Raw genomic sequence first — 44979 nt, 5'->3', positions numbered from 1 at the left:
GCACGTATACGTCCACTGGAATGATCGTGTCGATGCCCTGCACCACGGCATAATTATCGAACATGCCCCCAGTGGACGCACACGCGCCCATCGAGATCACCCACTTGGGCTGCGGCATCTGCTGATAGATGCGACGGATCACCGGCGCGAGCTTGAGCGGCACGCGCCCCGCGCAGAGCAGGACGTCCGCCTGTCGCGGCGAATAGCTGAGTCGTTCCATGCCGAATCGCGCGAGGTCGAAGCGACTCGCGGCGGTCGCCATGAATTCGATGGCGCAACAGGCAGTACCGAAGGGCATCGGCCAGAGTGAACCGGCGCGCGCCCAGTTGACGAGGAAGTCGAGGCGGGTCGTGATCCAGCCGTCCTGCGCGCCGGGATCGACCTGTACGAGGCGGTTATCCGCGGGCGAGATCAATCCCACGTGAGCGCTCCCTTCTTCCAGACATAGACGAAGCCGACGACGAGAATGGCCGCGAACACGAGCATCTCACCGAGGCCGAAGAACGACAGCTGCCCGACCGGGCACGCATCGGCGATCATCGGGACCTTGCAGGAGAGCTGCCGATAGTAGACGCCCCACGGAATCATGAACACCGTTTCGATGTCGAACACGATGAACAGCATGGCCACGAGGTAGAACTTGACGGAAAAGCGTTCGCGCGCGTCACCGAGCGGACTCATGCCCGACTCGTACGGCTGCGATTTCACCATCGTGGGTTGTGGCCGCACCGTGAGATGCGCGATGCCAAGAATCAGCACCGCGTTGATAATCACGAAGCCCAACAGGAGCAGAACCGGGAGATAATTTCGTAGCATCGCAGGTGCGAACGGATGGCAGCGCCAAAGCGCGCCCTATGCTCGTGAAAGAATTCACAATGCAGCAGGGTGAAGCTACCCGAGGGACCGCCTGCGCTCAACTGCACGTCCATCCCGGACTTGGAGGAAGTAACCGGCCAAGCGAGTTTGGCCAGCCTCGACACGCGTCCGACATTTTCCTCGGCGGTTTTGACTATGTTTCCCGCCGATCGTGCAGCTACGGAATGGACCGGTTGGTCCAATCCGGCACGGGTTACCCTCTTCCCTTCTGCCTCATGGGGCTCTGCTCTGACCGCTGGATCACGCAAATGGCGCGTGAGCACGGCATGATCGAACCGTTCGAGGATCGTCAGGTCCGCGAAGGCGTCATCTCCTACGGCGTCAGCTCCTATGGCTACGACATGCGCGTCGCCCGGGAGTTCAAGATCTTCACGAACGTGCTCAGTTCGATCGTCGACCCCAAGGCGTTCGACCCGAAGAGCTTCGTGGAGTTCGAGGGCGACGTCTGCATCGTGCCGCCGAACTCTTTCGCACTGGCGCGCAGCGTCGAGTACTTCCGTATCCCGCGCAACGTGCTCACGCTCACCGTGGGCAAGAGCACATACGCCCGGTGCGGCATTATCACGAACGTCACGCCGTTTGAGCCCGAGTGGGAAGGCTACGTGACCCTCGAGATCTCGAATACGACCCCGCTCCCGGCCAAGATCTACGCCAACGAGGGCATCGCGCAGGTGGTCTTCTTCACGGGGGACGAGCCGCCCGAGGTGTCGTACGGGGACAAGAAGGGCAAGTATCAGGGACAGCACGGCGTCACGCTGCCGCGCATCTAGCCTGGCCGGGCGGCGGCTGACTCAGCCGCCGCCGTAGACGTACCGGCACCCCCGGTCCTGCGCCTGCTGCAGCGTCACGATCATCGCCGGCACCACTTCGACGCCGGGGAGCAGATTGGCCCTGGCCTCGTCCGAGAACGCCGTGCGCAGTGCTGCATCGCCCCGCTGCGCCTCGGGGAGGAATCGCTGGCCAGCGGCGCGGATGGAATTGTTGCAGGCCAGAATAATCACGCCACGCGAGACGAGTTGTGCCACCAGCGCGGCGTTCGCGTTCCGCGAGCCCGGCATCTGGAGCGTCTCGCCGATCGGGTACTTCCCCCAGACGGCGTCGTTGAACAGCAGGCCGATGGCTCGGCCGTTCAAGCCGACCACCACGCTACTGTCGGCATCGGTCAGTCCGTAGGCACTCTTCTGCGTGTCGAGGAAGGTTTGTGCCCACCGCAGGGCGATGCCATCACTCGCCAAATGCGAATGAAAGACGACCCGGCTCTTTCCCGAGAGCCGCGACATCCAGGGATCGTCGGCGGCGAGAGGGTACGAGGGGCGGGGGGACACCGGCTCCCCGAGGGCGCCCGCGGCGCGCGGGGCGGCGAATCCCAGCGCGGCGCTTGCGGTCATCAGGCGTGAGAGAAACGTGCGACGACCGGAGGTCGATGAGGTGTCGTGCGTCATGGCTGAGCTCCGCGGCGTGACAGGAGTGAATCTGGTGCGACCAGACGCGGCAGCAACGGGCGTGCCGGCGGCAAAGGCTTTCCCGCCGCGGCTGCGGCCGTGGTGGGGTATGCGACGTCGATCGGTGGATCGCCCTTGGGCCAGTCGCGCTCCTTGCCGGGATGATCCTGGCGCGGTTGCGTGAGCACGAACGCCGCGATATCGGCGGCCTCCTGCGCCGTGAGGGTATCGGCGTGATCGAATGGCATGTTGTGCCAAACGAAGGTAGCCAACGTGTACTGCCGCGCCATGCCGGCCCCGATAGCGTAGCTCTCGCTGCCCCAGACGGCGGGCGCCGCCAGCGCCGGGAGCCCCGCCCCGTTCGCGCCGTGACAGCGGGCGCATTGCCCGGCATATCCGACTTCGCCGTGTGCGACATCGCCGAGCAGCTTGACGGAATCCACCGGCGCGGGACGTGCCGACGCCCGCAGCGTTTCCATGTAGGCGAGCATGTCGCGCATCTCCTGACCGTCCTCCGGCAGCATGCGACCCGCCAGACTCCGCGCGATACACTCGTTGATCCGGCGGGCCAGCGTCTCTTCATAGCCGGGCCGCGCGCGATAGCGGGGATAGCGCGCCGCGGTTCCGAGCCATGACATGGCCGTCGGCCGGGTGCCGTTGTCGAGGTGGCAGCTCACACAGCGCAGTGCATTGCCGCTATGTTCGGGCAACGAGTCTCGGAACGCCGTCATGAGCGCCAGACCACGATCCGCGTTCGCCACGGTGGGCGCCGGCGCGCGCTCGGTGCAGCCTACGATGAGCAGGACGCCCACGAGCAGGTTGACGAAACGGGAGAGTCGGAAGGCAGGCATACCCCAACATACGACAAAAAACGGGGGCGCGTTGCCGAAGCAACACGCCCCCGTCTTGGGCTGCACACCGAGCCCGGCCGTTTAGCCGCCCGTCGCCGCCCTCGGCTCCTGCCGCTTGGCGCTCGCGACGAGGTAGTCGCGATTCATCTTCTTAATCACATCGATGCTGATCTCCTTCGGGCACGCTTCCTGGCACTCACCCACCAGCGTGCAGTGTCCGAAGCCCTCGATGTCCATCTGCTCGACCATCGCCAGCGCGCGCGTGTCACGTTCCGGCTGTCCCTGTGGCAACAAGCCGAGGTGCGTGATCTTGGCTCCGGTAAAGAGCGAGGCCGAGGCATTCGGACACGCCGCGACACAGGCCCCGCAGCCGATGCAGGCCGCGGCGTCCATCGCCTCTTCGACGATGTCCTTGCCGATCAGGATCGAGTTGGCGTCGCGCGCACCGCCGGTGTTGACCGACACGTACCCGCCCGCCTGGATGATGCGGTCGAGTGACCCGCGATTCACCACCAGATCCTTCACGATCGGGAATCCCGCCGCACGCCACGGTTCGACGGTGATGATGTCGCCGTCCTTGAACGCACGCATGTGCAGCTGGCAGGTCGCCGCCCCGGCCCACGGGCCGTGCGCCTGCCCGTTGATCATCATCGAGCACGAGCCGCAGATCCCCTCGCGGCAGTCGTGGGCGAAGGCCACGGGGATCTTCCCTTCCATCGTCAGCTGCTCGTTGAGCAGGTCGAACATCTCGAGGAACGACATGTCCGCGCTGACACCATCGAGCGTGTACGTCTCGAGCTTGCCCGGAGCCTGCGAGGCCGGCTGACGCCAGACGTTCAGAGTGAGCTTCATTACTTGTAGCTCCGGGTGGAGAGGTGCACGTTCTCGTACACCAATGGTTCCTTGTTGAGAATCGGCGCCTTGCCCTCGCCCGCGAACTCCCACGCAGCGACGTAGGCAAAGTCATCGTCGTTGCGCTTCGCTTCGCCGGCGTCCTGATATTCCACACGGAAGTGACCGCCGCACGACTCTTCGCGCGCAAGCGCATCGCGGCACATCAGCTCACCGAGTTCGATGAAGTCCGCCACGCGTCCCGCGTTCTCGAGCGCCTGATTCAGATTGTCGCCGCTTCCCGGCACGTTCACATTGCTCCAGAACTCGCCCTTGAGCGCCGCAATCAGGTCCAGCGCCTCGGTGAGTCCTTCCTTCGTGCGCGCCATGCCGCAGTACTCCCACATGATCTTGCCGAGCTCCTTGTGGAAGGAGTCGACGGTGCGCTTGCCTTTGATATCAAGGAAGCGCTTGGTCTGCGCGCGCACCGACTCCTCCGCCGCCTTGAATTCGGCATGAGTGTTGTCGACCTTCGAGAGCTTCGTGCTGGCGATGTAATCACCGATGGTGTACGGCAACACGAAGTACCCATCAGCCAATCCCTGCATGAGCGCGGATGCGCCGAGCCGGTTCGCCCCGTGGTCGGAGAAGTTCGCCTCGCCAGCGACATGCAGGCCGGGGATGGTGCTCATGAGATTGTAGTCCACCCACAGGCCGCCCATCGTGTAGTGCACGGCCGGGTAGATACGCATCGGCCGCTCGTACGGATTCTCATCCGTGATACGCTGATACATGTCGAACAGATTGCCGTAGCGTTCCGCGATCGTATCCTTGCCGAGGCGCTTGATGGCATCGGCGAAATCGAGATAGACGCCCAGTCCGCCGGGGCCGACACCGCGACCGTCATCACACGCCTCCTTGGCGGCACGCGACGAGATATCTCGCGGCGCGAGATTGCCGAAGCTCGGATACTTCCGCTCGAGGAAGTAGTCGCGCTCCGCTTCGGGAATGGCGGCCGGTGCGCGATTGTCTCCGCGCGTGATCGGCACCCACACGCGTCCGTCGTTGCGAAGCGATTCCGACATCAGCGTGAGCTTCGACTGGTGGTCGCCGCTGACGGGAATGCACGTGGGATGGATCTGGGTGTAGCACGGGTTGGCGAATGCCGCGCCCTTCTTGTATGCGCGCCACGTGGCCGTGGTGTTCGACAGCATGGCGTTCGTGCTGAGGTAGAACACGTTACCGTAACCGCCCGTCGCTAGTACGACCGCATCAGCCGCGTGCGACGTGATCTTGCCGGTGAGCAGGTTGCGCGTGACGATGCCGCGCGCGTGCCCATCAACGACCACCACGTCGAGCATCTCTTCGAACGTGTGCATCTGCACGCCCTTGAGTGCGATCTGACGTTCGAGGGCCGAGTACGCGCCGAGCAGCAGCTGCTGACCGGTTTGTCCTCGAGCGTAGAAGGTGCGCGAGACCTGCGCGCCGCCGAACGACCGGTTGGCCAGCAGACCACCGTACTCACGGGCGAACGGCACACCCTGCGCCACGCACTGATCGATGATGTTGACCGACAGCTGCGCCAGTCGATACACATTCGCTTCACGAGCGCGGAAGTCGCCACCCTTGATCGTGTCGTAGAACAGACGGCGAATGGAATCGCCGTCGTTCTGATAGTTCTTGGCGGCGTTGATACCACCCTGCGCGGCAATCGAGTGCGCGCGACGCGGCGTGTCGTGGTACACGAAGCACGACACCTGGTACCCCATCTCCGACATGCTGGCCGCAGCCGACGCCCCGGCGAGGCCGGCGCCGACGACGATCACATTGTGCCGGCGCTTGTTGGCCGGGTTCACCAGCTTCATCGAGAAACGGTGCTGGTCCCACTTCTGCTCGAGCGGGCCGCTCGGGATCTTCGGATTCAGGTCGAGCATGTCAGTGAGTCTCCGCAGCGGGCATGGCCAGCGCAGTGGCCGCCGACGATTCGGCAAGCGGTGGTGCCGGCGCAAACTTGCCGAGCACAGCGGCGATCGGGATGATCATGAAACCGGCGGCAACGATGATCGCAACGGCCAGCGCCACGCGACGCTTGAGCGGCTGCGCCGACGGTCGGGCGACGCCGAGCGTGCGCACGACGGCCCAGGTGCCATGGTACAAATGCAGACCGAGCGCCCCCATCGCCAGCACATAGAACGCCGCGATCAGCGGATTCGAGAGCAGGATGCGTACGTTGTTGTACGGATCGAGATGCGTGAAGTCCGGGTGGATCGCGCCGATCGTGAGCTGCAGCAGGTGCGTCACGATGAAGACCAAAATCAACACGCCGCCCCACCGGATGGTCCGCGCGGCGAACGTGGTAACCTGCGGGCGACGCTCGGCGTACCCGTCCGGGCGCGCCGCGCGCGAACGCATCGTCAGCTGATACGCCGCGACCGCGTGCAGCACCACGGCTGCGATAAGGCCGATGCGGACCGACCAGAGTAACGGCATGCTGGTCCGCAAGAGTTGCGCATAGTGCGACATGGCCTCCTGCCCCTTGAACATGAGCAGATTGCCGGACATGTGGCCGATGACGAACAGGATCCCGATGATCCCGGTCACCGCCATCACGATCTTCTTGCCGATCGTGCTTTGCCAGAAACGCGAGAGTACGTACATAGGCGGGGTGAGAAGAAGAAACCGGCGCGCTCACCGTAGTGAACACGCCGGTCCCGTCAGAATCAGAGGGCGATCACGGACATCGGCTCGCGCACGGCCTGTGCGGAGCGTTCGAGCGCGGCGCGCTCGTCGTCGGTGAGGTCGATTTCGAGGATCTTCTCGAGACCGTTGCGACCGAGCTTGCAGGGCACGCCGAGGAACAGCCCCGACATGCCGTACTCGCCGTCGAGCCACGCGGCACACGGCAGGATGCGCTTGCGATCATGCACGATCGCTTCGACCATCTCCACCGCACCCGCCGACGGCGCGTAGTACGCCGAGCCCGTCTTGAGGTACTTCACGATCTCGGCGCCGCCGTCACGCGCGCGCTGCACGATGGCGTCGAGCTGCTCCCGCGGCATCAACTGCGTGACCGGGATACCACTGATCGTGGTGTAGGAGATGAGCGGCACCATCGTGTCGCCGTGTCCACCAAGGACCATTGCCTGAATGTCGCGCACCGAGACGTCGAGCGCTTCAGCGATGAACGACCGGTACCGCGCCGTGTCGAGCACGCCGGCCATGCCGATCACGCGCTCACGCGGGAAGCCCGTCACCTGCTTCGCGACGTAGCACATCACGTCGAGCGGGTTCGAGACCACGATCACGATCGCATTCGGCGACGTGGCCTTGATCTGCTCCGACACCGATTTCACGATGCCGGCGTTGGTGTTCAGGAGATCGTCGCGCGACATGCCCGGCTTGCGGGCGATCCCGGCGGTGATAACGACGATGTCCGAGCCGGCCGTTTCATCATAGCCGTTGGTACCGATGACGCGCGTGTCGAAACCCTCCACGGGCGCCGACTCCCATTGGTCGAGCCCCTTGCCCTGCGGGATGCCGTCGACGACGTCGACCATCACCACCGTGCGTCCAAGCGACTTCTCGGCGATGCGCTGCGCCGTCGTGGCGCCGACATTGCCCGCGCCAACGACCGTGATCTTATTGACCATGTTTTGCCGGTTCTCCGATCGGGTGTCCGAGCGACGTTGATGACGTTGATACTGATGCAGCTCAGCGATGTGCGAGCTAAACGGCACGTAGACGGTTAGTTCGACCATCGCCGCGACGATGAGCGCCGCGTCCGCAACATAGAACGCTGCACCGACGCGAGCAACACGAGGCGGCACGTCGGGGCAACTGGCGGCCGTGGCCGGGTCAGCCGCCGACCTGACTCAGCGCCCGCAGACCGCCGACGCGCATCTGCAGCAGCTCGTGCGCCTTGGGTTTCTCGGCAAGTGCCTGAAGAAACAAGGGGGCGAGCGGTGTGCCGTTCCGAATTGCGTCACGCAGCATCACCTCGTGGTCGCCGAACAGACAGGTGCGCAATCGCCCATCAGCCGTGAGCCGTACCCGGTTGCACCGCTCACAGTACGTATGGGTCATCGGGGTGATGACCCCGACCGTTCCGGCGGCACCCGGATACCGGTAGTAGACCGCCGGACCGTTCCCGCGCGCTGGGCCGGCGTCGGGCTCCAGCGCGTCGAGCGCGCGAATGCGCCCCAGTACCTCATCCGTGGGGACGACATGGTCAAAGGTCAGCTCGCGCAGTTCACCCACGGGCATGAGCTCGATGAACCGAACATGCCAGGGATTGTCCCGGGTGAGCGCGGCAAAGTCGGCGATCTCGTCGTCGTTGATCCCGCGCATGACGACGACATTGATCTTGATAGGGCCAAGGCCGGCGGCCTGCGCCGCCCGTGCCGAGGCCAGCAGATCGAAGTGCAGATCCCGTCGCGCGATCTGCACCACCCGATCCGGGCGCAGTGAGTCGGCACTGATATTGACGCGATCGAGACCAGCCTCAGCCAGCTCAGCCGCCATGGCCGGTAGCTTCACGCCGTTGGTGGAGAGCGCGATATCCTCGATGCCGGGGATCTCGCGCAACATGCGCACAAGGCTGCCAAGTTGTGGACGGATCGTGGGTTCGCCTCCGGTAATGCGAAGGCGCCGCAGCCCCATCGGGGCCAACTGACGGACGACGTCGGCAATCTCCTCGTAGCGCAGAATCTCCGCTTTCGGCAGCCACGGGAGCCCCTCGAGCGGCATGCAATACTGGCAGCGGAAGTTGCACCGATCGGTGACCGAGATGCGGAGGTACTCAATCTTCCGCCCGAACTGATCGAGCGATTCGCCGAGGATGGGCGCGGTCACGACCGCCCCCTGGTCGGATCGATCCATTCACGATCTCCGCTCAGGTAATGCTCACGCTTCCAAATGGGCACCCGCTGCTTGAGCGATTCGATGACGTCGCGCGCTGCGTCCATCGCCTGCGCGCGGTGAGCGTGGGCTGCGACAATCGCCACGCTCGCCTCGCCGATGTCGAGGGTGCCGACACGGTGTTCCACGACGAGGCGGAGTCCGTTCACGCGCCCGCAGGTCTCCTCCGCAATCGTCCGTAGTTCGGACTCAGCCATGGGCGCGTAGGCCTCGTATTCCATGCCACTGACCGGTCGCCCGTCGTTGAGATCGCGCACGGTACCCAGAAACAACGAGACGGCGCCGATACCGGGCCCCTGCGCGCGTGCCAGCAGCGCCGAGACATCGATCGGCGCCGTCACGATGGCCACATGCAACACGCCGCTCTCGGGCACGGTCATCCTCCCGCCACCGGAGGAATGAGCGCGACTTCATCGCCGAGCTGAAGCGACGCGTCCTCGCGGACCCACGTCCGATTCACGGCCACGAGCGGCACCACCGGCAAACGGTCGCCGCCGGGCATCGTCCGGATGACCCGCACGAGCTCAGCCACCTGACAGGGAACATCGAGCGGCACCTCGAGGCGGCGGGTGCCAAAGGCGTCGGCGTACGACGCGAACAGCAGGACAGGAATGCTCATATCGTCAACAACATAGCCTAAGTCACAGCGTTCGGTTCCCCAAGCACCCAAAGCCGAACGCCCCGCTCACGTGAGGCGTGGCGGGGCGTTGCATCAGGCGACGCTCGAGGGACGCGCGAATCACGCCTCGTTCATCTCATCGCCCTCTTCATCCTCGATCATGCTCTCGTCCACACCGGCAACCATGGCGCGCAACTCCTTGCTCGGCTTGAAGACCGGGACCGGACGCGCGGATACCTCGACCGGCGATCCGGTGCGCGGATTCCGCGCCATACGCGTCTTGCGCTGCCGAATCTTGAACGTGCCGAAGCCACGCACTTCAATGTTCTTCTGTTCTTGCAGCGCTTCTTTGATCGCGTCAAGAAAGGCGTCAACCACGCGCGCACAATCCTTCTTCGAGATGGTCGGCCCGGCCGTCAGCGCAATGCGCGCCGTGACGTTCTCAACCAGATCGGCTTTCGTCATGGACTCTACCAAAGGGTCGACGTGCCGTCCCGGTTTCGGGGGTGTCCGGCACGTATCGATGATCAAGTGAAGGAAGCGAACGTATGACCTTAGTGCTTGTCAGTCAAGCGTTTGTACCACTTCACCGACGATGGTTTCTGAGGGCAGCGAGAAACTGATCGAACAGGGGAACCGCATCATGCGGCCCCGGCGCCGCCTCGGGGTGGTACTGCACCGCAAAGATCGGCAATGTGCGATGGCGGAGCCCTTCCACCGTACCGTCGTTGAGGTTGACGTGGGTAATCGCCAGTTCCGGCGCCCCCTCAACTCCCTCGACCGATCCCACGACAGCAAAGCCGTGGTTTTGCGATGTGATGAGGACTTTGCCGGTGGCGAGATCCTTGACTGGCTGGTTTCCCCCGCGGTGTCCGAACGGCATCTTCTCGGTGCGCGCGCCAAACGACAACCCGATCAACTGGTGCCCGAGACAAATCCCGAACATCGGCATGTTCGTCGCCGCGATCTCACGGATAGCTGCCGGTGCATAGGTCACGGCATCCGGATCTCCGGGACCGTTGGACAGAAACACCCCGTCCGGCTCCATCGCGAGCACGTGCTTGGCTGGCGTGTCCGACGGCACCACGGTGACCCGGCAATCGTGCGCCTCGAAGAGTCGCAGAATGTTCCGCTTGATCCCGTAATCGTAGGCCACCACATGATACGTGGCGTCCGGCTTGCCCCAGGCATAGGACTCACGGGTGGACACGACGCTTGCCAGGTCGAGGCCTTCCATGCTCGGGCAGCCTTCGAGCACCGCGAGGGCCTCCCGGGTGGGCGTCTCCCCTAGCCCGATGACGCCACGCATGACCCCAACGGCTCGGAGATGCTTGGTGAGGCGTCGCGTGTCGACTTCGGTGAGAACCGGGACCTGATATGCTTCCAGCCACTCCCGCAGGCCGCCGGTGGCGCGCCAGTTCGAGTAGGTGGGCGAGAGCTCACGAACCACGACACCGGCAACCTGCGGCTTTGATGACTCGGGATCTTCGGTGTTCACCCCGTAATTGCCGATTTGCGGCGCCGTGAGGACGACGGTTTGGCCCCGATACGAGGGGTCGGTGAAGACCTCCTGGTATCCGGTCATGTTGGTCGTAAAGACGATTTCCGCTACGGTCGGCGCGGTCGGGCCGACGAGTCGGCCGAGAAAAAGGGTTCCGTCCTCGAGGAGGAGGAACCCTTTGGGAGGCAACGTGCTCACGCGTCGATTATGGCTGCTTGGCGGGTGCCGTCGGCGGGGCCGGCGCGGCGGGCTGCTGCGTTAGCGGCGCGGCGGGGGCGGCTCCACCAGCGGGCGCGGACGATGGCGTTGTGGGCGTGGCCAGCTTGTCGAGCACCGACTTCGGTGCCGATCCCCGCGACGACATCATCTGCAGGACGAACGCAAGGCCGAGGAACACGCCGCCACACCACCAGCTCGCCTTCGTGAGCAGGTTGCCCGCCTGACGCGTACCGATCACGGAGTCAGACGACGAGCTGGCTCCCCCAAAGCTTGCCGCCAATCCACCGCCCTTACCGGACTGAAGGAGCACGGCGATCGCCAGAACGATCGCGTCGAGGATGAGCAGAGTGAGCAGAAACGTGTACATGTCACGAAGCCGGAATCGAGTGCGTGCAGAGGGCGCGAACGCCGCGCCAGCCTTCTAACATGGCTGAGGGGATGTGCGGAGGCAAGTCCTTCCCCACCCAACAGTTGCGACGGATTGGGCGGGGGCTGGGCGAGACTCAGCTGCGGACGATGCTCGCCCAGCTATCGGCGTCGAGCGACGCCCCGCCCACGAGGAGCCCATCGACGTCTGGCGCGGCAAGGAGCGTGGCGGCGTTCCCGCGATTGACCGAGCCACCGTACAGGATGGGCACACCCGCCGCCGCCCGCTCGCCCAATCGGCTGGCGAGGGCCGTGCGGAGCACGCTATGAATCGCGCTCGCATCTTCTGGGGTCGCCGTCCGCCCCGTCCCGATCGCCCAGACCGGCTCGTACGCCAACATGATCCCCGCCGCCTGCGCGTCGTCGAGTTCGGCCAGGCCAGCGGACAGCTGTCGCTCGACGACCGTCGCCGTGGTCCCCGCCTCGCGCTCGTCCAGGGTTTCGCCCACGCACAGCATCGGGACCAGCCGAGCCTGGCAGATCAGCGCCATCTTCTTGGTGGTCATGGCGTCCGTCTCGCCAAACACATGGCGACGTTCGGAGTGCCCGACCAGCACGACGCGTGCCCCAACGTCACGCGCCATGAGGACGGAATTCTCTCCCGTGAACGCCCCCTGCGCCTCCGCGTGCACGTTCTGCACGCCCACCCAGATATCGGGACGCTCGCGCAGGCCTTCCACCACCGTCGTTACCGTAATCGCTGACGGAAAGAAGACCAGCGTGCGGTCGTTCATCTTCGGCGCCTGCGCGAGGAAGCGGCTGAGAAACGCTTTCGCGTCGGTGGGGCTGTGATTGAGCTTCCAGTTGGCGGCGATAACGGGCTTGTGATGCATGAGCGGTCGATGACCTGTGAAGTGGAGAGTACGGGACGCGGATCGCTGATCAGCGGAGGTCAAGCGCGGAGACGCCCGGCAGGTTCTTCCCCTCGAGGAACTCAAGGGAGGCGCCGCCGCCCGTGGAGACGTGCGACATTTCCGATTCCAGTCCGGCCACGGCCACCGCTGCCGCCGAGTCGCCGCCGCCGATGATCGTCGTGGCTCCGCGACCGGTGGCCACCGCCATCGCCCGTGCCACGGCCAGCGTGCCCACGTCGAAGGGCGGCTTTTCGAAAACGCCCATCGGTCCGTTCCACAGCACCGTGCGGGCGGATTCGATCAGGGCCCGATACTGCTCCACACTGGCAGGTCCCACATCAAACATCGCCTCGCCGGTGGGAATCGACTCGCGACCGACGACGCGCGCCGAGCTCCCAGCGTCCATCGACGACGCGATCACGGCGTCAAGCGGCAGGACGAGTTTGTCCCCGGCTCGCGCCAGCAGCGCTTTCGCCATGTCGAGCCGATCGGGCTCCACGAGCGAGGTCCCGGTTTCGAATCCCATCGCGCGGAAGAACGTGCACGCCATCGCCCCGCCGATGAGCAGGTGATCGACCTTGGGCAGGAGGGCCTCCACCACGTCGATCTTTCCGGAAATCTTGGACCCACCGAGAATGGCCACGAACGGTCGCTCCGGTGCGGCGAGTGCGCCGCCCAGATACGAGAGTTCTTTTTCCATGAGCAATCCGGCGACCGCCGGTCGGCAGTACTTCGCCACGCCGGCGGTGCTGGCATGCGCGCGATGCGCCGCGCCGAACGCATCGTTGACATACACATCGCCCAACAGCGCGAGCTGCCGCGCGAGCGCGTCCTCATTCTTCTCTTCGCCAGCGAGGAAGCGCGTATTCTCGAGCAAGAGCACCTCTCCGTTGGGCAGCGCCTGCGTGGCCGCCACGGCAGCCGCGCCGACGGTCTCGCCCAGGAAGTGCACGGGGCGCGGGAGCAACTGCTTCAGTCGCTCGGCGACGGGCGCCAACGAGTACTTGGCTTCAGGCGCGCCTTTGGGACGGCCGAAGTGCGCCAGCAGGATGACCTTCGCGCCTCGCTCGAGCAGCATCGTGATCGTCGGTAGCGCGGCGGTGATGCGCGTGTCATCGCTCACCGCCCCGGTTGCGTCGAGCGGGACATTGAAATCAACGCGAACGAGCGCGCGTTGACCGATGAGGTCAGCGTCGGAGAGATCGCGAATGGTGCGAGTCGTCATGGCGTGAGTTACGACGGGAGATTCGACGGAAAGGAAGTCGTCCGAGCACGGTCCCGCGACGCACGAGCCCCGGCACGCAGGTACCGGGGCTCGTGAGCAGACACGTGAATAGGCCGACCGAACGAAAACGGGTGTGCGGTACGCCTACAGTCGGGCGCCGACAAAACGCAGCAGGTCGACGCAGCGGGACGAATAGCCCCACTCGTTGTCGTACCAGCCCGAAATCTTCACGAGCGTGCCATCGATCACGATCGTGCTGAGCGCATCGAGCGTGCACGAATGCGGATCGCCGACGTAGTCGATGGAAACCAGCGGCACCTCGCTGTAGCCGAGCACGCCCGCGAGCGAGGTCTCGGACGCCGCCTTGAACGCGGCGTTGACTTCGTCCTTCGTGACCTTGCGCTCGACCACGCAGGTGAGGTCGGTGAGGGAGACATCCGGCGTCGGCACGCGCACGGCAATCCCGTCGATCTTGCCCTTCACTTCGGGAATCACGAGCGACGTGGCCTTGGCCGCGCCGGTCGTGGTCGGGATCATCGACACCGCAGCCGCGCGGGCGCGACGCAGGTCCTTGTGGGGCAGGTCAAGGATGGACTGGTCGTTCGTATAGCTGTGGATCGTGACCATCGAGCCGTGCACGAAGCCGAAGTTGTCACGGATGATCTTGACCATCGGCACGAGACAATTGGTCGTGCACGAGGCGTTCGAGATGATGTGATGCGACGCCGGATCGTACTTGTCGCTATTCACGCCCATGACAATCGTGATGTCTTCATTCGTGGCCGGGGCCGAGATGATGACCTTCTTGGCGCCGGCGTCCATGTGCTTCTTCGCGTCGGCGGCGACGGTGAAGCGGCCGGTCGATTCGAGCACGATGTCCACGCCCATGTCGCCCCAGCCAAGCTTGGCCGGGTCGCGTTCGGCGAGAATACGGATACGATCGCCGTCGATCGTGATGCTCTCGGCATCATGACTGACCTCACCGTCGTACCGCCCGTGCACCGAATCGTAGGTGAATAGGTGCGCCAGCGTGGCGGTGTCGGTGAGGTCGTTGATGGCAACGAAGTCGAGGTCCGCGACGCCCTGCTGCTTGGCGGCGCGAAGCACCTGGCGGCCGATGCGGCCGAAGCCGTTGATGCCTACGCGAATAGCCATTCGTGTCAGTTCCGGATGAAGTCGTAGTTAGCCACGGCGCGGTCGCCCGGTTCAGGCGCCCGTCCGAATGTCACACAGGAGATGATGCGCGCGCCGCCGTCCGCAAGGGCTTGCGCGCACGCGTTGATGGTCGCCGCCGTGGTGATCACATCGTCCACCAGCACGACGTGCGCACCCCGGATCTGCGCGCGGGCAGAATCTGCCATCGCAAACGCACGGGAAACGTTGCTCGCCCTCTCCGATGGTGTCAACCGTACCTGCGACTTGGTATCGCGCTCTCGCATGAGCACGTTGGGCCAGACCGGCAAGCGCCATTCGCCGGCGAGGGCGCTGGCGAGTCGCTCCGCCTGATTGTAGCCGCGCTCGCGCCGTCGGGTGCTCGAGAGTGGAACGGGGACGAGAGCGGTCCGCTCGCGGACGACGTCGGCTGGCCAATCAAGGCGAGCCATGCGGCGGGCCATCGGCCGCGCAACAGCGTACCAGCCGTTGTACTTCAGCGCGTGCACCAGTGCGGTGCCGGTCCCGACATCCGTGCGACACACGGACCGCACGGCACGGATCGTCGGCGCGAGCCGACTACACCACCGGCACGGAGGGATCTCCTCCAACGGCACGGTCCCCATCGAGAGCAGCGTCGACGGCGACAGTCTCGGGTGGCCACATCGCGCACACTGCGGACATCCCAGAGGGACGATCCGCGCGAGGCACAGTTGGCACACGATGCCGTCGGCATCGGCCCGGTGCAGCCCACGACAGATGGCGCACGCTGAGGGCAAGAGCAGGTCGACCATCCCGCGTACGGTCGCCCACGCCAGCCGCCTCGCGGTGCTCGATCGACTCACGTCAACGGCCGCCAGTTGAGCCGCGATCTGTCCGGATCCCGCTCGCGGAGACGCCTGGGACGCCGTCACTCGTCGTCGTACGTGGTGGGCACTGCGTTGAGCGCCTGCCACATCGCCGCCCGCGGAGCCGGAATATCGAACCACGTCTCGAACGCGGACGCCCCCTGCTCCACCAGCATCCGAAGGCCGTCCTCGGCGCGCAGTCCGGCCTGACGGCAGGCGGCCACCCAAGGGGTGAGGCCTGGGCGATAGACCAGATCGAACACCGCGCATCGCTCGGGCAACGCGGCCACCGCCACGGGAACCGCGTCATCACGCAGACCGACCGGCGAGGCATTGATCACGAGTGCCGCGTCGCCGACCGCGTGATTCACCGCGTCGATCGGGACGATGCGTGCCGGAATCGACAGTCGAGCCGAGAGTGCCTTCGCTCGCTCCTGACTCCGCGCGACGATCGTGATGTGGGCGTATCCCAGCGACTGCAGGGCGACCAGCGTCGCGGCCGCCGATCCTCCCGCCCCGAGGAGCACGACACGGGAGTCGCTCGCGTTGGTACGCTCGCGGACGCCCAACGCCTGAATCGTGGCCGATGCGCCATCCACGTCGGTATTGTGCCCTACGAGTACCCCCTGCTCGGTCCAAAACGTGTTCACGGCGCCGACCCGACTCGCAACTTCGGTACACCGTCCGATCAGAGCGGCGGCGGCTTCCTTGTGCGGGATGGTGATATTGCCGCCGCCGCCCTCGGCCGCGAGCCGTGCCAACGTGCCGACCAACTGGTCAGGAGCGACATCTGTTGGGTCATACGACGTGGACAGCCCCGCGGAGCGCAGGGCGGCACGCTGAAACACCGGCGACAAGGAGTGTGTCACCGGATGCCCAAGGATGACCAGACGCGATGGACGCTGTGCCGCCCGCACCGGTCGTGGCAGCGCGTGCGCCACCCGAGGCTCGGCCGGCGGCTCCATCGGATGCGTCATGACGAGCGACTACTCAGCGGGCGCGACGCGAACGATCGGCGACGATTCGGTCGAGGACCGCGCCGACCGCCTCCTCGAGTTCCACGAACGTGGCGCGATACACGTCGAGGTCGCCGCCGAACGGATCACTGACCGGACGCGGCGTCCCACTCGCGTAATCGGTCAGCAGCCACGACCGACCCGTCCCTCCCAGCGCCTCGGCGCGATCGAGATGGTGCGGTCCCATGGTGAGGAGCACCTGCGCTTGGCTCACCAGCTCCTGCGCCAGCGGGCGCGCCCTGTGATCGCCGAGATCGATGCCGTGCTCCAGCGCGACCAGCAGCGCGCCGTCGGACGCCGGCGCATCGGCCCAGGCACTCGTGCCAGCACTTCCGACCGTAATGTCGTGGATGGCGCGGTCGGCAATCATGCGACGCGCGATCGCCTCCGCGAGCGGACTGCGACAGGTATTTCCGGTACAGACGAAGAGCAAATGCATACGGAGTGCGTCCCCCGGCGTATTCTTAGGTATCGCCGACGAGATCCGGCACGCACTCGCGCAACTGGATCGCCGTCAACACACCCGGACGGATCACGCGGGCGCGGCGTCCGGTACAGTCCACCACCGTCGACGAGCGCGAGGACGGGAGTCGCCCGCCGTCCAGCACGTACAGCAGCCCGCGATGAATGGCATCAGGCCACTGTCGGACAATCTCGGCGGCCGTCATCGCCGGCGGAACCCCGGGTCGGTTAGCACTCGTGCTCGTGATTGGTTCGCCATACGCGGCGAGAAGCCGCTGCAGCCCGGGGTGCGGGGTCCAGCGAACCGCCACGCCGCCTTCCGGTCCGCGAAGCCGCGGCGACACGCGCTGATCACCGCCGCGGAGTACCAAGGTGAGCGGACCTGGCCAGAAGCGCGCGGCCAGCGTCGCGGCATAGGTGGGCAAGTGCAGATCGAGTCGCCCGATCTGTGCTGGGTCGTTGATCAGCAGGAGAAACGGCTTGCCGGGCGGACGCCCTTTCATCTGCACCAGGGCTTCGACCGATTCATGATCGACGGCGGTGCCGAACCCGTAGACCGTTTCCGTGGGATACGCGAGGACGCGCCGTGCGACGAGATGGGCAATCGCATCACGCAATGCCGCCTCGACCTCAACGGGAGACCAGAACGGCACGGTGCGCGCGTCGCGATGCACTGACACCGGCTCTTACTCCGGCAGCAGGCTGAGGGCGTCGGCGCGAGCGAAATCGACATCCTCGGTGATCTTCATGCCCCGTTCACTGCCCCGCACGACCACCACCGGCAACCCCAATCGTTCGCACAACCCGGCGTCATCCGTTGCCCCAATGCCATCACGCCGTGCTGCGATGTGCGCCTGCTCGAGCATCGTGCGCGGAAAGGCCTGCGGTGTCTGCGCACGCCAGAGATTCGTCCGATCGACGGTGCGCACGATGCGGCCGTCGCCATCGACTTCCTTCAAGGTGTCGACGACCGGCAACGCCGCGACGGCGCCATGTCCCTGTCGCGCCTCTGCAATCACGCGGTCGATGGTGGCGTCGGTGACGAGCGGACGCGCCGCATCGTGCACGACGGCAATCGCTACCGCTTCCGGCAAGTCCTCGAGCCCGTTGACCACGCTCTCATGCCGTTCACGCCCACCCACGGACACCAGTAGCCGATCGACATCACACTGGAACAGCCAAGGTGGCGGATCGGCCGCGTACGCCTTCGGCAGGACGACCACGACGATCGCGACATCGGGGCGCGCCATGAAGGCCTGCACGCTGTGGAGCAGTGCCGGTTTTCCGGCGACCCAGCGAAACTGCTTGAGCTCGGCGCTGCCCGTTCGCGAGCCGGATCCGCCGGCGACGATCACGACGCCAACATCACGCACCACGCCCTCGGTCGTGTGCGCGTCGTCGCCGCGCGCGGAGACGACGGGCGGCGGAATGATGCGGCGAGGTGCGGCGGGGACTTCACTCATGTGGCATCCTTTCCAACGGTTTTCTGGAGCACGTCACCCAGTGTACGCACGCCGATCAGGGTGATATCGCCAGATACCCGGCGCGGGATCGCACGATCGGACAAATAGGCGCGGGTCATTCCGAGCTTGGCGGCTTCGGCGAGCCGCCGCTCGACCTGCGACACTGGTCGCACTTCGCCGCCCAGCCCGACCTCACCGAGAAAGATCGCTTGTGCCGGGAGCGGCTTATCGACGACACTCGAGGCGATCGCCGCCACGATCGCCAGATCGACGCTCGGTTCCTGCACGCGCATTCCCCCGACGATGTTGCAGAACACATCCAATTGCGCGCACGAGAAGCCGCCACGCTTGTCGAGGACGGCCAATAGCAGCGCGAGCCGTCGCGCATCGATGCCATTGGCCACGCGCTGTGGTGTACCAAATCCCGCACGGGCAGCGAGCGCCTGCACTTCCACGAGTACCGGACGGGTGCCCTCCATCAGCGCACAGACGGCACTGCCGCTGGCCACATCACGACGATCGCCGAGGAATAGCGCTGACGGATTCTCGACGGGAACGAGCCCCGTGCCGACCATACGAAACACGCCGATTTCGTCGACTGATCCGAAACGGTTCTTCGTGGCGCGCAGCACACGATGATCGAGCGTGCCGTCGCCCTCGAAGTAGAGCACGGTATCAACGATGTGCTCGAGCGTCTTGGGGCCAGCAATGCCGCCCCCCTTCGTGACGTGACCGATCACGAACACGGCCGTCCCCGTGTCCTTCGCAAACCGCATGAGGCGCGCGGCGCACTCGCGCACCTGTCCGACGTTACCCGGTGCGCCCTCCAGCAACTCGGTGTGCACGGTCTGAATCGAGTCCACGATCAGCACGCTGACGCGCCGTCCGTCAGCGGTGGGCTGCGACGCCGTGGCCAGTATGGTTTCGAGCGAGGTCTCGGTCAGCAGCGCCACCGACGACGCATCCTCGGCCAACCGGTCGGCACGAAGTCGCACTTGCAGCGCGCTCTCCTCGCCGGACACGTACAGGGTGGCGAGTCCGGCCGTTTCGAGCCGAGCCGCCACCTGGAGTAGCAGGGTACTCTTGCCGATACCCGGCTCGCCGCCCACGAGCACCATGCTGCCGGGCACCAGCCCACCGCCGAGGACAAAGTCGAATTCGTTCAACTGCGTCGTCCACCGCGGCGTATCGGCCGCTGTGACGCGCCCCAGGGTGACCGTGGCGGCAGCGATGCCGGGCATACTGCGAGCCGCGGTACGCTTGCTGGTGGGCGCGCTCGCGACCAACTCTTCGCCGAGCGTGTTCCACGCGTCGCAACCTTCGCAGCGCCCCGCCCACTTGGGATACTCGGCACCGCACTCGGTGCATCGATAGACCGTTCGCGACTTGGTCATGACGATGGACTCAGAACGGCGTCCCGCCGAAATCGTCGGCACCCCTGACCAGCTTTGGTCCACCGAAGTCCGACGACGAACCGCCGAAATCAGTCGGCGCCTGTCGGGACGAGAAATTGTCGAAGCGTGTGTATTGCTTGTGGAAGTACAACCGCGCGCTGCCGATGGGGCCGTTCCTCTGCTTACCGATGATGATCTCGGCACGGCCTTCGAGATCCGGATCCTTCAGCCGGCCGTTCTCGTCGCGTTCGGCGTACACTTCCTGGCGAAAAATGAACATGATGACGTCGGCGTCCTGCTCGATGGCCCCCGACTCGCGAAGGTCGGAGAGTTGCGGACGTCCCTTGTCGTCACCCGTGCGCTGTTCCGGGGCACGGGACAGCTGAGAGAGTGCCACGACGGGCACGCCAAGTTCCTTCGCGAGTGCCTTGAGGCCGCGCGAAATCTGTGAGACCTCCTGCTGGCGGTTCTCGACGCCGGCCGGTCCCGTCATGAGTTGCAGGTAGTCGACGATGATGAGCCCGAGATCATGTTCGGACTTGAGCCGTCGCGCCTTGGCGCGCATGTCGAGCAACGTGATCCCGGGGGTGTCGTCGATGAAGATGGGTGCATGGCTCAGGATACCAGCCGCCTGCGCCAGACGTGGCATCGATTCGTCGAGCGCCCTACCGCCCTTACGCAGCGCCTGCGCATCGATGAGCGCCTCGGATGCCAGCATACGCTGTACCAGCGACTCCTTACTCATTTCGAGTGAGAAGAAGGCGACCGGCACCTTGGCCGTGATCGCCGCGTGCTGCGCGATGTTCAGCGTGAACGCGGTCTTACCCATGGAAGGACGCGCGGCCACGATCACGAGATCGGCGGGCTGGAACCCCGATGTCATGAAATCGAGTTCGTTGAATCCGCTTGGGACTCCGGTGATGGCGGCCTCGCGCTGCGCGAGCAGCTCGAGCTTCTCCATGGCGGGCCAGAGCAGCTCCTTGATGCGCGAAAAACCGGTGCGCTCCTTCGATTGCCCCAGCGAAAAGATGCGTGACTCGGCGGAGTCGAGCAGATCCGACGCAGCCGTACGCCCCTCGAATGCCTCCGAGACTATTTCGGTGGACACTTCGATGAGGCGTCTCAGTAACGCCCGTTCCTTCACGATCCGGGCGTGGTACTCCACGTTCGCCACCGTCGGCACCGCATCCAGCAGGAAGCCGAGGTACTCGCGACCGCCCGCGTGCTCGAGCTCTCCGCGACGTTCGAGCTCGTCAGCCAGCGTGAGCGGATCAATGACGCCGCCACGCTCCGTGATCGAAATCATGGCGCGGAAGAGACGACGGTGTCCCTCGCGATAGAACATCGTATCGTCGACGTGCTCGGCCGCGCGCATGACGGCGTCAGCGTCGAGCAACATGGCGCCCAGGACCGCCTGCTCGGCCTCCTCGGACCAGGGTGGCCGGCGCTCCTTGAACGGATCGCGTGCAGCCGGAAGCGCAGTGGTGGGAACGACGAGACTGGTCATGGTGCCGTGGTGTCCGCGCTGGCGGCACGCGATGCATCGAGAAGGCGACGGGCGAGTTTCACGTCTTCCCACGTCGGACGCTTCCACGCTTCGTTACGCAGCAACGCCGCCGGATGATACGTGACAATCAGCGGCACGCCGTGAAACCGGTGCACGCGACCACGCAGTGCACCGATGCCGGTGGTGGTGTGGAGCAGGGTCTGTGCGGCAATTCGGCCCAGCGCGAGGATGACCCTCGGGCGCACGAGTTCGATCTGGCGCAGCAGATACGGCTGACACGCGACGATTTCGTCCGGCAATGGGTCGCGATTCCCCGGCGGCCGATGCTTGAGCACGTTGCAGATGTACACGTCTTCGCGCGAGAGCTGGATCGCCCCGAGGATCTTGGTGAGCAACTCTCCAGCTTCACCGACGAAGGGACGTCCCTGTTCATCCTCGTTGACGCCGGGGGCTTCACCGACACACAGCAGTTCGGCCGTCGGATGCCCCTCCCCCGACACGTGATTTGTCGCCGACTTGTGCAGCGCACAGCGCCTACAACCGGCCACGTGGTCGGCAAGCTCGTTGAGCGTAGGTACTGCGGCGAGTTCCGGTGCGGCATCGATGACGCGCAAACGCCCCGCCTCGATCCCGAGCGGGAGTCCGAGCGCCGACAGCCACGCCGGCAGGTCCTGGACGGGCGTATCGACCGTGGCTGGAGCAACAGGGGCGGCAAGCGGCGTTTTGCCCAATGCCCCGACTCCGACGGTCGGCGACGACGTCGTAGCGACCGGCGGCGAGGGAGCATCGTTGGGGCGCGTCGCGCCCGCGTTGCGAAGCGCCTCACGCCAGTCGGTGGTGGCACCGGGAGCGAACCGCACGCCCGGCTCCGGCGGTGGTGCAACCGGGGTGACTGGCACGCTGTGTGGCTCGACGGGCAACGGCAGGTCTGCCGCCCGATCAGCCGCGGCCTGTCCTCTCGGCGTTGCAGCCGACGCTGCGGTGGCCGATGTTCGGTTGGGCGCGGCTGACTTCACGCCGACCATCTGCAAGACGTCTTCGACGGAGAGACCGTCAAGCACCAGCTCGGACTCCCCCAGCTCCCGGCGCTGCTCAAGGTACCTGCGGAGACGATCTTTAGCGTCCATGCGCTCTCCTCCCGCAGCGCGCGCGCGGGCGCGCCAGCCGCGCGGCCTGATGGCACGCGATGCCACCGATGACCTCGAGCAAGCAGCGCTGATGGTCGAAGGGACGCACAGGAGCAGGTGATGGCGCAGAGGGGGGGAGAAAAGGCGCCGCGCCGGGACGATCGTCACGGCGCGGCGCAGGGTCCAGCACGTGGCGGGAACTCAGGCCGGACGGCGGCGCGCTACGACCCGGTACTCGATCTCGCCGTGGGCGAGTTCTTCGAGGGCACGAGTAGTGAGCTTCTTCTCGTGTGCGGAACGATCGCGGGGAAACTCATTGAGCACGCGCGCAAACTTGGCGGCGATGAGCACGCTCAGATACTTGTTGGCCGCGTGCTTCGACACGTCGGACGGAGTAAAAACCTGCATGCGTCAGTCGTCCTTGCTGAAAACGTGGATTTCCTTTTCGAGCTGCGCAATGAGCGCCTCGACCTGCGCTTCGACCTCATGGACCCGGTCGTGTCGGAGTCCTTCCGCATCGATGATCGCACTGACCTGATCCACCGCGCGGTCGAGATCGTCGTTCACTACTACGTAGTGGTAGCGTCCCACTTCCCCCAACTCCGCACGAGCATTCCGGAGCCGTACCAGCAACCGCTCGCGACTCTCGCTCTTTCGCGCCGAGAGCCGAGACTTCAGCACCTCTCCCGACGGCGGCAACACAAAGATCAGGACGGTATCCGGAAATGCGACATGGAATTGCCGTGCACCCTGCACGTCGATGTCCATCAGCACGTGCTGGCCGCCATTCAGCACCCGCTGAATCTCGGCCCGCATCGTTCCATAGAAGTTGCCGTGCACCTCAGCCCACTCGGCGAACTCGCCCGCAATTCGCGCCGCAGTGAACGCCTCCAGGCTGAGAAATCGGTAGTCACGCCCGTCCACTTCACCGTCTCGAGGCGACCGCGTGGTACAACTAACAGAATAACCCACATCGGCCCGCCGCTCCAGCAGGCGGCGCGCAATCGTGGTTTTCCCGCCGCCCGATGGGGCGGACAGAATGACCGGAAAGGGACTCATTCGAGATTCTCGACCTGTTCCCGGATTCGCTCCAGCTCCTCCTTCACGCCGACGACGTCGTGAAGGATTGCGGCGTCGGCCGCCTTGCTCCCGGTGGTGTTGGCCTCCCGGAGCATTTCCTGGAGCAGAAATCCCAGGCGCTTCCCGACCGGCTCCCCGCCACTGTCCGCAAGAACACCCTGAAACGCGGTGATGTGCGACCGGAACCGATCGAGCTCCTCGCTCACATCCATGCGGTCGGCTAGGATGGCAATCTCCTGCGCTACACGGAGGTCGTCCACGACCAGACCGTCCGTGAGCTCCCGAACAGCCGCCCGGAGGCGATCTCGCTGGGCCAGCAGCCGCTCGGGTGCGCGAAGCGCGACCCGCTGCAGCGCGGCATCCACGATCTCCAAGCGCTCCCGAAGGACCGTCGCCAGTCGGGCGCCCTCGTCGCCGCGCGCACGTCCGAGGTGATCGAGGGCACGATCCACGATGACGAGCAGATCGGCCAGCGTGCCGGTCTCCTCCTCCTCCCGCGGCGCCGATAGGACGTCAGGCATCCGCAGAACGGTCGCCAGATCGATCCCCCCCGTCAGGCTGTGCCGATCATGCAAATCTCGCAGCTGAGCAACGACGGCGGCGAAGCGCTCGTCATCAATCGCGATGGCCTGCGTGGTAAGCCGCTCGGTCCGGACGCCGAGTGTCACGTGGCCGCGACTGACTTTGAGCCGCATCGCTTCACGCACGTCGGCTTCCCAGCGCGCATAGGCGCCCGGCAACTTGATGCTCGGCGAGAAAAACCGATGGTTGACCGTGCGCACTTCGACCAGCACCCGAGAGGTGCCGACGATGCCTTCCGCTTGGCCGAAGCCCGTCATTGAGCGAATCATGCGATCGGCAATGAAACGCAGCTGCCGGGGTGCGTCAACCGCATCAGTTCCAGAACTCCCATCGCACCCCGTACATCTGCACAGCCGGCGGCATCGTGATGCCACGAATCTGCTCGTACGCCCCGCCGGTAAGGTTGCGGTACTGGTAGAACAGCGTGGCGCTTTGAAGGCGGAGTTCGAGCAGTCCGGTCACGACGTTGGCACGCTCGGTGATCCGTACATCCGGGGTGCCGCTGCCGGTGGCCGTGCCGTAAAAGAACGGCGCGCCGCCGCGCAACTCGTGCCAGAGGCGCGCGTTGATCGAAAACTCCCCTCGTGGGAACCGTCGGCGCCAATCGCTGACGAGCGCAATCTCCGTGCGCACGTGCAACTGCGGGCGATTGTACTGCGAGGCGTCCCATCGGATCGCCTGCACATCGAGGCGCACATCCTTGTACAGCCGTCCGGCCGCGGATACGAGCACCCCCTGCGCAGCGGTCGACGATAGCGTGGCCGCGCCGGTGCCAAGGATGACCGGCGACTCGAACTGGCTCGCGTTGTCCCGAATGACACCGCCGCCGAGCCACAGTCGACCGACCTTGAGCGCCGCCTCGGTTCGGAGCGTATTGCCATTCAATCGACCCGTCGCGGAATCCGGCGTGCGCGCGCTCTGCGCCCCCGTAAGGACGAGCCACGAAAACGGCTGCGCGCGGGCGTATAGGTCGAACCGTCGCGTGGAATCCACGCCGTTCGCTTCGACGAATGCTCCGAGCGCATAGCGCGATCCCCCGAGGCGACCGCGTACGGCCGGGGCATGAAACGCCGTGCCGTTGATCGGACGAACACGATCCGTCATCGACACCGACCACCGTGACGCGCGATAGCCCACCGCCAGGAGTTGCTGCGTGCGCCCACGAATGGTGTCGGTCTCGATCGCGATCGACGTATCCGTCGCGGCCACCTTGTCACCCACACCCTCCAAGCGCGTACGCACCGCGCCGACGATGGCTTGCGACCAGAATCCGCGCAGGGTGTCGCCGTATCCGATCCGAAAATACGTATCCCGTCGCGCTCCTTTATACGCCGGCAGATCGGTGAAGCCTTTGCGAGCGGTATGTGGATCGCGTTCGCGGCCGGTGGCGTTCACGTACAGGTCGACGCTCAGACGCCGCGACGACCAGCCGACACGGGCCATCAGCCCCTGCACAGTGCCATCACCTCGTCCACCCGAGCTCTCGGCACCGGTGAACGCATTTACTCGGCCGCTCTGCGTGGCGACCTGCTGGCCACCGAGCTGCAGGAGCATGCCGTTGCGCCAACGGCGCGCAAACAGTCCGCGGAAGGCGTTGGTATTCAGGTCGCCGGTGAAGACGTCCACTCGCGTGTACGGCGTGGTGCGCTGGACGGTCCATGTGCGCATCCACACGCGCACCTCGCCAGCCGCTCGCTCCACCACCAGCTCATCCAGCGTCCACAGCTGCACATCAGTGAGATCGAGTGCGCCGCCATTGCGCGGCTCGATCGCATCCATCTCGATGCCATCGACAAAGAGGCGGATGCGTCGCGTGTCACCGGCGAAGGAGGCGGCGTGGAGACCGGCGAGCCATCCGCTGCGATACGTCGTGACGCCCGGGACCCGATCGAGCAGATCCGCGAGGTTCATGGCGCCCGACGACAGGATCTCGTTGCGCGAGAACCGCAGTCGAGACACCGTCTCGAAATCATCCGGTCGTTCAAAATGCGCTACGGGCGGCTTGATCGTGTCGCCCGCGATTGCGCGCTTGATGCTGTCCGTGCGTGCGACCTCGCGGGCGAGGACCGCCGAATCCGTGGCAATCTGGAGCTTCGGCACGGTGTCCACCCGCGTCGACGGTGGCACGGGCGCCACCACCCGAGCCGTATCCGTCTTCACCGAGTCGGGACGAACCTGTGCCGATGCGAGCGTCGGCGCCGCGAAGGTCGCGAGGAGCCAAGCGACCCAAAGCCGAGCGAAGCGGATCACCGACGCGCGCGCGCCCGTACGATTTCGACAAAGGTGCCCACGGGCGTGCCCGTCGGTCCCTTCGGAATCCAGCCGAGATCGGCCTGCGAGTAGGCCGTACCGGCAACGTCGAGATGCACCCAGGGATATCCGTCCACGAACTCCTGCAGGAAGAGTGCGGCGGTGATGGAGCCCGCCGCGCGGCCGCCGGTGTTCTTCAGGTCGGCCACATCAGACTTGATCTGCTCCTTGTACTCGTCCCAGAGTGGAAGGGGCCATCCCGGTTCACCCGCCGCCGAACCGGCAGCCAGCACTTCGTCCACCGCCGACTTGTCCGAGCCGAAGACGCCCACGGCATGCGCGCCGAGACCGATGACGATCGCTCCCGTGAGCGTCGCGGCATCGATAGCGAGCGCCGGGTTGAACCGCTTCGCGAAGACCAGCAGGTCCGCCAGCACGAGACGGCCTTCCGCGTCGGTGTTGATGATTTCGATCGTCTTGCCGTTCGAGGCGCGCACCACATCGCCGGGTTTCACGGCGGTGCCGGATGGCATGTTGGTGGTCGATCCGATGATGCCGACGACATTGACCGCCAACTTGAGGCGGCCGATCGCCTCCATCGCGCCCATCACGCCGCCCGCACCCGACATGTCAAACTTCATCCACTCCATCTCCGGTGCGGGCTTGATGGAGATGCCACCGGTGTCGAAGCAGAGTCCTTTGCCAATCAGGACGATCGGTTGCTGATCGGGTGCTCCACCACGGTACTCGAGCGCCACGAGTCGAGGTTCCTCCGGCGTACCCTGTGCCACGCAGAGGAACGATCCCATCTTCTCCTGCTCCATCTCGGCACGTCCCAGCACCGTGATGGCCATGCCATGTCTCGCCGCGATGTCGCGTCCCACCTCGACGAACGTCTCCGGTGTGCAGACATTGCCGGGCATCATGCCGAGGCGTTTGGCGATGGCCTGTCCTTCCGAGACGGCGGCGCCGGCCGCGAAGCCCGCGCGGACGGCATCGGTGTCGGCACCAAGCACGGTGGCCGACGCCAGCCGCGCCCGGCGATCCTTCTCGGGGGGCGGCGTTTGGAGATCAGGATAGGCCCAGCTGCCGGCCGCGGCGCCAAGCACGAGGCCCTCAATGGCCTCGGCATCCGCACCAGGAAGCGCAAGGTGCATCGCACCGGTGCCCAGCTTGCCGGCTTGTCGGGCGGCGATCGCGGCGGCGCGGCGCGCGACGGTGCGGGTCAGCGGCGCCGATCCACGACCGACCAGCAGCACCCGCTGCGCACCCGTGTCTCCCCCGATGAAGAGCATCGTTTCATCACGGTTGCCCCGAAAATCCCGGCGGCTGATCGACCGCGCGATCGCGCCGGCCAACGGCGCGTCGACCGCACGCAATGCCTCGTCGAGGGTCGGATCTTGAGGGAGGATGATCGCCAGCAGCGGCGACTCGACCGAAGCCGGAGTGGCATGACTGAGCTGGAGCGAAAAAGGCATGGACGCAATCGGCGCAGAGGGGGATGGCGATGCCGCACCGTCGCGGATCATCCACAAGACGCGGGGCCTGCAACAACTCAGTGTGGGAAGCTAGGCATTCACCGGCGGGCGCGGCAAGCGAGGCGACCGACCGGCGGCGGCAAAAGTCTGCGGACAAACGAAACGCCCGGCTTTCCGAGAGGAAAACCGGGCGATCCATGTGACACTAGCTGGGGCGGTAGGAGTCGAACCTACAACCGCTCGATTAACAGTCGAGTGCTCTGCCATTGAGCTACACCCCATCAGTGGCCCGCGAACAGCCGCTGCCCTGCACCCAACATCGCCACATACGCACGACAACTCAACAGCGCTGCGCGTAACGTTGGCGAAACCGTGTGACAACACGGCGTACGATCACACGATGCCCAGACCGAGGGTCGAACTCGGAAGCCCTTGCGGGCGCGGGATTTTGAGTCCCGTGCGTCTGCCAGTTCCGCCATCTGGGCGTACACCATCCGTACCCAGACAAGTGTACACGGTTGGCGAAAGCGACGCCACCGGGGCGTACTCAGGTCGGCGGCGGCGGGCCGCGTCGACGGAACTCTCGGGCGTCCGCGGGGGCGTCCTTACCCAAGCGACGCCGCTGCACGTCCTGCATGCCCCGTCGTAGCTCATCCTGCAACCCGAAGTAGCGCGCACGCTGGGTCGACGACAGGAATTTGGCCAGCTCGCGCTGCTCGGATTCCAGCAGATCAAGCTTCCGACGTTCGAGGCCGGGCAGCTGATCGAGCAGGTCCCCGACCTTCGCCTCGTTGGCCTTGTCACCCGCCCGCATCTCCTCACGCAGCGCGCTCCGAAGCACAACCTCTTCGCGATGCAATACCAGCCGCGCCGACTCGGTACGAGAGGCTACGTCACGAAGCTTGACCTGCTGCTCGTCGGTGAGTTGCAGCCGCTCGTTCACAATCGCCTCGATCCGCTCACGAAACCGCTTCTCGAGCGCATCCCGTTGCATCGCGTTCATGCGATGCGCCGCCCGTTGCTCGCTTGCGCGCGGCGGTGTGCCCTGCGCACGCATCACGGTCGGTGAGCTGGTCGTCACGACCAGCGCTGCGGCAGTCAGCCAGTGCAATCCACGAGTCCTCATCGTGCGGATCCTCCAACGGTCGCCACCACCGGCAACGTCGGCAACGGCTCGGTCGAGCTGGTGCCGTCCCACTTCTCAAGCCGTTCGAGCATGCGTTGCAGTTCGGCGTCGGAGTAATCACCGAGGTCGCCGTAGGACACGGACACTCGCGACGCGCGATCACCGCCTCTGAAGCCCGCTGGCGAATCCAACGCGGCCACCGACGACGACGGCGTAGTCCCCGCCAACGTGGGCATCCGCGCCAACGCACTCTCCGCGGCATCCGCCAGCTGCGCATCGTTCGACCGGGCTCCCGTGAGGCTGCCCGGGCTGGTTCGCGACACGATCAGCGACGTGCCACCGATGATCATCACCCCGACCGTCGCGGCGACCTGCCAGTTCGACGCCGACCAGCGTCGCGGCGAATGCGATCGGCCGCCGGTGTGATCGGTGAACGCGCCGGTCGGCGCCGCGTCGGTCGCGGTGCGCACGAGCCGCACCGTCGGCGTTGGGCTCGGTAAGGTGGCCACGATCCGCTCAACGTCGACCGGCGGTGTCTTCGGGCGCACGGCTCGCGCCAGACGCAACACGACCAGGTCGTCGCGACACGGGTCGCAGATCGACAGGTGCCGTTCGACCGAAGCTGCCGCCATCGCATCAAGCGATGCCGACACGTAATCGGGCAACAGGTCCTGCATCTCGGGTGTCTTGCACTCAGTCATCGAGAAGCTCCTTCACAGCACGCATCGCGTTATGGTAATGCACCCGGGCGGCGCCCTCGGAACTGTCGAGAATCTCCGCGATCTCCTTGTAACTCAGCCCCTCCTGCACACGCAGCGTGAATACCTCGCGCTGCATGCGGGTCAGCCGACTGATCGCCGAGGCCACGCGCTGCGCGGCCTCGTCAGCCACCAGAATATCGAGGGCATCATACTCGGTCGCCGCATGCCCATCCTCAACGTCGACCTCGCGTCCCCGTCTGGCCACCGATCGCCGCCGGTCGATAACCAGCCGACGCTCGATCGTGAACAACCACGTCCGCAGCGAACTGTCCGACCGAAATGAGTCGAGCGCCGAGAACGCCCTTATGAATGTGTCTTGCACCAGCTCATCGACGTCGTCGGCAATGCCCAACCGGACAGCGAAGCGCGCTAGCGCCCCAGCGTGCCGATCGACGATCGCCGTGGCAGCCCGCTGGTCACCCGCCATCCACTGGGCGATGAGGGCGCCATCCACGGACGCGTCATCGGTCTGCTCGGCATGAATCATATGCACCTGTCCATTCGACGATCACGGCGAGCGATCGTTAAGGCCGCGTTGCCCCATTGACCGGACGATTGCCGGTACCCCACTTTCGCCGATGAGGCGGGCGTGTCCCGGGGGCGGGCGACCACGACGCAAATGGGAGAACAGACATGCATGTACCGGAGATCATCGCTCATCGCGGCTCGTCGCGCGAGTGCCTTGAGAATACCTTGGCCGCCTTTGCGCGCGCCCTCGAGCAGCAGGCCGATGGCATTGAACTCGATGTCCACGGGTCGGCCGACGGTGCCGTGGTGGTGCACCACGACGCCATGCTGCCGCTGGAACGGGGCGGAGGCGCCGGGGGGATGGCCGCGATCCGTGAGCTGACGGTGCCGGAACTCCGCTCCGCGCGGCTTCACGGCGGGCATCCTGTCCCGCTCCTCGATGATGTGCTCGCTCTGGTCGGGACTCGAGCCACCGTGTACGTCGAGGTCAAGGCGCCAGGTATCGAAGCGGCCGTGGCCGCCCTGCTTGACCGCCACCCCACCGTCCGCACGGCGGTGCATGCGTTCGACCACCGCATTCCGGTTGCGGTGCGGACGATACGTCCGGGGACCGCGACCGGTTTCCTCTCTGCCTCGTACCTGATCGAGCCAGCTGGCGTGCTGCGCCCAGTCGCGGCGGACGCGCTATGGCAGTCTACCGAGCTGATCGATGCGGACCTCGTGCGCGCGGCCCACGCACAGGGCGCGAAAGTCATCGCATGGACCGAAAACGACCCGGTTCGCGCGCACGTGCTGGCGTCCTGGGGCGTCGATGGGCTCTGCACCGACGTTCCGGCGACTATCCGGGCGGCGTTTTATCCCGCTTGAGGATCCGAGGGCGGCGCGGACTGCTGTACCGGCGTGGTACGGACGGAGCCGGATGCCAAGTCTGGATCGGTCGTGCCGTTCGCGGCGCGCGCCGCTGCCAGCTCCGCTTCCATCCGCCGCGCCTCGGCGTCCAGCGCACGGAGGGCCGCGATGAGTCGATCACGCGCGTCCATCGCCAGTTCTCCACCGGCGTCGACCGCGCGGAAGACGGCGTAGCCCAGCGCCTCCGCGGCTTTGTCGGACTGCTCACGAGCCCGGTACGCATCGAGGCGAAGCTTGCCCTCGTCGAAGACGTCCTGGGCGGCCTTACCCGCCTTGTCGATTCCCTGCTTGACCTTGTCCCAGATCGCCATGACAGCAGCCTCCACAAAGGGTGAGTGATGCGGAGACCTACGACACGCCGTGGCGAGAAGTTACGTCCGGGAACGCAAAAAGCCTCCGCGCGAGGCGGAGGCTTCCTGACGACGATCGCGCGGACGGGCTCAGGCCTCGACCGTTTCCTCGGACATGACTTCGACGAACTCGACCGGGAGCACGCTGATCTTGTACTTCTTCTTGTTGTGGTGCTGGAACTGCACGACACCGTCGACGAGCGAGTAGATGGTATAGTCGGTGCCCATGCCGACATTACTGCCGGGATGCCACTTCGTACCACACTGGCGCGCGATGATGTTGCCGGCGGTCACGAACTCACCGCCGTACTTCTTGATGCCGCGAAACTTCGGATTCGAATCGCGCCCGTTGCGTGATGAGCCGACGCCTTTCTTATGTGCCATTGCTCTAACTCCGGAAAAGGCGGCGCGCCGGTCAGGCGCACCGCCGGCGATCAGCCGAGGGTGATTTCGTGGATGCGGACTTCCGTGAACTTCTGCCGATGACCCTGCTTGCGGGCATAGTTCTTCCGGCGCTTGAACTTGAAGACGATGATCTTGTCTTCAAGGCCGTGCTTCACGATTTCGCCGGTGACCTTGGCACCGCTCAGCGTGGGCACGCCCATGCGGACACCGGTGCCGACGTTGCCGATGAGGACGTCGTTGAACTCGACGGCCGTGCCGGCTTCGCCCAGCAGCGAGGGAATCCTGAGGGACTTGCCCGGCTCGGCACGGAACTGCTTGCCGCCGGTGCGAATGATCGCGTAGCTCATGGCTCTATCTGTTGAATCGTATTCTGCAGGCTTCAAACGTAGCCTTAAAGCTTATCCGGCTTCGCTTTAGCTGTCAAGCGCCCGAGACCAGCCTCAGGCGCATGTGGGGACGTGAGTTTCCGGCCGGTTTCAGGCCAGAGCGTACTGTTGCGTGACATCCCGCTGGGCACCGCGCATGACCAGCTTGATCTCGTCCGGGCGGAGCAGTGGATCGTCTCGCAGCTCCAGCGGAAATCCTGCCAACTTCTCGAGGCGCTTCACGAAGTCGTGCTCCTGCTCCAGCACGTGCAGCGCGACCTCGGGGTGGAGCCGAAGGATCACCGGCTCCCGGCGTCCCTCCGCCGCCATGCGGCGCACCGCCCGTTCGGTCCGACGGACGATCGTTTCGGGCGTGAACACGCGGCCGGTGCCGCTGCATGTCGGGCACGATTCGGTCATGCTTTGCCAATGGCTCTGACGCACGCGCTGCCGCGTCATCTCCACCAGCCCCAGATCCGAGACCGCATGCGCCTTGGTGCGGGCGCGATCTCGGCCGAGATGGGTCCGCAACTCGTGGATGACCTTGTCGCGATTCCCCTGCGATTCCATGTCGATGAAATCGCAGACGATAATGCCGCCGACATCACGCAACCGGAGCTGTCGGGCGATCTCGCGCGCCGCCTCGGTATTTGTCTTGAGAATGGTCTTCTCGGGGTCCCGCTTGCCGGTGTAGCGGCCCGAATTCACGTCGATCGAGACGAGCGCTTCGGTGGGCTCGATGATCAGATACCCGCCACTGGGGAGATCACACCGGCGCTTGAAGAGGTCGCGGATCTCCGTTTCGATGTCCGCCTTGTCGAAGAGCGGGACGGTATCCTCGTACAACTTCACGCGCTCGACCAGCTCGGGCGCAATCCCGGTGAGGTATTCGGTGATCTCGTTGAACACCTGACGGGAATCGACCGTGACGCCCTCGACCTTCGCGCTGAAGAGGTCACGTACGAGGCCGCGGGTCACGTTCGTCTCGCGGTGCACCAGCGCCGGCGCGCGCGTGAACTGCGTTTTGCGCTTGATCCGCTTCCAGTTGTTGATAAGCGTATTGAGCTCGCGCTCGAACGTTTCCCTCGTGGCGTCCTCCGAGACCGTTCGGATGATCACGCCGCCGACATCCTCGGGTAGCATTTCGGACACCATCGCGCGGAGGCGCTGGCGTTCGGAGCGCTCGTCGATCTTGCGGCTGACACCGACTTTGGACGCGAACGGCATGTACACCAGGAAGCGGCCGGCGAGAGAGACCTGCGCGGTGACGCGCGGTCCCTTCGTGGAGATGGGCTCCTTGGTGATCTGGACGAGGATGTCCTGCCCCCGCTTGAGGAGGTCCTGGATTGGGCGCACCTCTCGGCGTCCGCGGCGGCCGCCGCCGGCACTGCCGCCGCCGGCATCGTCGCCGGCTTCATCCTCCTCGTCGTCTTCATCGTCGGCGACCGGCGCATCCTCGACCACCACATCGGCGGCATGCAGGAATGCGGACTTCTCGGTACCGATGTTCACGAAGGCGGCTTGAATGCCGGGGAGCACGGCTTCGACCTTCCCGAGATACACGTCGCCAACCATGCGACGCGCATCGGGCCGATCCACCAGCAACTCCACCAACTGGCCGTCCTCGAGAATGGCGACGCGCGTCTCGCGCGGCGTCGCGTTCACCAGGATCTCTCGCTTCATTCTGACGGACCGCGCGCCTCGGCGGTGGCGACTCCACTGGACCGATGCGGCGACGAACACGGTGATCGAACAGAGGCTGCCCGAGCGCGCCACATGGCGGCGACACGGACGACGTCACGGGGCTCCCCCAACCAGCACGACTGATCGGACGGGCGAGTCGCGCCCGAAAACCGCGGACCGTCCCGCGCTTCAGGAGCGGCGGGAGGCGCAGGCCTCAGGAAAAACGCGATGACCCGCGATCGACACAGATGGCGTGTCGTGCGGTGGGACGTGTGGAGGGCGTCGGACGGCTGCACGCTGGCGCCGATCCGCCCCCACCACAAACGCAAACGGCCCGTGAGTCGCACGGGCCGCCGGCGCCGGAAGCGACGGCTATGAAAACTGCGGGGTCCTGCTACAACGGTCTACAGCCGAAGTGTACACGGGACCGAACGTTCCCCGCAATACGCAAAAGGGGGCCGTCCCGCGAACTCACTCCATCAGTCCCTTCAGCAGATGCCGCGCGATCACCATGCGCTGGATCTCGCTAGTGCCCTCGCCGATCTCGCAGATCTTCGCGTCGCGCATGAAGCGCTCCACCGGATAGTCCTTCGTATAGCCGTACCCGCCATGAATCTGAATGGCCTTGATCGTGGCGCGCATCGCGAGCTCCGAGCAGAACAGCTTGGCCATGGCGGCTTCCTTGCCGAACGGCTTCCCGTGCTGGGACAGCCACGCGGCATGATACATCAAATGCCGCCCAGCCTCGATCTCGGTGGCCATGTCGGACAGCTGGAACTGGATACCCTGGAAGCTGGCGATCGCCGCCCCGAACTGCTTCCGCACCGTGGAGTACTTGAGCGACTCGTCGAGCGCCCCCTGTGCGATGCCGAGGGACAGCGCCGCAATGCCGATGCGGCCGGCGTCGAGCGTTTTCATGAAGTTGATGAAGCCCAAACCTTCCGTGCCCAACAGGTTTTCCGCCGGCACTTCGACGTTATTGAAGAGCAGCTCGCGCGTGTCCGACGCACGCCAGCCCAGCTTGTTCTCCTTCTTGCCAGACGTGAATCCCTGCATAGGCGTCAGCGAGTCGTCGTGGCCGACGCCAAGCACGCGGCACTGCTCGAGATCGCAGCTCTCCTTGTTCAAGATGAACGACGAGATGCCCTTCGTGCCCTTCGACGGATCCGTGACCGCCGTGACGACGAAGACCTCGCCGACACCGGCATGCGTGATGAACCGCTTGGAGCCGTTCAGCAGGTAGTAGCCGTCCTTCTTCTCGGCCGTGGTCCGCGTGCCACCGGCATCGCTGCCGGCGCTTTCTTCCGTGAGGCCAAAGCCGCCGAGCACCTTGCCGCTGGCCAGCAACGGCACGTACTGCTCGATCTGCGCCTTGGTGCCAAAGCTCAGGATCGGGGACGTGCCAAGTGTCGTGTGTGCGCTGATCGTGATGGAGTGCGAGGCGCAGACTTTCGCGAGCTCTTCGATCGCGATCATGAAGCTGATCGTATCGAAGCCGGCGCCGCCGACATCTTCGGACCACGGGATCCCGAGAAGTCCGAGCTCTCCCATGGCCTTGACGTTCGCCCAGGGGAACGTGGAGTCCTCATCGTGATGAGAGGCGACCGGGGCAACCTGCTCTCGCGCAAAACTGCGGACCATGTCACGCACGGCGAGATGCTGCTCGTTGAAATAAAGACTATCGTCCATGGAAGACGTCGAGGTCAGAGCGGGCGGGGCCGGCCACGAACGGACTGCTTCGTACGGGCCGGTGGAAGGACTTCAGTGGTGCCCAAGCAGCGATCGCAGGCAGCGCACTGGGAGCGCACTTCGGGGTCTCCGAAATAGCGCAGGATGTACGCTCTTCGGCAATAGCGCGTCTGCGCATATCGCTGTATTGCGTCGAGTCGGCGCAGGTCGGTTGCGCGCCGACGGTCGATCCCGTACCAGTCGACCGCCGGCGATCTCAGGTCGCGGGCGCGCGGATCGAGCCGCACGCCCGCGCCCTGGGGCGTCCATGTGACGAACTGTTGCGCTTCCAGCCGCTTCAAAACCGGGATGAGCCCCATCGCCCCGCCCAAACGGCGCGGTAGTCTCTCAAGGTCGATCGAGGCACCGTCCTCAAGCGACCTGCCAGCGACCTTCCAGAAGGCCCGCAACACCTCGCGATCGAAGGCCCGCCTGCCCGTGAGTTCACCCGCGATACGCTCCGGGGTCGCCAGCAGCCGCACCGAGACTCGACCCAGGGCGGCTGCCTCCACCCTGCAGGCGCCCGTCGCGACCAGCACTCGCAGTGCTGCGCTCACCTTCCGGTCACCGAGCTTCGACGCCAACGACTGGGCAACCTCGTCGGTGCTCCGCGCGATCACCCCATCACGGTCGGCGTGCGTGCGCAGAAACGTCCACGTCTGCTGCACGGTGGCGCGATCCGGGTGCGCGCAATCGATGAAGAACTCGTGCGTAAAACGATCGGGATACGCGTGGAGGAGAACGCACGTACTCGGCTTGCCGTCACGACCCGCGCGCCCCGCCTCCTGGTAATAGGCCTCCAGCGTGCCCGGCATGGAGTGGTGAACCACGAGGCGTACATCGGGCTTGTCGATGCCCATACCGAAGGCGCTGGTCGCGACGATCACTCGCGCACGCTGCGCCATAAAGGCGTCCTGGGCACGTTGACGCCGTGCGTCGTCGAGACCCGCGTGATACGCAGCGGCGTGGATGCGGGCGTGGACGAGGACGGCGGTGACGCGTTCGACCGCGCTGCGTGTGGGCGCGTACACGATCGCCGGCGCCTCGGTGGCGCGAAGCAGGGCGATTGCCGATGAATCCTTGTCGGCCTGGCTCCGCGCCGGCCTCACGTGGTACGTCAGGTTGATGCGATCGAAGCCGGCCACGACGACTTCGGCATTCCGTAACGCGAGTTGCCGCACAATATCGAGGCGAACATCCGGCGTCGCGGTCGCGGTGAGTGCGACGGTCTGTGGACTACCGAGCCGTTCGCGGATGCTGCCGATCCGTCGGTAGCTCGGCCGAAAGTCGTGTCCCCACTCGCTGATGCAGTGCGCTTCGTCCACGGCCAGCAGCGAGACCCCAATGTCCACGAGTTGCTGCAGCGTGCGACCCGCCTCCAGTCGCTCCGGTGCGAGGTACAGCATCCTGAGCGAGCCATCACGGGCCCGCGCCATGCGATCCGCCACGTCGCTCGCGCTCAACGTGCTGTTGATGAACGCGGCCGACACGCCCTTTCGCTCTAGCGCGTCGACTTGATCCTTCATCAACGAGATCAACGGCGAAATCACGACCGTGAGGCCGTCGCGGATCAGCGCCGGCACCTGATAGCAGAGCGACTTGCCGCCGCCGGTCGGGAGTACGACCAGTGAGTCGCGACCGGACAGCACTGCCTGCACCGCCCGAATCTGCGGTGGTCGAAAGTCGGGATAGCCGAACGTGGCAAGTAGTCTCGCCCGGGCGAGATCGAGGGTGCCGTAACCGGCGGATGGCGGGCTGACCTTCGGCATGCCACACCGTAGCGAACCGCGGCAGAGGTCGCGTCACCAGAATGACGCGCGCACGGCCATCACAGCGCGCCGTGCGCATGCCGACTACTTGCCGCTATCGGTCAGGACACGCCTGTAGGACTCGTAGGCCATATACGCGATGAACAGCCACGCCACGCAGCTGAACGCCTTGAAGGCGCCACGTCCGAGGCGACCGTTGTCGAATGCGGCGACCGCGTCGATCAGGGCGAGTACCGACATCGCCAGCGGAAGGATTGGCACGCACTTGCGAATCCAACGCGAAATCCTCATACAGCCCTCGCGAAGTGGCCGCGTGTAAATGCCCCATCGAGCAGATGGCGCGTCGCCGTGAGATCCGGCAACACATTGCCCGAGAGTCCGTCGAGCATATCGCGATACGCTCGAACGAGCTGTTGTACCGGGTCACCCGGGACGTTGAAGACCATCTGATAGCCGCGGATGCCTTGCGCCCAGAGGTCGGGGAGATACTCCGAGCCGTCAATCGGTCGGGAGTGCAACAGCCGGTTCCGGCAGGCCGAGTCCGTGGCTACGGCGAACGTGTATCCGGCGGGATCGGTCAGCGACACGTTCGTATGCTTCTGTACACACAGGTCGCGGCACGTCGTTGGTTCGCGATCGAACGCCGCCGACAGCACGCAGTGTTCGATCGTCATGCCCTCGGTCCGACCGTACACGAGTACGTCGAACCGGCGACCACGCCAGGGATCGGTCAGTTGCCCGAGTTCTTCGGTCGTCAACTCGATCGAGGCCACGAGCCGTGAAGCCCCGAGCTCGAAGAGCAGCTCGGCCGTGTGCTGGTTGAAGACGTTCGTCGCGTAGTCCGCGATGACGTCGTGCCCCGCCCCGCCAAACTCGGCCAGCAAGCCCAGATGGCCGGTCAGGAGCGGCAGCTCGAGCGCGAGCCACTTGTCGAGGCGCCTACGCTCCTCGGGGCGCACGATGGTCGGCGTCCGCAGTCGGAGCGTGACGCCCGCAGCGGCCAGCTCTTCGCGCAGGGCGTTCACACGGGCCAGCGGTGGCGTCGGATGACGCAGGAAGGGATCGAGCACGATGTCTGTGGCACCGCCGGCAGCGGCTTCGCGCGCAGTATCGACATCGCAGACGATTGCGCGCAGCGCGAACTTCCTTTCCGTGACCGCCGCTGGGACCGACGAGGCGATTTGCTCCACCACCGCACTGATTCTCGCGTCGCGCAACGCCACATCACTCAGACGCGCCCAACCAAGCTGCTCTTCGAGCTGCGCGACGGCGTCCTGCCGAACGCGATTCAGTTCACTCACGGGTAGGAACAGACCATCGGCGAGTCCGGCTACGTCGACCGATCCCAACTTGAAGGCCGTGCCACCGAGGCGACCGAGTTGCTCACGCAGTTGCGGAACATCGAGCGACCGCTTACTGGCCACACCGAGCGGCACTTCACCGCGCACCGTAACCTCCAAGTCACCAGCGCTCCAGATTGTCTTGAGCGGACCGCCAGCGTGCCCGAACACGCGCACGTCGAGGCGGCGTGCGCCGACGCGCTCCGGTACGGCCACGTTCGTGAACGATTCCTGAGCCTGACGCAGCAATGTCGCGTCACTCGTGCGGACGACGCGCCATCCGTCCGGTACGCGCACTCGAACGTTGCTCAAGCGCACGCTCAGCGCCATCCGATGAGTGCCGTTGCGCGTCCAGACCGGACGAACGGTCTGCACCGTGCCACCCATCGTGGCGGCGGCGGTGGGCTCCGGTGACTCGAAGCCGAGTCCATCACCGACGGCCACGGCGTGCGTGGTTTCCACGATGAGCTCCGTGCCCTCGTGTCCGACCACTTTGCCGATCGGCAACCCGCGATTGTCCGGCTGTGTGCGCGTGATGTACTCGCGCCCCTCACGACCACCGTACATGCCGCCTGTATTGCCACGACTGAAGATCTGGACGAGCGGTTCGACCTCCTCGATGGAGGGCGCCAGCCCGCGCTCACCGCGCGCCAACGCGTCGAGCCAACCCCGATAAGCCTTCGTGACGGTGGCGACGTACTCCGGCTTCTTCTTGCGCCCCTCGACCTTGAGGCAGCCGATCCCGAGTTCTGCGAGCTGCTCGAGGTGATCGTGCGCCGCAAGATCCTTCGCCGAGATCAGATACCCACTGTCGAGCGTGGCACCGGTGGCCTCGTCGTTGAGCGTGTAATCCTTCCGACACGATTGTGCACAGGATCCTCGATTGGCCGAGCGTTCGCTGATCATACCCGACATGAAGCACTGGCCGGAATACGAAATGCACAGCGCGCCGTGCACGAAGGTCTCGAGGCCGAGCTCCGGTACGGCCTCGCGGATTGCCCGGATGTCCTCGAGGGTATTCTCGCGCGCCAGCACCACGCGCTCGACCCCGAGGCGCTGCATGACGCGCGCGCCGGCCGCATCATGCACCGTCATCTGCGTTGAGCCGTGCACCTCGAGCTGCGGATACACTTGCTGAATCAGCCGGACCACGCCCAGGTCCTGCACGATGGCCGCATCGATACCGCGATCGACGCACTCACCAAGATAGGCGAGCGCCTCCGGCAGTTCTTCGGGCTTGATGAGCACGTTGAACGTGAGGTACACGCGGGCTCCGCGCGCGTGTGCAATCGCACAGGCCTGTGCGAGCTCGTCCAAGGACAACTGGGCGCCCTCGTCACGGGCGTTGTACATCGACGCGCCCAGATACACGGCGTTGGCGCCATTGGCGACCGCAGCCCGAACCGCGTCGAGCGTGCCGGCCGGGGCGAGGAGTTCAGGAACGGGGGGGCGAGACATTCCTGAAACCTAACCGCATCGGGGGGATGAACGCGTGATCTCCGAGGTGTCGAAGATCACGCATTCACTAGCGAGCCTTGCGGAGCCGCTCCACCAGCCGGATCAGCAGAGCGCCGGCTAGACAGGCGATGCCCACCCAGCGGACCCACTCGGTGCCGGTGCGCAAGGCGAAGACGAACGCCATCACCCCGGCTCCGATCAGAGCCAGTCGCAAGGCAATCATGCGTGCGCCGGAAGCCCCGCCGCCGCAGCTTCGGCGTCCGGTACGTCGATCACCATCCGAAGGAGGGCCGTCGAGTACACCTTACCCTGGGCGTCGGTCTTGAGTGACAGCGTGCCGCCACCATCCAAGGCCCCGTGGAGCAGAAAGTTCAGGGCCTGGAGGTTCGGTAGCTCAAAGCGGTCTACGCCGCCGTTGATCTGCCCCGCAAAGTGCTGCGCCACCCGGTCACGGGTGACGTACCGGACCAGCGTCGGATACCACTCGGGCTTGAGCGCGATGACGCCGACGTTGGCCGTGTCGCCTTTGTCGCCGCTCCGGGCGTGGGCTATGTCGAGCAAGCGAATGTGCATGGCCGTTACTCCATGATGGTGACGGCGGTGGACACGGCTCGCTTGTCGAGCAGCGCAGGCCAATAGGCCACAATCTCTTCAACCTTGGGGCGCCCACCAGCGAAGCCGGTCACGCTTGGCGGACCGTTCAATACCAGCGGTACGATCTCGCGCGTGAAGCGCTCGATGTCGGCGCGGTTCTCTCCTCGCACGCCAATGCGGAACATCACTTCGGGTGCGTCGCGACCATCGCCCGCCAAGGCGCCGTGCGTTGACGTGGCGCCGACGAACTCGGTGAGGACCTGGTCGAACTTGAGGCCGAGATTATCGAGGCGCTCTCGCAGAATGCGGTCCGCCATCTGCGCCTTCTCCATGGCATCTGGCCACGAGTACACGAGTGAACCAACGGCCTTGTAGCCCGCGCGATACGCGATCGACACCTTGAGGAACGGCGTCGGCGGCCCACCGGTAATGCCGTGCACGCGGACGCGGTTCTCGCCATCGGGCGCGAGCTGGATGCTCGTGAAGTCGGCGACCACATCAGGCGTGATGTAGGCATGCGGATCGCCCATCTCGTACACCAGTTGCTCCGAGACGCTCGGCACGCTCACGCGGCCGCCCGTTCCGGCGTGCTTGGTGATGACGAACGTTCCGTCTTCGGATGCCTCGGCAATGGGATAACCGACGTTCGCCATGTCGGGGATCGTGCGCCAGTCGTGCATGCAGTTGCCGCCCGACGACTGCGCACCGCATTCGAGAATGTGACCGGCGATGATGCCCGAGGCCATCTTGTTCCAGTCATCCGCGGCCCAGCCGAACTCGTGACGGAGGGGCGCCATGGTGAGTGCGGTATCCGTGCTGCGGCCGATCACGACGACGTTGGCCCCGAGTGCCAACGCTTCGACGATCGGCTCGGAACCGATGTAGGCATTCGCCGACATCACGCGATCGCGGATCGTCGACAGCGGCGCCCCGGTGTCCATGTTCTTGAGTTCGTGGCCGGTCGCCATGAGGTCATCGAGGCGCGCGAGTATGTCATCGCCCGTGACTACGCCGATGCGGATCTTGCCACGCACGCCGTGCTTCGAGGCCGCCTCGAGCAGGGCCTCGGCGCAGGCCACGGGGTTCACACCGCCGGCGTTGGCGATCACCTTGACGCCGCGTTCCGCGACGGCCGGAAACACACTTTCCATGGCGCCGATGAAATCACGCGCATATCCCATGCGAGGATCACGCTCTTTCTGCTTCTGCAGAATCGACATCGTGACTTCGGCAAGATAGTCCAGCATCAGGTAATCGACGTGACCACCCTCAACTTGACGACGTGGGGCTTCGAGCCAGTCACCCCAGAAGCCCTGACCGCTGGCGACGCGCACGACGCGCGATGAATCGGACATCAGTACTCCGTGCCGGAAACCGGCGCGCCGTAGGTCGGCATGGGTGGCAGCACAAAGGCACCGAGATGCGGGCCCGGATTTCGGGCCGCCGCACGGAGTGCCAGCGCCAGCAGTGTGCGGGTGTCTTCGGGATAGCAGATGGTGTCGACGAATCCGCGTGCGGCCGCATAGCGGGCATCGAGTTGGGTGTCGTAGTCGGCGCGCATTTGCGCGGCCGACTCTTGCACATCGGCGGACGGATCGACGCCCGCCTTCTTCGCCGCATCGAGCGCCGGACCATGCACCGCGCCGACGGCGGCCTCGCCCTCCATCACCGCCATACGGCCGGTTGGCCAGCTGAAGATGAAGTCGGGGTCGAATCCCTGGCCGGCCATCGCGTAGTAGCCGGCGCCACTGGCGTGATTGACGGTGAGCACGATCTTGGGAACGCGCGCACACGCCATCGCTTCGACGAAGCGGGCCCCCGCGCGAATGATACCCTCGTGTTCAGCGTCAGGACCCACCATGAAGCCAGAGACGTCCTGCACGAAGAGGATCGGCAGCCCTTGGCGGTCGCACCGTTCGATGAAGTACGCGACCTTCTCCGCACTCTCGGCGTAGATAATGCCGCCGAACCGTGGACGCTCGCCGGCACGCCCCTTGATGAGGCCTCGCTGGTTCGCCACGATGCCCACGGGAATGCCTTCGATGCGCGCGTCACCGCAGATCATCTCCTTTGCGAGATGCGGCTGGAACTCGTCAATCTCGCCGTCGTCGAGTACGGCCTTGAGCACCGCATGCATGTCATAGGACATGCGATGATCCGCCGGCAACACGTCGTACAGGGCCGAGGGCGGCACCGCGGGCGGCCGATACGTCGCGGGTACGCTGCTCAGCGGCCGTGGCAACCGCGCGACGAGTTCGCGCAACTTCTCCAGACACTGCGCGTCGTCGTCGAGCGCGTAGTGCGCCACGCCCGAGATCTCGGTGTGCGTGATCGCCCCCCCCAACGTCTCGCCGTCGACCGTCTGCCCCGTCGCGCCCTTCACGAGATTTGGGCCGCCCAAACCCATGAACGAGGTGCCCTTCACCATCAGGATCACGTCGCTCAGCGCGGGCAGGTAGGCCCCGCCCGCCACACACTGTCCCATTACGGCCGAAAACTGCGGGATCCGCAGGTAGCGGCGCATGATCGAGTTGTAGTAGAAGATGCGCGCGGCGCCGAACTGGCCGGGGAACACGCCCCCCTGATACGGCAGATTCACGCCGGCCGAGTCAACGAGGTAGATGATTGGGAGACGGCAGCGCATCGCGACTTCTTGCGCCCGCAGGATTTTCGTGATCGTCTCGGGCCACCAGGATCCGGCCTTCACCGTCGCGTCGTTCGCGACGACGACGACTTCCCGGCCGTCGATGATCGCGATGCCGGTGATGACGCCGGCACCGGGCGCCTGCCCGTCGTAGCGGTCGTACGCGACAAGCAGCCCGATCTCGAGGAATGGCGTCCCGGGATCGGCGAGGTGCGCGACGCGTTCGCGGGCGGTCAGTTTTCCTTGCTTGTGCTGCTTCTCGATCTTGTCCGGTCCGCCCCCGAGTCGAAGGCGGGCTTCCAGCGCGCGAACCTCGTCAGCGAGCTGGCGAAGCCGCCCACTCATGCGTCCTGCTGCGGACGGGCCACGAACCACTCGCGGATGTACTCCACGAGGTCCTGCGTACTTGTACCCGGACCGAAGAGACGGGCCACGCCGCGCTGTTGCAGGGCATCCATGTCCTCCTTCGGAATGATCCCACCACCGGTCAGCAGGATGTCGTCGCGTCCGGCCTCGACGAGAAGGTCACGGACCCGCGGAAAGAGCGTCATGTGGGCGCCACTCAGAATCGAGAGGCCGACGACGTCCACGTCTTCTTGAACGGCTGCCGAGGCGATCATCTCAGGGGTCTGGTGCAGACCGGTATAAATCACTTCCATGCCGGCGTCACGAAGCGCGGCGGCCACTACCTTGGCGCCGCGATCATGGCCGTCGAGGCCAGGCTTGGCCACAAGCACACGAATCGGTCGAGTCATCGGAGGGCAAACAGGAAAGGTCCCGGGGGCGGGCACCGCCAGCGCGAGGATTCCGCACGACGGCCTTTCAAGCTACTCACCCGTCCTTACGCGCCACCAGCAGCATTTCGCTGGATTTGCGCGTGAGCGGACGCTCCGTCCAGGCATCGAAGGCCTGCTCGACGATCAGACCGACCTCCTGCATTCGCGCGGCCAGGTCGGACGCTGTGTACAACCGGATGCGGTGCGTTCGCTCGCCGTCGCCGGTTGGTCCACGCCATGAGGAGGTGATTTCGAGGAACCCTGAGAGCGGATCGAAGCGGCGCTCCTGTCCGAAAACGGTGCCGTCCGCCGTGGTCCACCAGTCACGGGAAAGAAAGCGCGCCATGACCCCATCACGACTGCCCCCGTGCCAGATGAGCAGCCCGCCGGGCTTGAGGACGCGCGCGAACTGGGACAGCACTTTGCGATCGTCGTACGGATCGTCGAAAAACCCGAAAGACGTGAACAGGTTGACTACGGCGT

The 44979-nt window shown here is 65.4% G+C and carries 47 protein-coding genes, 2 tRNA genes and 1 pseudogene; 2 read left to right on the top strand and 48 right to left on the bottom strand.

Annotation, left to right across the window (positions count from 1 at the left end):
• Positions 1-421: NADH-quinone oxidoreductase subunit B (locus ACIRA7_RS05800; RefSeq protein ID WP_396219893.1), on the bottom strand; the 421-nt coding region annotated here is incomplete at its 3' end.
• Entirely contained in the window at positions 412-816 is a 405-nt protein-coding gene (locus tag ACIRA7_RS05795; protein ID WP_396219892.1) for an NADH-quinone oxidoreductase subunit A, read from the bottom strand. The genes ACIRA7_RS05800 and ACIRA7_RS05795, both read right to left, overlap by 10 nt.
• Positions 817-1091: 275 nt before the next feature.
• On the opposite strand from ACIRA7_RS05795, the gene dcd reads away from it, so the two are divergent.
• Entirely contained in the window at positions 1092-1646 is a 555-nt protein-coding gene (dcd, locus tag ACIRA7_RS05790) for a dCTP deaminase (protein ID WP_396219891.1), read from the top strand.
• A gap of 21 nt (positions 1647-1667) precedes the next feature.
• Here the strand turns inward: dcd and ACIRA7_RS05785 are convergent, their stop codons facing one another.
• From ACIRA7_RS05785 to ACIRA7_RS05625, 33 genes are all read right to left on the bottom strand, one after another.
• Positions 1668-2318, bottom strand: a complete 651-nt coding sequence (locus ACIRA7_RS05785) for a hypothetical protein (protein ID WP_396219890.1) — start codon at positions 2316-2318, stop codon at positions 1668-1670.
• Positions 2315-3169, bottom strand: a complete 855-nt coding sequence (locus ACIRA7_RS05780) for a c-type cytochrome (protein ID WP_396219889.1) — start codon at positions 3167-3169, stop codon at positions 2315-2317. The genes ACIRA7_RS05785 and ACIRA7_RS05780 overlap by 4 nt, the downstream gene beginning before the upstream one ends.
• An 81-nt stretch (positions 3170-3250) precedes the next feature.
• Entirely contained in the window at positions 3251-4021 is a 771-nt protein-coding gene (locus tag ACIRA7_RS05775) for a succinate dehydrogenase/fumarate reductase iron-sulfur subunit (RefSeq protein WP_396219888.1), read from the bottom strand.
• Positions 4021-5934, bottom strand: coding sequence for a fumarate reductase/succinate dehydrogenase flavoprotein subunit (locus tag ACIRA7_RS05770; protein WP_396219887.1), 1914 nt, complete (start codon positions 5932-5934; stop codon positions 4021-4023). The genes ACIRA7_RS05775 and ACIRA7_RS05770 overlap by 1 nt, the downstream gene beginning before the upstream one ends.
• 1 nt (position 5935) lies before the next feature.
• A complete protein-coding gene (locus ACIRA7_RS05765) occupies positions 5936-6658 on the bottom strand; it encodes a succinate dehydrogenase cytochrome b subunit (RefSeq protein ID WP_396219886.1) in 723 nt (240 codons plus the stop codon).
• A gap of 62 nt (positions 6659-6720) precedes the next feature.
• Positions 6721-7650, bottom strand: a complete 930-nt coding sequence (gene mdh, locus ACIRA7_RS05760) for a malate dehydrogenase (protein WP_396219885.1) — start codon at positions 7648-7650, stop codon at positions 6721-6723.
• Positions 7651-7855: 205 nt separating this feature from the next.
• Positions 7856-8878, bottom strand: coding sequence for a GTP 3',8-cyclase MoaA (gene moaA, locus ACIRA7_RS05755; RefSeq protein WP_396219884.1), 1023 nt, complete (start codon positions 8876-8878; stop codon positions 7856-7858).
• Complete coding sequence (locus ACIRA7_RS05750; protein ID WP_396219882.1) at positions 8848-9297, bottom strand: molybdenum cofactor biosynthesis protein MoaE; 450 nt, start codon at positions 9295-9297, stop codon at positions 8848-8850. Before ACIRA7_RS05750 ends, moaA begins: the two co-directional genes overlap by 31 nt.
• Positions 9294-9536: a MoaD/ThiS family protein gene (locus ACIRA7_RS05745; RefSeq protein WP_396219881.1), complete on the bottom strand. Its 243-nt coding sequence runs from the start codon at positions 9534-9536 to the stop codon at positions 9294-9296. The genes ACIRA7_RS05750 and ACIRA7_RS05745 overlap by 4 nt, the downstream gene beginning before the upstream one ends.
• A gap of 120 nt (positions 9537-9656) precedes the next feature.
• Complete coding sequence (locus ACIRA7_RS05740; RefSeq protein ID WP_396219880.1) at positions 9657-10067, bottom strand: HU family DNA-binding protein; 411 nt, start codon at positions 10065-10067, stop codon at positions 9657-9659.
• Between the two features lie 55 nt (positions 10068-10122).
• Positions 10123-11235: a glutamine-hydrolyzing carbamoyl-phosphate synthase small subunit gene (gene carA, locus ACIRA7_RS05735; RefSeq protein WP_396219878.1), complete on the bottom strand. Its 1113-nt coding sequence runs from the start codon at positions 11233-11235 to the stop codon at positions 10123-10125.
• Positions 11236-11242: 7 nt separating this feature from the next.
• Positions 11243-11623 (bottom strand): preprotein translocase subunit SecG, encoded by a 381-nt coding sequence (secG, locus tag ACIRA7_RS05730; protein ID WP_396219876.1) that lies wholly within the window; start codon positions 11621-11623, stop codon positions 11243-11245.
• 136 nt (positions 11624-11759) lie between these two features.
• Entirely contained in the window at positions 11760-12515 is a 756-nt protein-coding gene (gene tpiA, locus ACIRA7_RS05725) for a triose-phosphate isomerase (RefSeq protein ID WP_396219875.1), read from the bottom strand.
• A 49-nt stretch (positions 12516-12564) separates the two neighbouring features.
• Positions 12565-13761 (bottom strand): phosphoglycerate kinase, encoded by a 1197-nt coding sequence (locus ACIRA7_RS05720; RefSeq protein WP_396219874.1) that lies wholly within the window; start codon positions 13759-13761, stop codon positions 12565-12567.
• Between the two features lie 144 nt (positions 13762-13905).
• The gene (gene gap / locus ACIRA7_RS05715; protein WP_396219873.1) at positions 13906-14916 is read right to left on the bottom strand and encodes a type I glyceraldehyde-3-phosphate dehydrogenase; all 1011 of its coding nucleotides are present in this window, start codon (positions 14914-14916) and stop codon (positions 13906-13908) included.
• A gap of 5 nt (positions 14917-14921) precedes the next feature.
• Positions 14922-15467 (bottom strand): ComF family protein, encoded by a 546-nt coding sequence (locus tag ACIRA7_RS05710; RefSeq protein ID WP_396219872.1) that lies wholly within the window; start codon positions 15465-15467, stop codon positions 14922-14924.
• Positions 15468-15823: 356 nt separating this feature from the next.
• Entirely contained in the window at positions 15824-16738 is a 915-nt protein-coding gene (locus ACIRA7_RS05705) for a shikimate dehydrogenase family protein (RefSeq protein WP_396219871.1), read from the bottom strand.
• A gap of 13 nt (positions 16739-16751) precedes the next feature.
• Positions 16752-17216, bottom strand: coding sequence for a low molecular weight protein arginine phosphatase (locus tag ACIRA7_RS05700; RefSeq protein ID WP_396219870.1), 465 nt, complete (start codon positions 17214-17216; stop codon positions 16752-16754).
• A 25-nt stretch (positions 17217-17241) separates the two neighbouring features.
• The gene (locus ACIRA7_RS05695; RefSeq protein ID WP_396219869.1) at positions 17242-17919 is read right to left on the bottom strand and encodes an L-threonylcarbamoyladenylate synthase; all 678 of its coding nucleotides are present in this window, start codon (positions 17917-17919) and stop codon (positions 17242-17244) included.
• A 6-nt stretch (positions 17920-17925) separates the two neighbouring features.
• Positions 17926-18702 carry a 2-C-methyl-D-erythritol 4-phosphate cytidylyltransferase gene (gene ispD, locus ACIRA7_RS05690; RefSeq protein WP_396219868.1) on the bottom strand — a complete coding sequence of 259 codons (777 nt, stop codon included), beginning with the start codon at positions 18700-18702 and terminating at the stop codon, positions 17926-17928.
• Complete coding sequence (gene radA, locus ACIRA7_RS05685; protein WP_396219867.1) at positions 18699-20096, bottom strand: DNA repair protein RadA; 1398 nt, start codon at positions 20094-20096, stop codon at positions 18699-18701. The genes ispD and radA overlap by 4 nt, the downstream gene beginning before the upstream one ends.
• Positions 20097-20106: 10 nt before the next feature.
• Positions 20107-21603: a replicative DNA helicase gene (gene dnaB, locus ACIRA7_RS05680; protein WP_396219866.1), complete on the bottom strand. Its 1497-nt coding sequence runs from the start codon at positions 21601-21603 to the stop codon at positions 20107-20109.
• Complete coding sequence (locus tag ACIRA7_RS05675; RefSeq protein ID WP_396219865.1) at positions 21600-22730, bottom strand: uracil-DNA glycosylase family protein; 1131 nt, start codon at positions 22728-22730, stop codon at positions 21600-21602. The genes dnaB and ACIRA7_RS05675 overlap by 4 nt, the downstream gene beginning before the upstream one ends.
• 201 nt (positions 22731-22931) lie before the next feature.
• Positions 22932-23138, bottom strand: coding sequence for a DNA-directed RNA polymerase subunit omega (locus tag ACIRA7_RS05670; protein ID WP_396219864.1), 207 nt, complete (start codon positions 23136-23138; stop codon positions 22932-22934).
• A gap of 3 nt (positions 23139-23141) precedes the next feature.
• The gene (gene gmk, locus ACIRA7_RS05665) at positions 23142-23789 is read right to left on the bottom strand and encodes a guanylate kinase (RefSeq protein WP_396219863.1); all 648 of its coding nucleotides are present in this window, start codon (positions 23787-23789) and stop codon (positions 23142-23144) included.
• Entirely contained in the window at positions 23786-24661 is an 876-nt protein-coding gene (locus tag ACIRA7_RS05660; protein WP_396219862.1) for a YicC/YloC family endoribonuclease, read from the bottom strand. The genes gmk and ACIRA7_RS05660 overlap by 4 nt, the downstream gene beginning before the upstream one ends.
• Before the next feature lie 43 nt (positions 24662-24704).
• Positions 24705-26642: a TonB-dependent receptor plug domain-containing protein gene (locus ACIRA7_RS05655; RefSeq protein ID WP_396219861.1), complete on the bottom strand. Its 1938-nt coding sequence runs from the start codon at positions 26640-26642 to the stop codon at positions 24705-24707.
• Positions 26639-28120 (bottom strand): leucyl aminopeptidase, encoded by a 1482-nt coding sequence (locus ACIRA7_RS05650; protein WP_396219860.1) that lies wholly within the window; start codon positions 28118-28120, stop codon positions 26639-26641. The genes ACIRA7_RS05655 and ACIRA7_RS05650 overlap by 4 nt, the downstream gene beginning before the upstream one ends.
• A gap of 209 nt (positions 28121-28329) precedes the next feature.
• A tRNA-Asn gene (locus ACIRA7_RS05645) sits at positions 28330-28401 on the bottom strand.
• 120 nt (positions 28402-28521) lie between these two features.
• Positions 28522-28605, bottom strand: a tRNA-Leu gene (locus tag ACIRA7_RS05640).
• A 62-nt stretch (positions 28606-28667) separates the two neighbouring features.
• The gene (locus ACIRA7_RS05635) at positions 28668-29246 is read right to left on the bottom strand and encodes a hypothetical protein (RefSeq protein ID WP_396219859.1); all 579 of its coding nucleotides are present in this window, start codon (positions 29244-29246) and stop codon (positions 28668-28670) included.
• Positions 29243-29947 (bottom strand): zf-HC2 domain-containing protein, encoded by a 705-nt coding sequence (locus ACIRA7_RS05630; protein ID WP_396219858.1) that lies wholly within the window; start codon positions 29945-29947, stop codon positions 29243-29245. The genes ACIRA7_RS05635 and ACIRA7_RS05630 overlap by 4 nt, the downstream gene beginning before the upstream one ends.
• Positions 29940-30494, bottom strand: coding sequence for an RNA polymerase sigma factor (locus tag ACIRA7_RS05625; RefSeq protein ID WP_396219894.1), 555 nt, complete (start codon positions 30492-30494; stop codon positions 29940-29942). Before ACIRA7_RS05625 ends, ACIRA7_RS05630 begins: the two co-directional genes overlap by 8 nt.
• Before the next feature lie 146 nt (positions 30495-30640).
• On the opposite strand from ACIRA7_RS05625, the gene ACIRA7_RS05620 reads away from it, so the two are divergent.
• Entirely contained in the window at positions 30641-31342 is a 702-nt protein-coding gene (locus ACIRA7_RS05620) for a glycerophosphodiester phosphodiesterase (RefSeq protein WP_396219857.1), read from the top strand.
• On the opposite strand, the gene ACIRA7_RS05615 is transcribed toward ACIRA7_RS05620, so the two are convergent.
• The 13 genes and pseudogenes from ACIRA7_RS05615 to ACIRA7_RS05555 form a co-directional block, all read right to left on the bottom strand.
• Positions 31330-31695, bottom strand: coding sequence for a hypothetical protein (locus ACIRA7_RS05615; protein ID WP_396219855.1), 366 nt, complete (start codon positions 31693-31695; stop codon positions 31330-31332). The two genes, ACIRA7_RS05620 and ACIRA7_RS05615, sit on opposite strands and share 13 nt — an antisense overlap.
• Positions 31696-31824: 129 nt before the next feature.
• Complete coding sequence (rpmA, locus tag ACIRA7_RS05610; protein ID WP_396219853.1) at positions 31825-32118, bottom strand: 50S ribosomal protein L27; 294 nt, start codon at positions 32116-32118, stop codon at positions 31825-31827.
• Positions 32119-32168: 50 nt separating this feature from the next.
• A complete protein-coding gene (gene rplU, locus ACIRA7_RS05605; protein ID WP_396219852.1) occupies positions 32169-32486 on the bottom strand; it encodes a 50S ribosomal protein L21 in 318 nt (105 codons plus the stop codon).
• Positions 32487-32615: 129 nt separating this feature from the next.
• Positions 32616-34187, bottom strand: coding sequence for a ribonuclease E/G (locus ACIRA7_RS05600; protein WP_396219850.1), 1572 nt, complete (start codon positions 34185-34187; stop codon positions 32616-32618).
• A gap of 471 nt (positions 34188-34658) precedes the next feature.
• Positions 34659-35876 carry an acyl-CoA dehydrogenase family protein gene (locus ACIRA7_RS05595; RefSeq protein ID WP_396219849.1) on the bottom strand — a complete coding sequence of 406 codons (1218 nt, stop codon included), beginning with the start codon at positions 35874-35876 and terminating at the stop codon, positions 34659-34661.
• A gap of 14 nt (positions 35877-35890) precedes the next feature.
• On the bottom strand, positions 35891-37684 hold the full coding sequence (locus ACIRA7_RS05590) for an ATP-dependent DNA helicase RecQ (protein ID WP_396219847.1): 1794 nt from the start codon (positions 37682-37684) through the stop codon (positions 35891-35893).
• Positions 37685-37768: 84 nt separating this feature from the next.
• The gene (locus ACIRA7_RS05585) at positions 37769-37945 is read right to left on the bottom strand and encodes a hypothetical protein (protein ID WP_396219846.1); all 177 of its coding nucleotides are present in this window, start codon (positions 37943-37945) and stop codon (positions 37769-37771) included.
• A 26-nt stretch (positions 37946-37971) separates the two neighbouring features.
• Entirely contained in the window at positions 37972-40482 is a 2511-nt protein-coding gene (locus ACIRA7_RS05580) for a DUF3656 domain-containing protein (RefSeq protein ID WP_396219845.1), read from the bottom strand.
• Between the two features lie 219 nt (positions 40483-40701).
• A complete protein-coding gene (locus tag ACIRA7_RS05575; RefSeq protein WP_396219843.1) occupies positions 40702-41055 on the bottom strand; it encodes a hypothetical protein in 354 nt (117 codons plus the stop codon).
• Positions 41056-41060: 5 nt separating this feature from the next.
• Positions 41061-42431 (bottom strand): acyclic terpene utilization AtuA family protein, encoded by a 1371-nt coding sequence (locus tag ACIRA7_RS05570; protein ID WP_396219842.1) that lies wholly within the window; start codon positions 42429-42431, stop codon positions 41061-41063.
• Positions 42431-44065: an acyl-CoA carboxylase subunit beta gene (locus ACIRA7_RS05565; RefSeq protein WP_396219840.1), complete on the bottom strand. Its 1635-nt coding sequence runs from the start codon at positions 44063-44065 to the stop codon at positions 42431-42433. The genes ACIRA7_RS05570 and ACIRA7_RS05565 overlap by 1 nt, the downstream gene beginning before the upstream one ends.
• The gene (locus tag ACIRA7_RS05560; RefSeq protein WP_396219839.1) at positions 44062-44475 is read right to left on the bottom strand and encodes a cobalamin B12-binding domain-containing protein; all 414 of its coding nucleotides are present in this window, start codon (positions 44473-44475) and stop codon (positions 44062-44064) included. Before ACIRA7_RS05560 ends, ACIRA7_RS05565 begins: the two co-directional genes overlap by 4 nt.
• Positions 44476-44551: 76 nt before the next feature.
• A pseudogene (locus tag ACIRA7_RS05555) lies at positions 44552-44979 on the bottom strand (hypothetical protein); the annotation flags it as partial.

Source organism: Gemmatimonas sp., assembly GCF_044376735.1.
Taxonomy (GTDB): domain Bacteria; phylum Gemmatimonadota; class Gemmatimonadetes; order Gemmatimonadales; family Gemmatimonadaceae; genus Gemmatimonas.
This window is presented reverse-complemented; position numbering and strand designations above follow the sequence as displayed.

Coding starts and splice junctions, on each gene's coding strand:
- ACIRA7_RS05560 (WP_396219839.1), bottom strand. CDS start 44,475: ATGACTCGACCGATTCGTGTGCTTGTGGCCAAGCCTGGCCTCGACGGC.
- ACIRA7_RS05620 (WP_396219857.1), top strand. CDS start 30,641: ATGCATGTACCGGAGATCATCGCTCATCGCGGCTCGTCGCGCGAGTGC.
- secG (WP_396219876.1), bottom strand. CDS start 11,623: ATGTACACGTTTCTGCTCACTCTGCTCATCCTCGACGCGATCGTTCTG.
- tpiA (WP_396219875.1), bottom strand. CDS start 12,515: ATGCATCACAAGCCCGTTATCGCCGCCAACTGGAAGCTCAATCACAGC.
- ACIRA7_RS05750 (WP_396219882.1), bottom strand. CDS start 9,297: ATGACCGTGCCCGAGAGCGGCGTGTTGCATGTGGCCATCGTGACGGCG.
- mdh (WP_396219885.1), bottom strand. CDS start 7,650: ATGGTCAATAAGATCACGGTCGTTGGCGCGGGCAATGTCGGCGCCACG.
- ACIRA7_RS05630 (WP_396219858.1), bottom strand. CDS start 29,947: ATGACTGAGTGCAAGACACCCGAGATGCAGGACCTGTTGCCCGATTAC.
- rpmA (WP_396219853.1), bottom strand. CDS start 32,118: ATGGCACATAAGAAAGGCGTCGGCTCATCACGCAACGGGCGCGATTCG.
- ispD (WP_396219868.1), bottom strand. CDS start 18,702: ATGAGTGAAGTCCCCGCCGCACCTCGCCGCATCATTCCGCCGCCCGTC.
- ACIRA7_RS05675 (WP_396219865.1), bottom strand. CDS start 22,730: ATGGACGCTAAAGATCGTCTCCGCAGGTACCTTGAGCAGCGCCGGGAG.
- ACIRA7_RS05720 (WP_396219874.1), bottom strand. CDS start 13,761: ATGACGACTCGCACCATTCGCGATCTCTCCGACGCTGACCTCATCGGT.
- dnaB (WP_396219866.1), bottom strand. CDS start 21,603: ATGACCAGTCTCGTCGTTCCCACCACTGCGCTTCCGGCTGCACGCGAT.
- radA (WP_396219867.1), bottom strand. CDS start 20,096: ATGACCAAGTCGCGAACGGTCTATCGATGCACCGAGTGCGGTGCCGAG.
- ACIRA7_RS05635 (WP_396219859.1), bottom strand. CDS start 29,246: ATGAGGACTCGTGGATTGCACTGGCTGACTGCCGCAGCGCTGGTCGTG.
- ACIRA7_RS05595 (WP_396219849.1), bottom strand. CDS start 35,876: ATGGACGATAGTCTTTATTTCAACGAGCAGCATCTCGCCGTGCGTGAC.
- ACIRA7_RS05650 (WP_396219860.1), bottom strand. CDS start 28,120: ATGCCTTTTTCGCTCCAGCTCAGTCATGCCACTCCGGCTTCGGTCGAG.
- ACIRA7_RS05570 (WP_396219842.1), bottom strand. CDS start 42,431: ATGTCCGATTCATCGCGCGTCGTGCGCGTCGCCAGCGGTCAGGGCTTC.
- ACIRA7_RS05565 (WP_396219840.1), bottom strand. CDS start 44,065: ATGAGTGGGCGGCTTCGCCAGCTCGCTGACGAGGTTCGCGCGCTGGAA.
- gap (WP_396219873.1), bottom strand. CDS start 14,916: ATGGCTATTCGCGTAGGCATCAACGGCTTCGGCCGCATCGGCCGCCAG.
- ACIRA7_RS05765 (WP_396219886.1), bottom strand. CDS start 6,658: ATGTACGTACTCTCGCGTTTCTGGCAAAGCACGATCGGCAAGAAGATC.
- ACIRA7_RS05700 (WP_396219870.1), bottom strand. CDS start 17,216: ATGCATTTGCTCTTCGTCTGTACCGGAAATACCTGTCGCAGTCCGCTC.
- ACIRA7_RS05600 (WP_396219850.1), bottom strand. CDS start 34,187: ATGAAGCGAGAGATCCTGGTGAACGCGACGCCGCGCGAGACGCGCGTC.
- ACIRA7_RS05745 (WP_396219881.1), bottom strand. CDS start 9,536: ATGAGCATTCCTGTCCTGCTGTTCGCGTCGTACGCCGACGCCTTTGGC.
- dcd (WP_396219891.1), top strand. CDS start 1,092: ATGGGGCTCTGCTCTGACCGCTGGATCACGCAAATGGCGCGTGAGCAC.
- ACIRA7_RS05785 (WP_396219890.1), bottom strand. CDS start 2,318: ATGACGCACGACACCTCATCGACCTCCGGTCGTCGCACGTTTCTCTCA.
- moaA (WP_396219884.1), bottom strand. CDS start 8,878: ATGGATCGATCCGACCAGGGGGCGGTCGTGACCGCGCCCATCCTCGGC.
- ACIRA7_RS05575 (WP_396219843.1), bottom strand. CDS start 41,055: ATGCACATTCGCTTGCTCGACATAGCCCACGCCCGGAGCGGCGACAAA.
- ACIRA7_RS05770 (WP_396219887.1), bottom strand. CDS start 5,934: ATGCTCGACCTGAATCCGAAGATCCCGAGCGGCCCGCTCGAGCAGAAG.
- ACIRA7_RS05615 (WP_396219855.1), bottom strand. CDS start 31,695: ATGGCGATCTGGGACAAGGTCAAGCAGGGAATCGACAAGGCGGGTAAG.
- rplU (WP_396219852.1), bottom strand. CDS start 32,486: ATGAGCTACGCGATCATTCGCACCGGCGGCAAGCAGTTCCGTGCCGAG.
- gmk (WP_396219863.1), bottom strand. CDS start 23,789: ATGAGTCCCTTTCCGGTCATTCTGTCCGCCCCATCGGGCGGCGGGAAA.
- ACIRA7_RS05660 (WP_396219862.1), bottom strand. CDS start 24,661: ATGATTCGCTCAATGACGGGCTTCGGCCAAGCGGAAGGCATCGTCGGC.
- ACIRA7_RS05705 (WP_396219871.1), bottom strand. CDS start 16,738: ATGACGCATCCGATGGAGCCGCCGGCCGAGCCTCGGGTGGCGCACGCG.
- ACIRA7_RS05590 (WP_396219847.1), bottom strand. CDS start 37,684: ATGCCGAAGGTCAGCCCGCCATCCGCCGGTTACGGCACCCTCGATCTC.
- ACIRA7_RS05775 (WP_396219888.1), bottom strand. CDS start 4,021: ATGAAGCTCACTCTGAACGTCTGGCGTCAGCCGGCCTCGCAGGCTCCG.
- ACIRA7_RS05625 (WP_396219894.1), bottom strand. CDS start 30,494: ATGATTCATGCCGAGCAGACCGATGACGCGTCCGTGGATGGCGCCCTC.
- ACIRA7_RS05670 (WP_396219864.1), bottom strand. CDS start 23,138: ATGCAGGTTTTTACTCCGTCCGACGTGTCGAAGCACGCGGCCAACAAG.
- ACIRA7_RS05780 (WP_396219889.1), bottom strand. CDS start 3,169: ATGCCTGCCTTCCGACTCTCCCGTTTCGTCAACCTGCTCGTGGGCGTC.
- ACIRA7_RS05580 (WP_396219845.1), bottom strand. CDS start 40,482: ATGTCTCGCCCCCCCGTTCCTGAACTCCTCGCCCCGGCCGGCACGCTC.
- ACIRA7_RS05795 (WP_396219892.1), bottom strand. CDS start 816: ATGCTACGAAATTATCTCCCGGTTCTGCTCCTGTTGGGCTTCGTGATT.